Genomic DNA, 54221 nt, shown 5'->3' on the forward strand with positions numbered 1-54221 from the left:
CGATCGTGTTCCTTCCTAGTTATGATTCGCCTTAAGTCAAGTGCACTCAAAGCGCGCCAGAAATTGCTATTTTATGCGCCAACGCTCGTTAGCGCAATAGATTCGTTATTAATCAAATAACAACTACCCACGTTCAGCAATGATTGCATCGGCAACATTTTTCGGCACCTCGGCGTACTCAGCAAACTCCATTGAGTAAGAAGCACGGCCTTGGGTCGCAGAACGTAGATCTGTTGCGTAACCAAACATCTCTGAGAGTGGAACTCGAGCACGGATAATTTTGAGGCCAGCATTGCCATCATCCATGCCTTCAATGATGCCACGACGACGATTTAAATCGCCGACTACATCACCCATCCAATCTTCAGGTGTGGTTATTTCAACTTTCATTAGCGGTTCAAGAATGACTGGGTTTGCTTCTAGCGCGCCCTTCTTGAATGCCATTGAGCCGGCGATTTTAAACGCCATTTCACTTGAGTCGACATCGTGGAATGAACCGTCGAAGAGTGTCGCTTTAACATCCAAAATAGGATATCCCGCTAACACACCGTTGTTCATTTGTTCCTCGATCCCTTTCGCTACCGGGTTGATGAACTCTTTAGGAATTGCACCGCCCACGATGGCGTCAACAAAGACAAAGCCTTGTCCTAACTCTGCAGGTTCAACTTTCAACCATACGTGACCGTATTGACCACGGCCACCAGACTGGCGAACAAACTTGCCTTCAACTTCCGCTTGACCACGAATGGTTTCACGATACGCAACCTGAGGTTTACCCACGTTGCAATCAACGCTGAACTCACGTTTCATACGGTCAACGATGATGTCTAAGTGAAGCTCGCCCATACCAGAAATTAGCGTTTGTCCTGTTTCCTTATCCGTTTCGACTCGGAATGACGGGTCTTCAGCCGCTAATTTACCTAGCGCAATCCCCATTCGTTCCTGATCCGCTTTTGAGCGAGGCTCAACCGCGATTTGGATAACAGGCTCAGGAAACTCCATGCGTTCAAGAATCACTTTATGATCTTGATGACAGAGCGTGTCACCGGTAGTGACATCTTTCAAGCCAATAGCGGCGGCGATATCGCCAGCACGAACTTCTTTAATTTCTTCACGTTTATTAGCATGCATTTGTACAATGCGCCCAAAACGCTCTTTCTTTTGTTTGACTGAGTTATAAACCGCATCACCAGAGTTAACCACTCCAGAATAGACACGAATAAACGTCAAAGTACCAACAAATGGGTCGGTAGCAATTTTAAATGCTAAAGCAGAAAACGGTTCATTATCGTCGGCGTGACGCTCAACTTCATTCTCGTTCTCATCAATACCTTTGATCGCCGGTACTTCTACTGGTGATGGCAAAAATTCAACTACCGCATCCAAAACAGCTTGCACACCTTTATTTTTAAACGCGCTACCACAAGTGGCAAGAACGATTTCGTTGTTCAGCGTGCGCTGACGTAGCGCTTGTTTGATTTCAGCTTCAGTAAGTACGCCATCTTCAAGGTATTTATCCATCAATTCTTCGCTCGCTTCCGCAGCGACTTCAACTAAGTTGTTGTGCCACTCTTCAGCCAGCTCTAGCATATCATCCGGAATCGCTTCATAAGTAAAGCTCATGCCTTGATCGGCTTCATTCCAGTTGATGGCTTTCATCTTGATAAGGTCGATGACACCTCTAAAATCCTCTTCTGCACCAATATTTAATTGGATAGGAACGGGAGTTGCACCAAGACGATGTTTAATTTGATCTACTACGCGTAGGAAGTCTGCGCCAGTACGGTCCATCTTATTAACAAACACAATGCGAGGAACATGGTATTTATCTGCTTGACGCCACACTGTTTCAGACTGAGGTTCAACACCAGATGAACCACAAAAGACAACCACAGCTCCATCAAGTACACGCAGCGAACGCTCTACTTCGATGGTGAAGTCAACGTGTCCAGGGGTATCAATGATGTTAATGCGATGATCTTGGAATTGTGCATCCATACCACGCCAGAAGGCAGTTGTTGCAGCAGAGGTAATAGTAATACCACGTTCCTGCTCCTGCTCCATCCAGTCCATGGTGGCAGCACCATCGTGAACTTCGCCAAGTTTGTGAGAAAGGCCGGTATAGAACAGAATACGCTCAGTAGTGGTTGTTTTTCCTGCATCTACGTGAGCACAGATACCGATATTACGGTAGCGCTCAATAGGAGTTTTACGAGCCACGATTGTATCCTCTTACTAAGGGAAACCTTAGAAAATAGAAATGTGCTGCGAGAGGACCTCGCAGCACAGAAGGTATTACCAGCGGTAATGAGCGAAGGCTTTGTTCGCTTCTGCCATACGGTGAACGTCTTCACGTTTCTTAACAGCAGTACCTTTGTTTTCTGACGCATCTAGCATTTCTGCAGCTAAGCGACCAGCCATAGATTTTTCACCACGCTTACGCGCAGCTTCAACCAACCAACGCATAGCAAGTGCGTTACGGCGAACCGGACGTACTTCTACTGGCACTTGGTAAGTTGAACCACCCACACGGCGAGATTTAACTTCTACCGCTGGACGTACGTTTTCAAGAGCTTGTTCAAAAACAGCCAAGTGATCTTTACCAGATTTCTCAGCCATAGTGTCTAGTGCAGTGTAAACAATTTTCTCTGCAGTAGATTTTTTACCGTCAACCATAAGGATGTTAACGAATTTTGCCAGCAGTTCAGATTTGAACTTTGGATCTGGAAGGATCTTACGCTGACCAATAACGCGACGACGTGGCATGGAATATTCTCCGTTGTCTTCTTCAGGTTTTTTCCAAAACTATACAGTTTTTTCAAAATAACAAATTAATTTAGTGTTTGGCCTTACTTAACGGAATCCATTAAGACTTAGGACGCTTCACACCGTACTTAGAACGACCTTGTTTACGGTCGTTAACGCCTGAACAGTCAAGCGCACCACGAACAGTGTGGTAACGAACACCCGGAAGGTCTTTTACACGACCGCCACGGATAAGAACAACGCTGTGCTCTTGTAGGTTGTGACCTTCACCGCCGATGTATGAAGTCACTTCGTAACCATTGGTTAGACGAACACGACATACTTTACGTAGTGCTGAGTTAGGTTTCTTTGGTGTAGTAGTATATACGCGAGTACATACACCACGTTTTTGTGGGCACGCTTCGAGTGCAGGCACGTTGTTTTTTGCAACTTGCTTCACACGTGGCTTGCGTACCAACTGGTTAATAGTTGCCATTAGCTAGCTCCTGAATTTACTTAACGTAAGCTTTATGAAAAATCTAGCCCTGATTGTGATTTGCACAAATAGGGACGCAAAATTCTATGCAGCAGTGAGAGGTGTGTCAAGAAATATACAGATCTTTTTTATCCACCAACATCAGCGCGGTGGATACTTTTACGGACACTCGATAAAAATTAAGACCAACTTATTGATTTATCTTCATTTACTGTCATTTCAACAAAATCATTCATCGTGACTTGCTCAATAGAACCTGAACACATTTCTAACCAACCACGAGCGGAAAGATCCTCACGCAGTGCATAGACCGACTTAATGGTCTGTAAATCGGTGAAATAAGGGCTGTTTGGGTTAGTAAGATAAACGGCATTTTCAACCAGCAATAGGCTATCATGAGCTTGAAAATAACGACGAACTAATTTTAGCTGTTGAGGATGTTTAATAATATGCAGCACACGCCTATCCTGTGGTATTAAAAAGTCACAATGTGATCAAAAGATTGCCACATTGCCCCAATGGCTTGAGGAGAAAGTGGGGAGACATTAATAAGTAATGCTTCACTGGTTATCCCCCATTCGGCAAGGCTTTGTTCACAGACATAACACGATTCAATCTCATACAAATCGAGCAGTTTGAATGTGCTAATGTAGTCTCGGCTTAAAATCGCCTTAGGATCTTGCCCAGAGACCAATTGTAAAACCCCTTCACCGACAAAAAAGACAGCTAAATCATCACTGTAAGCCGATGCTGCGAGCACGGCATCGAGTCCCTCTCGTCCAGCACTGGTGGCGTGAGGAGGAGAATGAAAAACAAAGGCGATTTTCTTCAAAATTGTACCACTCTATCCTCAGTTAATAGCGCTTCTGCCAGCGCTCCCAGCCCTGCTTGTGTCACTCCCATCGCCAAACTCGATGTTGATAATTGATGCTGTTCGGCTTCGCTTTGGCTAACAATACCACGTCGTAACGCTGCAGCAACGCAAGTTTCTAATCGAATTTGATGCTTCGTCGCCATGGTTTGCCATGCTTTCACAAGATCAAATTCATCGTTAGCAGGCAAGGTTAAACCCGACCCATTCAGCACACCTTCTTGATAGAAGAAAATACGCTTAATACTATGGCCTTTCTCGAGCACCGATTGAGCAAAAAGATAAGCATTACGAGCAGACTGAGTTCCATAAGCTGGACCCGTTACCAATAGAGCATAGGTCAATGGTGTGCTTGACTGACTCACAATCACTCATCCTCGGTTTTACGTTGGCGGATATACAAATAAACCGTATGTTTGGAGATATTTAATCGTTCAGCAACACGATTAATCGCATCTTTAATATCAAAAATACCTTTATCATACAACGCCATGACAATCTGACGATTTTTAGTATTGTTTGAGACTGATTTATCGGCATTAATCTCTTCAATAGTCCGTTCAACAGTTTGATCAACCAACTCGACCACATCACTGGCAAAATTAACCGGAGCTGCAGCCTCTTGAGCTTCTGGTGTCGGCATAAAAGAGTGCAACACCTGTGAAAAAGGCGCATCAAGATTGACGTTAATGCATAACAAACCAATCACTCGATGCTCTCCATTACGAATGGCGACCGTAATGGATTTCATTAATACTCCACCTTTCGCTCTGGTGAAATACGAGCGAGAAAAGTTGCGTTCGGAGCCTTCAATATCACGCAGCATTTTTAACGCTAAATCCGTGATCGGCGACCCTACTTGACGACCTGTATTCTCACCATTGGCAATTTTTATCGCCGAAGTATTCAGATCTTCTAACGAGTGCAAAACAATTTCACAAAAGGGGCCAATTAAACTCGCTAAACCATCCACCATCGCTTCATAGGAACGTAAAATCACTTTATCGTGCTCAGTAAATGGCTTTACATGCACAAATTCCATATCCATGAGCATATCGGCGTTAATGCTTTCTGTCGTTGTCACTGTACCTAGACCTTAGAACGTAAAATCAACAAATTGATGTAAGTTTATCAGAAAATTTTAAACCTAGACTAGGCTATCTTACGATGCAGTGACTTAGAACAAATTATACGATGAATATCTCCCTAGCAAAGCATCAGTACTTTTACCATTTGACAAGGGATGATAAAAAAATTGGTTAAAAAAGTTGGTTTTACTTATAAAAAAAGGCCTGAATCTTCAGGCCTTTGATACTTTTAATAAAGGATGAATCGCTATCCCTTATTTATTGCGCTGCATCGCCATTTTCTACTTTCAACAGCTCAACTTCAAAAACTAGAGTAGAGTTTGCAGGAATGGTTGGCGTATCTTGCTCGCCATAGGCCAATTCTGGTGGAATAACGAACTTATATTTAGAACCAACTTGCATCAATTGCACGCCTTCTGTCCAACCAGGGATCACGCGGTTTAGCGGGAAGGTAGCGGGCTCACCACGATCGTAAGAGCTATCAAACTGAGTACCATCGGTCAATGTGCCTTTGTAATGCACTTGTACCGTATCGGTCTCTTTTGGCGACTCGCCTTGCGCTTCAGTTAAGACTTGATAAAGCAGTCCAGATTCGGTTTTTTTGACGCCTTCTTGCTTCTCAAACTCAGCACGGAATGCATCTCCAGCTTGCTTGTTGGTAGCGGCTTTTTCAGCCGCTTGTGCTTGCATTGACGCAGCAACACGTTTATCCAACGCTTCTAATGCTTCACGAGTCTGCTGTTCATCCATTTGCGCTGCACCAGCAAAAACATGTTCGATACCTCTTAGCACCATGTCTTTATTAAGATCAATACCAATTTCATTAGGCTTTTCGATACTGCTGGTTAAATAATTAGCAAAAGAAACACCAATCGCGTAAGCCGCTTTATCATCCTCTGACTTAAAAGTGACACTTTGCACGGCAACAGAGGCATTTGGGGTAGCCGTTGTCTCTTCTTTCTGACAACCAGCAGCTAGCGCAACCGTAGCGGCAAGCAATGACACTTTAAAAAACGATTTCATTCAATTCTCCAACTTTGTAGGTAAACCTTTCTGTTATTGAGCACAAACCGACGAATTAAACTGGTGCACAATAGTATGTTGTACCAATATAACGGTATGTTTCGTAATTGTCTTTACTACTCAACGGATAATTAATTGTGCTGCGGATAATTTCTCATTTCATAGTACCGACGGTTGTCATTTTTCTGTTAAATGGCTGTTTCTTCTTTAATCAAGAGACTGACCGCTGGGTTTTAGAACCCAATGGCTCGACCGGATTTGGCTTAAGCCGCGACGGACGCTTTGCATTAATTTATTCCCAAGAGCACCAACTGGTCTTATGGGATTTAGCACAACGTCAAATTCTAGCAGAGCTAGGCGCACAAGACCCAGAAGCCAACCCTGTCTCGTACATTCGTATTACTGATAATGGCCGTTATGCGATTACTGCCACACAAATCAATTTTGCCGTATGGGACTTAAGCTGGACCCAAGCTCAAGGGCTATGGTCCATTTCTGATGGTTTAATCATGGATGTCGCTCTGAGTAACGATGGGCAACAAGTGTTGCTGGGTGTATCCAACGGTAAAGCCATTTACGTTGATTTAGTCACTGGACGACGGCTTGAGTTCCTTGCTCACCAGGAAAAAGTCAATTCTGTCGCTTTATCCCCCAACGGTCGTTATGCCTTAACTGGCGGAAATGATTATACCGCTTATCTATGGGATACCCAGAGTGGACAGATTATCTACACCTTTGAACATGAACAGCGGGTTAACCGGGTTGCTTTACAGCGTGATGGTCAGTTAGCTTTCACTTCTGATGGTGGTAATCAATCGATTATTTGGAATTTACAAACGGGTGAAAAACAAGCCAAACTACGTAGTCTTTCTAGACAGCTTATTTTCTCTAGCGCACGATTTTCAGATGATGGGCGCTATCTACTCACTGGGACGCCATCTAGTCGCATCGAAGTATGGTCTACTGATCACGGTAAAAAATTAGCTCGCTTCGAAGCTCAACCACAAAAAGATGCGCGCCCGCCAAGAGCGGTGGTGTATGATGCGGTTTTTAATCCACAATCCAGCGTTATTTCTGGCACCTCTGCGGGAATCGCTCAAGAATGGGAGTTCAATCCATGATCATACAAAACGCTACCGAACAACAACTACAACAACGAATTGATGATTTAGAGTGTAAACTCGCTTTTCAAGAACAAACCATTGACGAACTTAATGCTGCTCTAACCCAACAGCAGCTATTAATTAATAAAATGCAAGATCAGATGAAATATGTGGTCGGGAAAATGAAAAATATGGATACATCAAACTTAGCGGATCCAGCCAATGAAACGCCACCACCACACTATTAATAACCTGGAATAACTCAAAAACCGTCACTCAAAGCATGAAGACATAAACGATCACCGCCCCTATTACGACTAAACATCCCCCTATTCGCCGTAATTGATTGTCTTCTTGCTGTGCGAGTTGCTGCATCATAGTCCGCCACCCTTGAGGAGCAATCAGCGGCCCTAAGCCTTCAGCGATAAGCAATAATCCTATCGCAATCCATAATGATGTAGTCATGTTCTACCTTACTAAAAAAGAAAGGCTCCTTAGGAGCCTTTCTGAATAATATTCTAATAATCAGTTTGTTATCATCTCTATAATGGTATTAAACCGCTTAGAATAGGCGTCTAGCCATTATTTTGCTGATGAACCTTTAGCGCTATTCATGTATTGGAAGAAGTCACTCTTTGGATCCAAGACTAAGATATCACTTTTCTGGCTAAATGAGTTTTCATACGCTTGCAAAGAACGCAAGAAGCTAAAGAACTCAGGATCTTTGCTATAAGCGTCAGCATACACTTTGGCTGATGTTGCATCGGCTTGACCACGAGTAATTCGCGCAGTTCTGTCTGCTTCAGCTAAAATAGTTGCCACTTCAAGATCCGCCTGAGCACGAATAACTTCTGCTCTTTCACGGCCTTGTGAACGGTGACGACGAGCAACCGCTTCACGCTCAGCACGCATACGACGATAAATCGACTCACTGATTTCATCTGGAAGGTTAATCTTCTTCATTCTGAAATCAACCACATAAACACCCAAGTCTTTGCTTGCATTGACTCGAGTATCTTTCAGAACATTCGCCATGATCTGATCGCGTTGGCCATCGACTTCTAAAGCTTGTCTCGCGGCTTCAGTGGTGACAATCTCATCATCAGGACTATCAGGAAGTACCGCTTCATTGCGCGGACCAGAAACAATTTGTTTGATGTCTCGAGAACCGATCTCTGCCCTTAATACGTCCGTAACCCGACGTTCAAGGAGAGCTTGTGCGGTAAAAATATTACCTCCCCCCGTCGCTAAGTAGAATTGGCCAAAATCTTCAATTCGCCACTTAACGTAGGTATCGATAATAACGTCTTTTTGCTCAGAGGTTACAAAACGGTCTGAACGTCCATCCATGGTTTGAATACGAGCATTCAGTGTGTGTACTCGATCAAAAATAGGCATTTTAAAATGCAAGCCTGGTTCATAGATTTTAGACATTTCATTGTCGTCTTGAATCACTCGTCCAAAACGAATGACAATGCCTCGCTCACCTTCTGGAACCACAAACATCGACATCAAGAGCAATGCTAAAAAGACGACAATGACCGGGATCATTAACTTACGCATGTTTAGTTTCTCCCTTGACGAGTATTAGTTGAGCGAGGAGGCGTATTACTGCTTGGGTCATTACGTTGTGACTGCAGTCCAGCTTCATCTTGCAATGATAATGAGCGAGTCTGACGAGACTGGCTAGCCCCTTCTTGACCTGCAAGTTTATCAATCGGCAAGTAGAGCAAGTTACCACTCGATTCTGAGTCAATCAAAATCTTCGAACTGTTGGTATACACTTGTTCCATTGTATCGAGATACATACGATTGCGCGTTACTTCTGGAGCGGCTTGATACTCAGGTAACAGTTTCTCAAATTGAGCAACCTGACCAAATGCTTCATTAATGATTCGCTCGCTGTAACCTAATGCTTCTCGTTTAACACGTTCAGCACGACCTGTGGCTTGAGGTAAAATCTCATTCATGTACGCCTCAGCTTCACGAATGAAACGCTCTTCATCTTCTCGAGCAGCAATCGCGTCATCAAAAGCATCTTTAACCTGCTCTGGTGGACGTGATGACTGGAAGTTAACGCCAACCACTAATAGACCCATATCATAATCATCGATGATTTGGTTGAGTGTTTGTTGAGTACTTTGACGAATTTGTTGACGACCTACCGTTAAGATACTATCCATCAGTGAGTCACCAATCACCGCACGTAGCGCTGAATCGGTGGCTTGATGCAAACTATCATCGGGATTAACAACTCGATACAAATACTTGTATGGGTCAACGATACGATATTGAACATCCATCGCCACGTTGACGACGTTTTCATCTTTGGTCAACATGATACCAGAAGCGCTCAACGAACGAATCGCTTGAATATTGACAGGCGTTACTTCATCAATAAAACGAGGGCGCCAATTCAAACCAGGATTAACTACACGATCGTATTGACCTAGTCTTAAGACAACGCCTCGTTCGGCTTCTCCAATTGTATAGAAGCCTGAGAAAAACCAAATGGCAACAGCAAGCACGGCGATAACGCCAAAACCCATTGCTCCACCACCAGCAAACGAAGGCCCATTGCCCCCTTTACCAAACTTTCCGCCCAGCTTCTGACTCAGTTTATTAAACACTTCGTCTAAATCTGGCGGACCTTGATCACGACCACCTTTGTTACCGCGATTATTATTTCCCCAAGGGTCATTATCGCGGCCGTTGTTGCCGTTGTTATTTCCGGGCTCATTCCACGCCATTAGAAAGCTCCATCATTTGATATGACGTTATACTCTAGCAGTCCTTTAAGTGACGATAAAGTCACGTAAAACTGCCTCTTCTCTTTTCTCTAGTCTAGACCAATCCACTTGTTGCATACGAACTGATATTAGCAGATTGCCCTCTGGATCATACTCTTCCTTTTCAATGCAGTTCATTTGGAAGAAAGTGCTCCGAATTCGACCTTGATGTTCAGGAGGAACGCGTAAACAATATTGGACGATGTTACTGGCCAGACGTTCGGTCAGCGCAGTAAACAACTGATCCATCCCCAGCCCATCCATCGCCGATACCCAAACAGCTCTAGGAACACCTTCATCATCTCTTTCTATACGAGGATATTGGCCTTCTAGATTATCGATTTTGTTCATAACCAGTAAACTTGGCACTTCATGTGCGTCAATCTCTAGTAGAACATCATCAACCGCTTGGATATTCTCACGAAAGCGGTCGTCACTGGCATCCACAACATGTAACAAAATGTCAGCTTGCTGAGTTTCTTGTAACGTTGCTTTGAATGCCGCCACTAAATCGTGGGGTAAATGACGAATGAACCCTACCGTATCGGCCAAAATAGCTGGCCCTACATCCAGTAGTTCGATCTTTCGTAGCGTCGGGTCTAACGTAGCGAACAGTTGATCCGCAGCGTACACTCCAGCGGAGGTAATTTGGTTAAACAGAGTCGATTTACCTGCATTGGTATAACCAACCAGTGAAATCGTTGGAATTTCTGCACGGTTTCTCGCTCGGCGTCCTTGTTCACGCTGTTTTGCCACTTTCTCTAAACGGCGTAGGATCGCTTTAATTCGCTCACGCAATAAACGTCGGTCAGTTTCTAACTGAGTTTCTCCTGGCCCACGTAAGCCAATCCCACCTTTTTGTCTTTCTAAGTGGGTCCAACCTCGAACTAAACGGGTCGAAATATGACGCAACTGAGCTAATTCAACTTGCAACTTCCCTTCGTGAGTACGAGCTCGCTGAGCAAAGATATCCAGAATAAGACCGGTTCTATCAATCACTCGACATTGGCAAAGTTGTTCTAAATTTCGCTCTTGAGCAGGAGAAAGGGAATGATTAAAAATCACCACGTCGGCTTCAGTTGATTGCACAGCTTGAGCAATCTCTTGAGCTTTGCCCTCTCCAACGAAATATTTAGGGTGAGGAGATTGGCGGCTACCAGTCACTATCTGCAGAGTTGATACTCCAGCAGAAGAGACCAGCATTTCGCACTCTTTGAGATTTTCCCACTCACCCTTTTGCGTAAAGTTGATATGAACAAGTACCGCTCGCTCACCGGCTTCATAACGGTCAAACAAGCGTTCAACTCCTTAATGAATGATAATATGACGTCAAATAATTAATCGTCGGATTTCTCTGTGCCACGCTCACCTGCAGGTCGATCACCAGTGTGATGGCTAACCGGGCGAGCAGGTACAACGGTAGAGATAGCATGCTTATAAACCATCTGATTTACGGTGTTTTTTAACAAGATCACGAATTGATCAAACGATTCAATTTGACCTTGTAACTTAATGCCGTTTACTAAATAGATAGAAACTGGAATACGCTCGCGGCGTAGTGCATTTAAGAATGGGTCTTGTAGAGATTGCCCCTTAGCCATTTTATTTTCCTTATTTGTATTTTGTTGTAGTTATTTAGCTAGTGGTGCACATAAGTTGGTGCGGCCTTTACATCTGAGCTAAACGATAAAAACACCCTATATCACTGATCTATCAACATAATATTGAACAACAAGTGACGGTTCCTTTACAGGGTACATCACGCAAAAGCGATCACATTATACACAGCTTACTCAATCAGATGCTATGGCATTTGCAAGAGTTTCTACCGCGCGTTCAATGTTCTCACTATCCAACCAAGTTAACTCATCCCAGCTGCGTAACCAGGTGAGCTGACGCTTGGCTAACTGACGGGTGGCACAAATACCACGATAAATAGCCTCATCAAGCGTGCTATTTCCGTCAAAGTAATCCCACATCTGTCGATAACCGACACAACGTATTGAAGGTAGATCAGGATGAAGATCATTACGATCATAGAGCGCTTTAACTTCTTCTTCAAAACCTGATTTGACCATCTTCTCGAAGCGGAGTTCAATTCGACGGTGGAGCTCAGCCCTATCCATGGGCGCGATGGCAAACTGTTTGACTCGAAAAGGGATTGATTCTCCTTTCGTTTGTGTCAGTTCAGTAAGAGTTTTACCTGAAATTTTATAAACTTCCAATGCTCTCGACAATCTTTGTGGATCATTTGGATGAATTCTTGCCGCTGAAATTGGATCAATTTGTTGCAGTTGGGCATGCAGAGCCGCCCAACCTTGCTCTTGAGCTTGCGACTCGATTTGCTGACGAACCGCTGGATTGGCGGCAGGTAAAGGCGATAAACCATCTAACAAGGCTTTATAATAAAGCATGGTCCCACCAACCAGTAACGGGATTCTTCCCTCACTAACAATGGTCTGCATTTCTCGTAGCGCATCTTGTCGAAAATCTGCAACTGAGTAAGCTTCACTCGGATCTAAGATATCAATCAATCGATGGGGAGCCAAAGCCAACTCTTTGGCATCAGGCTTTGCTGTGCCAACATCCATTCCTTTATAGATCAATGCTGAATCAACACTGATGATTTCGACAGGATATTTCTGACGTAAACAAATGGCTAAATCGGTTTTACCGGAGGCGGTTGGGCCCATTAAAAATAAAGCTAATGGTAGTGGTTTGGTCATTAATTTAATGCTGCAATGGTTGCCGAAAAATCGACAGGTTGAATAAAGTGGCCATCATGTAATGGCAGTTTACCTGACCATAATTGCTCAAGCTCGGCAATTAATTGAATGGCTTCTGATAAAGTGTAGTCGTTTTTTTCTATCAAGACGCGCTGGCTAAGCCACGTGACGATATTGTCGACATTTAAAGTCAACACTCCTGAAGCGCCATGTAAAGCAAGGTAAGATAACAGATCCGGAATCAAAAGCTGTAGATTTTGCTGTCTTAATGGCTGAGGAACCCCCATCACCATCACCGTCTGATGAGAACGAGTCACCAGATGAATCCCTAAACGTTCGAGCAACTCGCGGTATAATTCGAAACCACGGATCTCCTCGTTAGACACTTTTACACTCAAAGGGACCAATAACGGCTGACTCTTTAATGGCTCTTCTTGACTATTTAATTGACCACGAACTCTCCACTCAACTGCTTTCGTTAGCGCCAGTAAGACACATCCTTGATCCGTAGTCATCAGCAGATATTGTCCATCAACGACAGCGATGGCTTTACCTAATTTAGTCACTATCAGTGACAGCGTTGACGATTTTTCAGTGGTTGATAAACGATTATCTATTGAAACTGGCGCTTCACTCACTTTCATTAACTGTTGATAAGCTTGACTTTGCTCAGCCATAACTGGCGCAGACGATCGTGGCTTAGCCGTCGTCGGACGGTTCCATGAGTGAGAGGCTTTTGCTTCTTGAATGACCGCTTGCAATGGACGTTCTGTCGTTAAATACTGACGAGAATAACCGTCTTTATCACTCAGATTGCGAGCTGGCTGATCAGGATCCGTTGACCGCTCATTCGACATATGTGTCGGAACAGGAGCAGAGAAAGCAGCTTGGTTAAGCTCAGGAGTTTCAATATATTCACTATCAGCAAGAGCGTCGCTTAGTGCTTGATAAATAAAATCATGCACTAAGCGAGCTTGATGAAAACGAACTTCATGTTTCGCAGGATGTACATTGACATCAACCAAATGAGGATCCAGTTCAATGAACAGTACATAGGTTGCACATTGATCTGGCCTTAAACTACTCTCATAACTTTGTCGAATCGCATGATTGATCAGCTTGTCACGCATCATACGTCCGTTTACATAACAATATTGCAAATCACTTTGCTGACGAGCGCCTTGTGGCGTTGTTATCCAGCCATGCAATCTTAACCCTTGATGGGCTAACTCTATTTTCAGCATATGCTTAACAAAAGACGCACCACATACCGCAGCCAAACGATTTTCTTCTTGCCGTTCACTGCTCGCGGCACGGTACTGACGGATAATTTTCCCATTATGGCGCAGCGTCAAACTGACATCAAAACGGCTCAACGCAATACGCTTTAAGAGTTCATCAATATGGGTAAACTCTGTTTTTTCTGTACGTAAAAATTTGCGTCTTGCCGGTGTATTGAAAAACAGATCCAAAACTTCAACCGTGGTCCCTATCGGATGGGCACTAGGCTGCAGTTTGACAGCCATATCGCGCCCTTCACTGTACGCCGACCATGCTTCTTCTTGAGTAGCAGGACGTGAAGTGATGGTTAAGCGAGAAACCGAGCTAATACTGGCTAACGCTTCCCCACGAAATCCTAGGCTGATGATCGCTTCGAGATCGTCCAGTGTTTGTATTTTCGATGTCGCATGACGACTTAACGCCAAGCCAAGCTCATCCTTATTGATCCCAGAACCGTTATCGCGAACACGAATTAACTTAGCGCCACCTTTCTCAATATCAATTTCAATCCGTGTGGCCCCTGAATCCAAGCTATTTTCTACCAGCTCTTTTACTACTGAAGCCGGCCTTTCCACCACCTCACCCGCGGCAATTTGGTTTGCTAAACGGGCGGGTAGAATACGAATCGTCATAACCTGCCTATCTTATCGGTTGGGAATGATCAGTACTTGGCCTACCGCCAATTGATCTGAGCGCAATTGATTAGCCTCACGAATACTTTGTACCGTTACATTGTACTGATTGGCGATCCGACCAAGAAACTCACCGCTCTGCACCGTGTGTTTACGCAAAGGTTTATCTTTTAAGCTCACCGTAATATTAAGCTTTTGACCAACAAATAACGTATCAGACTTAAGGTTATTTTCTCGGCGTATCGCATCAATTGAAACTTTATAATTCGCCGCTAAACGGCCTAAAAACTCTCCCGATTTAACCACATGGGTAATGGTTTCGGTTTCCACTGGATTATTGACCACCGGTACCGGAATAGGACCACGTTCTCCCCCGGGAATGGTTAATCGCTGCCCCACCGTTAAGCGAGAATCTTTTAATTTATTCGCTTGCATGATCCCAGAAACGGTCGCTCCATATTTTTGGGCAATCACGGATAACGACTCACCTCGTTGTACTTGATGTTGCTGAGTTTTACCTCGGTTAGCAAACAAGGTTCCTTCTGGAGGATTTTCCTCAAAGTATTGCACTAACGCTTTGCCCATCGCTCGTGCGAGCTTATCTTGATGGCTACGTTGAAAAATCAATCGCTCTTCGATAGGGTTAGAGATAAAACCAATCTCTACTAATACTGAAGGAATATCGGGCGACTTCAATACTGCCAGACTGGCATTCACAGGCTCCGCTTTATGTAAGTGAGCGACTTTGCCTAGCTCTTGTAAAAGGTTAGTCGCCACTTTATGGCCTTCTTTTTGCGAGTGGCTAAACTGTAAATCTAATAATGTTTGGCTGACATTACGGTCGTTATTCGTCCGCGCCAAAACTTCACCGGCACCTCCGAGTAACTCCGATTGCTGCTCATGATTTTCAACCCAACGCGCAATTTCAGTGTTGGCCCGCCGAGTATTAAGCACAAAAACTGAAGCCCCTCTTGGCTGTGGGCTATGGAAAGCATCCGCATGAACAGAAACTAGTAGATGAGCGCGATTACGACGAGCAATTTCAGTCCGATTATTCAAGCTTACGTAATAGTCACCGGTTCGTGTCAATACGGCTTTCATACCCGGAACCGCATTAATTTGATCCGCCAATTTTTTAGAAACGCTTAATGTGGCATCTTTTTCAAATTTACGAGTTGGACCAATAGAACCAGGGTCTTCACCACCATGTCCCGCATCGATAGCAATAATAATATCTGCAGTACCGACTAACTGAGACGCATCGCGGCTCACTACATTGGGCGAACGAGCGAGCGTACTCGACGTCGCCGCTGCAGGAGCGGGTGAATGAGGTAAATCAATCACCAAACGATGACCATATTGCCCACCTGGTGTGGGAGGCAATTTAAAAATATTGGGTGTCGACTTATTGGCTAATTCAAGTACTAAACGAAAAGTTGTTTTTTCTGGTGGTGTACTAGCGCGAATCCGTTTCAATATCGCACTATCAGAGACCGTCACTGGCAAAGCGGCGGCTAATGAAGTCTGTTTTAGATCGACCACCAAACGTTCTGGGCTGCTTAGCGTGAAATAACTAAAGTCCGCTTCAGACTTTAAATCGATCACTACGCGAGTGGCATCAGGTGAAGGCCAAACTCTAACCCCTTCTAATACATTAGCCTGAACGCTACTGATACCAGATAATAATGTGACCAATAGCCACCAATAACGCAAAAAACGACCGTAATTAATGCTCAACATAACTCCAACTGACTCAATAAGGTGCATCCATACTCGCTATTTGCGCTCACACTCGCTCGACGTTGTTCACCATCGTAGCGAAGCAATATTGTTAAATCTGGTGTTGGCAATAAACCTTGGCCTTTTTCAGGCCACTCCACCAAGCAAATAGCATCATCGGTAAAATAGTCACGAATTCCCATAAACTCGAGCTCTTCAGGATCCGCCAATCGGTAAAGATCAAAATGATAAACCTGCCAATCCGCTAATTGATAAGGCTCAACTAAAGTATAAGTTGGGCTTTTCACATTTCCTTCATGGCCTAACGCTCGAATGAAACCGCGACTTAAGGTAGTTTTCCCTGCGCCTAAATCACCGTAAAGATAAAGTGTCGTCTGCTGGGAACATAATTGAGCTAAGCGCATTCCTAGCATTACCGTCTGTTGTTCATCTTTTAAAGTAAAGGTTTTTATGCTCATGAATCGGATCTCTAAAGCGTCTAGCTAGCACTATATAAAAATAAAAAGAGAACGAATAGTAAACTGGGTTAGTTTTAAGAGACAAGCTCTGTTCTGTAAGTAAACAGAAAAATCTTCATATCAAATCTAATATCGATACAACTAGCCACTCACTGGCTGGATCAATCGAATGAGATCCGTTAAGATCCGCCGCCCAATGACCATGACCAATACTGATAATGGACCTTCATTTACTAGCCGAACAAATCAAACGATGGGCAAAAGAACTCGGCTTTGACAAAGCAGGGATCTGCGACGTCGATTTAAGTCAGCATGAAGCAGCTTTACAAGCATGGTTAGATGCAGGGTATCACGGTGAGATGGAGTGGATGGCTCGCCATGGTATGTTACGTGCTCGCCCAGCAGAACTTTTACCGGGTACACTTCGAGTGATCAGTGTCCGCATCAACTACCTTCCACCACAAGCGCAATTTGCCGCGAATTTATCAGATCCAACCCAAGCTTATATTAGTCGCTATGCACTTGGACGCGATTACCATAAATTGGTTCGTAATCAACTCAAAAAATTAGCTGATAAAATCGAGCAAGAAGTCGGTCAATTGGGTTATCGTCCTTTTGTTGATTCTGCACCTATTTTAGAAAGGCCTCTGGCACAAAAAGCTGGGCTTGGCTGGACGGGAAAACATTCTTTAATTCTCGATAAAGAGGCAGGATCATGGTTCTTTTTAGGCGAACTGCTTGTTGATATTCCTCTGCCAGTCGATACACCTTCAGAAAATCAATGCGGACAGTGTCGAGCATGTATGACCTCATGCCCGACTGGTGCGATTGTCGAAGAAGGGGTTGTCGATGCACGGCGCTGTATCTCTTATTTAACGATTGAGTATTCAGGGGTGATCCCAGAAGAATTTCGAACTGCAATCGGTAATCGTATCTATGGTTGTGATGACTGCCAACTCGTCTGCCCTTGGAACCGTTTTGCTGATCTTACCCAAGAAGACGACTTCCATCGACGAGATGTGTTGAATAATGCCGATCTTGTTGCTTTATTTTCATGGGATGAGAAAACCTTTTTACACCATATGCAAGGTTCTGCCATACGCCGTATTGGTCATCAACAATGGCAACGCAATTTGATTATTGCAATGGGTAATGCGCCCTATTCACAAAGAATCATCGATGCCTTAGAGCAAAAAACAGGAGAAAGTGAACTATTAGATGAGCATATTGAATGGGCATTAACACAACAGAGAGAGCAGTTGGCTAGCATTACGAATAAACAGCAAAGACTAATTAGAATTATTGAAAAAGGCTTGCCGAGAGATGCGTGAGTATGAAATAACGCAACATCATTGATGTACATTCTTTGATGCACTTCGCAAATTCTTAGGTGTGGAAAAAATATTAAATGAGACAGCGTTTGCTAAACTTCAAAAAAGTTAATCACATTAGTAGGAAATGATAAGGATCAAAGAAAATACAGTTAATGATCGTTCTCGCGGCTCTTACACCACAGGAAATAAATAAAAATACCACTTAAAATCATCAACTTAATAAAAAACCATCACTCTCACATTATTCCCCATCAGCAAAAAGATCGTCTGAACAAGCCTCTATCTTCAAGCTAAAAACACGTTATGCACCAAGTTATCCACAAATTTAAAATGTGGATAACTCTGTGCATGGATAAAACAAAGCCTGACTACGTCAGCGGTAGACTCCGTTTTTAGTCATGTATCTAATACGATTTCTGGCCAAACTTTCTTGGCAGAAAATAAGATGCTTTTCTTGATGGGATTATGCTTCACAGCATGATAAAGAGCATTGACATGGTGTCAATTTTTCAGAATAGACAGAAAAAACCACGCAATAGCGTAGTCTTTTGTTTTTAAATTGGTTGCGGGGGCCGGATTTGAACCGACGACCTTCGGGTTATGAGCCCGACGAGCTACCAGGCTGCTCCACCCCGCGTCCGTATTGCTCATCGTTAAGCACGATGTAGGCTTGAAACTGGAGCGACACACGAGGTTCGAACTCGTGACCTCAACCTTGGCAAGGTTGCGCTCTACCAACTGAGCTAGTGTCGCATTTCACCGTTAAGCACGATAAAGGCTATCTGTTTGGTTGCGGGGGCCGGATTTGAACCGACGACCTTCGGGTTATGAGCCCGACGAGCTACCAGGCTGCTCCACCCCGCGTCCGTATTACTCACCGTTTAGCACGATGTAGGCTTTGTAACTTTATTGTTTATCGCCATCAGCAATAAAAGCAAATCTGGAGCGACACACGAGGTTCACTTTCTTTAAACAAAGAGGCGTGACCTCAACCTTGGCAAGGTTGCGCTCTATTAACTGAGCGAGTGTCGCATCTCATTACTAAGCGCAATGAAAGCTTGAATCTGGAGCGACACACGAGGTTCGAACTCGTGACCTCAACCTTGGCAAGGTTGCGCTCTACCAACTGAGCTAGTGTCGCATTTCACCGTTAAGCACGATAAAGGCTATCTATTTGGTTGCGGGGGCCGGATTTGAACCGACGACCTTCGGGTTATGAGCCCGACGAGCTACCAGGCTGCTCCACCCCGCGTCCGTATTGCTCATCGTTAAGCACGATGTCAGCTTGAAACTGCAGCGATACACGAGGTTCACTTTCTTTAAACAAAAAGGCGTGACCTCAACCTTGGCAAGGTTGCGCTCTATTAACTGAGCGAGTGTCGCATCTCATTACTAAGAGCAATGAAAGCTTGAATCTGGAGCGACACACGAGGTTCGAACTCGTGACCTCAACCTTGGCAAGGTTGCGCTCTACCAACTGAGCTAGTGTCGCATTTCACCGTTAAGCACGATAAAGGCTATCTGTTTGGTTGCGGGGGCCGGATTTGAACCGACGACCTTCGGGTTATGAGCCCGACGAGCTACCAGGCTGCTCCACCCCGCGTCCGTATTACTCACCGTTAAGCACGATGTAGGCTTTGTAACTTTATTGTTTTATCGCCATCAGCAATAAAAGCAAATCTGGAGCGACACACGAGGTTCGAACTCGTGACCTCAACCTTGGCAAGGTTGCGCTCTACCAACTGAGCTAGTGTCGCATCAACAACGTTTTGTGCTGTTCAGGGCTGCGAATTATAAGTGCATTTTTTTGTGATGCAAGTAGTTAAAGCAAAAAAAATCATTTTTCTTTTCGTATGACGATAAAAAAAACCACTTAAACAAAAAACACACAGATCCAGACGAAATTACAACCATTCAATTAAAGAAAAGCGGTCAACCATACCGCCCTTCACCGCTCGATAGTTAGGATTATTAAATTTTGAAAACGTGAGAACGATAAAATTTAAGCTCGGCGATAGATTCTCGAATATCATCTAAGGCAAGATGAGTTCCTTGTTTACTGAATCCCGCAGCAATCTCAGGCTGCCAACGACGAGTCAGTTCCTTGATAGTGCTCACATCAATACAACGATAATGAAAATACACTTCTAAGTCTGGCATATGCCGGTAAAGAAAACGTCGATCTTGACCAACGCTATTTCCACAAATCGGTGAAGCACCAGCAGGAACCCAGTGTTGTAAGAAATCAATCGTCTGTTCTATCGCTTGAACTTCATTGATCGAACTGCGGCGCACTCGGTCCACTAGCCCACTATGGGTATGGGTACGAGTACACCACTCATCCATTTTTTGTAACTCGGTTTCGGATTGATGAATAGCTAACACCGGTCCTTCTGCCAATACATTCAGTTGACTATCGGTAACAATGGTTGCTATTTCAATGATCTTATGGACATCAGGGTCTAACCCGGTCATCTCCAGATCAATCCAAATCAAGTTTTGATCACTAAAAGACATATAATTAAGTGCCTATAGGGGTTTGCCAATAAAAAAGGTACTATAACCTAAATTCCCCTAACCACGATACCGCCGTGCAGCGCACAGTGATAAATTGAGTTAGGCATCGTTCTAAGTTAAAAAACTTAAAGTGAAAAAACGTGACAAAGAAGAAAAAACTCACTAAAGGCCAAGTGCGCCGAGTTAGAAATAACCAGCACCGTAAGTTAAAACAAGAAGACTCCGTACAGTGGGACGAATCGATGCTGGAAAATGCCAAGTCCGGTCTAGTGATCACACGATTTGGTCAACATGCCGATATAGAAGACCCCGAGACAAAGATCGTCCATCGATGCAATTTACGTCGCGGAATCGAAAGTTTGGTGTGTGGCGATCAGGTCATTTGGCGGCCTGGCGTAGAAACTCTTGCTGGAATTTCAGGCGTGGTCGAAGCAGTAGAGCCTCGCAGCTCAGTTCTGACTCGTCCAGATTATTACGATGGTTTAAAACCCGTCGCCGCTAATGTTGAGCAAATGATCATTGTCTCTTCTGTCTTACCTGAATTATCGCTGAATATCATCGATCGTTACTTAATTGCTGCAGAAACACTATCTATCGCTCCTGTCATCGTTCTTAATAAAGTCGATTTACTCAGCGAAGCACAGCGGATGGATTATCAACAGCAATTGGCCGCTTACCAAGAAATTGGCTATGACGTCATTTTTGTCAGTAAAGAAAGTGGCGAAAATATCGCGTTATTAGAGAGTAAGTTAAGTCATAAGATTAATATCTTTGTCGGTCAATCCGGAGTAGGAAAATCAAGCTTAGTCAATGCGTTGATGCCTCAACTCGGCATCATTGCTGAAGAGGGTAAAATCTCTGAGAACTCAGGACTTGGACAGCATACGACTACCGCAGCTCGCTTATACCACATCCCATCCGGTGGCGATTTGATTGACTCTCCGGGTATTCGTGAGTTTGGTTTATGGCACTTAGCCGCAGAGGAAGTAACCAAAGCCTATGTAGAATTTCGTCCCTATTTAGGGGGATGTAAATTTCGTGACTGTAAACATGGTGATGACCCGGGTTGCTTACTGAGAGAAGCCGTCGAAAACGGTAAAATCAGCGCACAACGCTTTGATAACTATCACCGTATTATTGAGAGCATGTCGGAAAATAAAGCCAATCGACAATATTCTCGCAATAAAAAATCAGACCAACAATAAATACTCACAGACGAACAGAGTCTGATGACACGCGGATTATTTTTCAGTACCATTTCGCGCCAAAATAAAGATGATAGATTGGAAATAACATACGATGGATAAATTTAAAGTTAGGCTGCAATATTGGCTGCCACAACATGCTTTAACCCGTTTAGTCGGTAAACTCGCGTCAGCGAAGGCAGGTAGTCTAACCACCGCCATCATTCGCTGGTTTATTAAACAATACAATGTCAACATGAGTGAAGCGTTACATTCCGATCCAAAACACTTTGCGACATTTAACGAATTTTTTGTCCGTGAGTTAAAGCCTGGCCTACGCCCCGTTGTCGATGACGAAGCGACACTCGTTCATCCAGCCGACGCTTGCGTCAGTCAATTCGGCCCAATAACTGACGGCCAACTGATTCAAGCAAAAGGCCATCATTATTCTGCTCAAGCACTGCTTGGGGGTGATGCTAAACTGGCTGAAGAGTTTCGTGATGGTGAGTTTGCCACTCTCTACCTATCACCACGAGATTATCACCGAGTGCATATGCCATGTGATGGTACATTACGACAAATGATCTATGTGCCTGGCGATCTATTTTCTGTTAACCCGCTGACCGCAGAGAATGTGCCCAATTTGTTTGCCCGTAACGAACGAGTTGTCTGTATTTTTGATACCGAATTTGGCCCACTGGCTCAAGTACTGGTCGGTGCAACCATTGTTGGCAGTATCGAGATGGTATGGGCAGGAACCATGACTCCACCGCGTGGTAATACCGTGTATCGTTGGGATTATCCAGCAGAAGGTATCAATGCTATTCGATTGAAAAAAGGCCAAGAAATGGGTCGATTTAAGTTGGGGTCAACCGTTATCAATCTATTTGCGAAACAACAGATTCGTTTTGATAGTAGCATGCAGTTAAATACGCCAACCCTGCTCGGTTCTGCTTACGCCCACAAAGCCTAATCAAGTTCCTCCTTATTTCCAACGCGTTAAATGAAACATAGTCGCCATTTTTTATCACTAAAAGTGGCGACTATGTTTGCTCTAAGCCGAGCTTTCCACTGATTAACTGTGTCTAAGCTAACAATTTTCCATTCCCTATTACGATCTTTTCATAGCAATGCTTTACCCTAGATGACATTCGGATATTTTTGCAAAGGACGCTCTTATGTCAACGTTATCGACCGGGTTACTGACTCGGCTTGCGATCTGTTTTTTGATTCCTGTCGGTGTACTCTTACTCCCCATAGACACCATTCCTATTGATGAATTGACGCTCGTTCAGCATCGCTTGCTGGCTATTTTTTTACTCGCGGCTCTACTCTGGGTCTTAGAACCGGTACCCGTTTTTGCCACTTCTATTCTGATCATCGCTCTATTATTAATTATGATTTCAGACAAGGGGTTACATTGGTTCCGCTCCCCAATTGAACAACATGAAGTCGGGCATTTAATCCCTTACACTGACATTCTTGGTGCCTTCTCTTCACCGATCATTATTCTGTTTATGGGTGGATTCGCCTTAGCGATCGCGGCGTCAAAATATCAACTGGATAACAACTTAGCACGTGTATTACTGCGCCCGTTTGGTCATCAACCTAAATTTATTATGCTTGGATTGATGCTCATCACCTCCGTATTCTCAATGTTCATGTCAAATACGGCTACGACAGTAATGATGTTGGCTCTACTTGGACCCATTGTCGCCTCTGCGCCGAAAGGGGAGCTAGGCATTAAAGCTTTGGTGCTATCCATTCCGATTGCTGCGAATACAGGAGGCATCGCGACGCCGATTGGTACGCCACCGAATGCGATTGCTTTACAGTATTTAACGGGAGAGAACAGCATAGACTTTCTATCTTGGATGATGATGGGTCTACCATTTGTGATTGTTCAATTAACCATTGCTTGGTTTTTATTGCAGTATTTATTTCCCTCATCACAACAACAAATGACGCTAAAATTGCAGGGAACATTTCAACGCTCTTGGCGAGCAATCGTCGTCTACATCACTTTTGCAACGACGATTTTATTGTGGATGAGTACCGCTCTGCATGGCATGAATACTTATGTGGTCTCGATCATTCCACTAGCTGTATTTACGTTAACAGGCATTATGGGCAAAGAGGAACTCAAGCAAATTAATTGGGATGTACTTTGGTTAGTGGCTGGGGGGATTGCGATCGGTATTGGATTAGAGCATACCGGACTTGCCGTTGCCTTAGCCCATGCCATTGACTATGAAAGCTTATCACCGATGTTCATCGTCATTTCGCTATCGATGGTCTGCTGGCTAATGGCGAACTTCATGTCCAATACGGCAACAGCAAACTTATTAATGCCAATTGCTGCCGCTATTGGTGTCTCGATGTCCAGTTTAACGGAGATTGGTGGCCTACAAGGGTTATTGGTCGTGGTCGCGTTCTCCGCTTCTTTAGGCATGATCCTTCCAGTCTCAACACCGCCTAACTCATTAGCTTACTCCACAGGCTTAATTGAAAGTAAAGATATGGCTAAAACCGGTTTAATTCTTGGACTAGTAGGATTATGTATTGTGTATTTGGCCACTTGGGCGTTAACTTAATGAGAGCGTAACATCAATCGATTGCCGTAGAGAGAAGCAAAAACAATGAATATTGATCCATAGACAACATTCTTGGGATTGATAGGCAGAATCATTGATCTTAACCTACTGCAAAGCGGAGAAAGTGTAGTAAAATTACGCTAGTTTTTTATTTCTCATTACCATGAATTTGACGAGGTTATAATTATGTCTGCTAAGAAGCCTATGGCTCTAGTGATTCTTGACGGTTGGGGCTACCGTGAAGATAACACCAGCAACGCGATCAACAATGCGCACACACCAGTACTTGATGCGTTGATGGAAAATCATCCTCATACTCTTATTTCTGCTTCTGGCATGGATGTGGGTCTACCTGACGGTCAAATGGGAAACTCTGAAGTTGGCCATACTAACATCGGTGCAGGACGGATTGTTTATCAAGATTTAACCCGCATTACTAAATCAATCGCAGATGGTGAATTCCAGCATAATGAAGCGATTGTGAATGCGATTGATAAAGCGGTAGCCGAAGGCAAAGCGGTTCATCTCATGGGATTGATGTCGCCAGGTGGTGTGCACTCTCACGAAGATCATATCTATGCGGCAGTAGAGCTAGCCGCTGCTCGTGGCGCAGAGAAAATTTACCTACACTGCTTCCTTGACGGACGTGATACCCCACCACGCAGTGCTGAGGGCTCACTGGCACGTTTCCAAGACCTATTTAGCAAACTTGGTAAAGGACGCATCGCTTCTCTTATCGGTCGTTATTATGCCATGGACCGTGATAATAACTGGGATCGCGTTCAGCAAGCTTATGACTTATTAACTCAAGCTAAAGCAGAGTTCACCTATGACTCTGCCGTTGCTGGCCTTAATGCCGCTTATGCGCGTGAAGAAAACGATGAGTTCGTCAAAGCCACAGAAATTCGTAGCGCAGATCAAGAATCAGCAGCCATGCAAGATGGTGATGCGGTACTATTTTTAAACTATCGTGCTGACCGTGCTCGTGAAATAACCCGCACGTTTGTCGCCGATTTTGATGGTTTCACTCGTCAAGTGTTCCCTAATGTCAATTTCGTTATGCTAACTCAGTATGCAGCCGATATTCCACTAGCGACCGCTTTCCCACCAGCATCGCTAGAAAACACTTATGGTGAATGGCTTTCTAAAGCGGGCAAAACTCAGCTGCGTATTTCAGAAACAGAGAAGTACGCCCACGTGACCTTCTTCTTTAACGGTGGCGCAGAAAACGAGTTTCCTGGTGAAGAGCGCCAGCTAGTGGCCTCTCCAAAAGTCGCGACTTACGATCTTCAACCAGAAATGAGCTCCAAAGAACTCACCGATAAATTGGTTGCAGCGATTAAATCTGGTCAATACGATGCGATCGTTTGTAACTATCCAAATGGTGATATGGTCGGCCATACTGGTGTTTATGAAGCCGCGGTTAAAGCTTGTGAAGCGGTCGATGAATGTATTGGCCGAGTAGTTGAAGCGATTAAAGAAGTCGATGGTCAGTTACTCATCACCGCAGACCACGGTAACGCTGAAATGATGATTAACCCTGAAACCGGTGGCGTACATACGGCTCACACCAGTTTACCAGTACCGCTGATTTATGTCGGTAATAAATCAATTACTCTACAAGAAGGCGGTAAACTGTCGGATCTCGCACCAACCATGTTAGCGCTGACTGACATGGAAATTCCTGCTGAGATGTCAGGTAAAGTGCTTTATTCATAACGCTTGTTCCTAGCATACGATTTTTAAAGCATGGATCCCCTTAAATTCACCATTTAAGGGGATTTTTTTTATCGATGGATTTTACTTAACGGTTTCTTATTTAGCATCGCTATTCATCGTTAGTTGTCGCCAACGATGAATAGCTTTAGACTCAGACCACCGCTTCCCTCATCCATGATGTATTTATGACCTTTTCTGAGCTTAACTTAGCTTCTTCTCTACTTAGTGCACTACCCGCTGAGTTACATACTCCAACCACAATCCAACAGTTGGCGATTCCTGTGATTTTATCTGGTCGTGATCTGCTCGCTCTCGCTCAAACTGGCAGCGGTAAAACCTTCGCTTATGGTTTACCGCTATTACAAAAAACACTCCCGATGACACCACACATTCAAACCTTGATCATCGTACCGACGCGTGAACTGGCAACCCAAGTCAGCCAAGCGCTTGGCTTAATCGCCAAACCGATGCACATCGATGTGTGTCCAGTTTGTGGAGGGGTTGACCAGCAATGGCAACAGGATCAATTAGCGCAAAATCCTCAGCTCATCGTTGCTACGCCAGGGCGATTATTGGATCTTATTGAGCAACAGATCATAAACTTATCATCGCTACAACATCTGGTACTGGATGAGGCTGACCGGCTATTAGAGATGGGGTTTTGGCCAGATGTTCAGCGGATCATGGCCCATTTACCCGCGAAAAAACAAACCCTGCTATTTTCTGCAACCTTACTTCCCGAGCTTGAAGAAAAAGCCCTCCAGCCGTTAAACGATCCCATTAAGATCAGCGCTAATCCGCCGAATCAAACGGTGCCAGAGATCGAAGAACAGTTGTACTTGGTCAATAAAGGCAGCAAAGCACAAGTCTTGATTCATTTACTTAAGCAACATCATTGGTCTCAAGTCTTGGTCTTTATTAGCGCTCGAGATAATGCAGACGCACTGGCCAAAAAACTCCTTAAAGCAGGAATTCGTGTTGCCGCACTCCATGGCAATAAAGATCAAACCGAGCGTGAGCAAATCTTAACTCAATTTAAACAGCAGAAAATTGAAGTGCTAATCGCAACCGATTTATTGGCAAGAGGTATTCATATTGAACAGCTTCCTGTGGTCATCAATTTTGATTTACCGCCAAGCCCGGCAGTGTATATTCACCGCGTTGGGCGAACCGCACGAGCTGGGCAAACGGGTCTCGCTCTCTCTTTAGTTTGTCATAATGAAAACGCGATCCTCGATGCCATTCGTCAACTGACTCAGCGCCCTCTTGTTTTGCAAACGTTGGCCGATTTTCCCGTCACTGATCAACCAGCCACCACTATGCCAAAACGTCAACCACGAGATAAACAAGCCAATCGACGGAGTGCCCAAAAGCGCAGTGTGAAACAGTTTCAACCGAAATCATCTCGCTAAACGCCGATCCTTAACGACAAATGAGCAGTATGACAAAAAACCGCACAAAGTTTACATTATGCTACTCGCCTGACACGTGACTTTGAGTATACTGGGCATTCAACAATTTTAATGGTGATGATTGCCTAAACATGACGTTGTCTATTCTAAAACTTACTGTGCGATTATTGGCGGTCTGCTTAGCGATTACCACCTCATCAGGTGCTGCTTATGCCGCTTCGCAACAAGAGCTTTCTGGCGTCAAAAACGAAATCTCTCGTCAACAGCAATCACTGAGCCAACGACAAAAAGAACTGGATCAATTACAGCGTTCACTTAGACAACAAGAGTTGTCTATCTCTCAGCTAGAAAATCAAATTAAAAATACCCAACGTGATGTCGTGACTGCTAATGACAATCTCGCCAATATTCAAAAAAACCGACTTGAATTAGAACAGCAGCGCCAACAACAGACCGAAAAACTCACGCAACTGTTACAGACGTACTATGTGACTCAGCGAGCACTGGCCAGCGGCGATCTCCTCAAAAGTGGCGTCGAACAAGACAGAATTAGTCAGTATTATCAACATTTGGCCAAAGCGCGTACGGAAACCTTACGCCGTTTACAAACAACCCATCAAGCGCTCAACGAAAGTGAAAAGCAACTGCAGCGTGAGCGTGATCAAATCACCGCCCTATTGCAACAACAAACCGATAAGCGTGATAAGCTCGCCAGCACTCAAGCGGAGCGGCGTAAAACCGTCAATACCATTCAACAAAGTATCTCGGGCGATCAAGTTTATCTTGCCGAACTGCAACGCAATGAAACTCGCTTGAAAGCTGAAATCGCCAAAGCAGCGAAGCGTAATGCGGTGCCAATGGATGGACTCGCCCAGCAAAGAGGTAAGCTACCCTGGCCACTGCAAGGTAACGTATTGCACCAGTTTGGAGAGAAACAAACTGGTCAAGTCGATTGGAAAGGCATGGTGATCAGCGCCAATTATGGGCAAGCCGTCAAAGCCGTCTATCCGGGAACGGTCGTATTTGCGGAGTATTTACGTGGCTATGGATTAGTGATTTTACTTGACCACGGCAAAGGTGATATGACCTTATACGGTTATAACCAATCACTCATGAAAAAAGAGGGCGATAAGGTCGTCGCAGGTGACACGCTTGCCTTAGCCGGTGATACTGGTGGGCAATCTCGCCCCGCTTTGTACTTTGAAATACGTCGTAATAGCCGAGCAGAAAACCCACGCCAATGGCTGACACGATAAGTCTCACCAGCGCTATCGACGACGATTAATATCGATAATAAGTTTCGACCCTCTCTATCAGTTGGCTCAATTGCGATTTGGCTAGACGATTTACTCCTCCCGCCGCTTCTCGCCCACCACCGCTAACAAACTGAGCACAAATAGCGCCTGCGCCATGTTTATTCGCTAAAGGAGCACGCAACGACACAGTATAGCTTTCACTGTCGGCTTCAGTGAGCACCAAGTGAGCTTGGCTCGGTTGTTGATTAGCTAGCAGATTACCAAAGACGCCACTGACTCGATGTGAGGCCGATTGATTGGGTAACACAAACACGCGTAATTCCCGACTTTGGTAATATGCTTCTAGGCTTTGTGCTTGCGCCATGTCTTGCTGATAAGCCCGCTTGAGACGATGATAAGGGGAATGATGATCATCAATAAGCATAAAAGGACAAGGATAGTTCAATAAACTTCGCAGCAGTTCTGCGGGATGAAAGTGCAGATCTTCCAATTGTTGCCCATAGCCATTGTAATTGAGCAAAGTGCCGATTGACTGCAACTGCTCGGCTTGAAATGTCGTCAATCCAGCTTGTAATGCCAGTTGATTCGCGGTTGCGATCAAATTATCGCCATAAGCAGCGGCAATCGCCCAATGATGAAAACGGCCCGCCAGTAATCGATCAATGATCAAACCCGTACAAATATTGGCGTTTAAATCAATGTGAGCGGTTAAATTAGCGTGGTAAGGAACATCACCGGACTGATGATGATCAGCATAAAAAATGCTTGCTCCCTCGGAGAGAAGGCGCTGTAAATCAAAGACATTTTTCGCCATCGAAATATCCAGTACAGTCACAGAATCACCAGGATTAACCGTTAGTTTTTTCAGTAACTGTATGTCACGCTTTACGCCAGTCACTAGCTGACTTTCGATAGGCTCGGCTAAGCGCAGTTGTAATAGCGCGATGATGCCATCAGCATCACCATTAAAAACATCATAGTGCATGGTTATTCACAGGGGTATTTAGCGGACATAAGTACACTTTATCTAAATCGGTCTATGATGAGTAAGATAAAAACGTTATATCTCCAAACTTATTACTCAGCATCGCTATAACAGCCGTAATCGCATGGCAACCATTGAAAAGTCAACGCATTCTAGCCATTGATAGTGCTGGCATGCATGGCTCTGACACCTTCTTCTAACAATTGTAATTGTTCTAAACCTTGAGGGGTAGCATTGGGTTTCATCACCGAAATAATTTGTAGCATCCCCTGATGAATAACACGCTCGGTAATGGACGCGTTAGCCGACATCGCAGACTGATACGCCAACCAGCTTGAAGCGATCAAATGCAACGTTGTCACTAGCTTTTTCATCTCTTGCTCATCAATCACCAGCAGCTGCATATCGATAAACACTTGCATAATATTAATCAAGTTCACTTGGAGCTTATCTTGAACTTGAATATACGATTGATGCAGCTCAGGATCGCGTTGCAAAATTTCTGGCAAATTGGCGTAGAAAAATCGATATTTCCACATCAAATTAAAAATAGAATCCAGATAATGTTTCAGCAGCGTTAAACTCTCATATTGGCCCTGCCAAGGGCTAAAACGCTCGATAAGTTCTGCCGAGTACCAAGCAAAAATTTCACGCACGATCTCTTGTTTATTACGAAAATGATAATAGAGATTACCGGGGCTAATTTCGATATGAGCCGCAATATGGTTTGTGGTGATCGGTCTTTCACCATGTTCATTAAACAAAGCTAATGCGGCATGAATTATTCGCTCTCGGGTTTTCATTGTCGAACCATAATCTTTAGTGGTGAATTTATCTCAGTATATACCAAACAAGATAAAGAGGCAGACAGGCCCACCTCTTCGCTATTCAAAGGAAAGCGGACTCAATACTGAACCTTTTTATCGGTGATAAGGGGTCGAAAGTTCATGAACCGCATCGACAAACACTCCAGCATTCTCAGGTGGAACGTCTAAATGGATACCATGGCCTAAGTTAAACACATGCCCACTACCGGTACCAAAACCCTCAAGAATACTTGCTACCTCTTGACGAATTCGCTGAGGACTCGCATAAAGCATGGAAGGATCCATATTGCCTTGCAGCGCAACTTTATCACCCACTCGTGCTTTAGCATCAGCAATATTAATGGTCCAATCGAGTCCAATCGCATCACACCCCGTAGCCGCAATCGACTCAAGCCACATACCACCATTTTTGGTAAATAATGTAACAGGGACTCGTCTGCCTTCGTGCTCACGGATCAATCCATCAACAATTTTATGCATGTAATGCAGCGAAAACGACTGATAATCTCTTGGCGTTAATACGCCTCCCCAAGTATCGAAGACCATCACTGATTGCGCTCCAGCTTTAATCTGTGCATTCAAATACTCAATGACACTGTTTGCCAATTTATCGAGTAACCGATGCAATAAAGCAGGTTCGGCATACATCATCTTTTTGATCTTGGTGAACGCTTTTGAACTTCCGCCTTCGACCATATAGGTTGCCAACGTCCAAGGGCTGCCAGAAAAACCAATCAAAGGCACCTCACCCTGCAAATCTTTACGAATTTGGCGCACTGCATTCATGACATATTGCAGCTCGCCTTCTGGATCAGGTAAACCAATTTTATCCACATCCGCTTTACAAGTGATGGGACGCTCGAACTTTGGCCCTTCACCAGCTTCAAAATACAAGCCTAAGCCCATGGCATCAGGAATGGTTAAAATATCGGAAAACAAAATTGCAGCATCGAGTGAAAAACGGCGCAGCGGCTGCAAGGTAACTTCAGAAGCCAGCTCGGCATTTTTGCATAACGACATAAAATCGCCCGCTTGTGCACGTGTCGCTCGGTATTCTGGTAGATAGCGTCCCGCTTGACGCATCATCCATACTGGCGTGCAATCGACAGGTTGCTTGAGTAATGCACGCAAATAGCGGTCATTTTTTAATTCAGTCATGGTCTTTTCCCATTTTTCTATCAAGCGGTAATCAATCGCTCATTCTAACATTGATTGACCAAGCATCGCAGAGTGCTTTGCAACCGAGATCAAGTTATTAACTTTTAAATCAATGCTTAAATTGCGTGCAAAAGCATTAACTGTTACAAATTTATTCGCTAGCGAAAACGATAATAATAGCTAGACATTTAATGTCTAGCATCTCATAACCACATCTTACTTACCCCCTCCCTTGCGGAGGGTTTTTTTATGAGTGTTTTTTCTAAAAAGAACGACTGTCGATCTTATCATTCTCGACTCGTATGTCGGTCAAGGTTTGTTCGATTAAAGCTCGTGCTATCGTTCCGTGTGGAGCAAGCTCAGGTAAATGAAGTTCACTAAACCACTGCGCATCGGTCAGTTCTGAATAATCGGGGTTTAACTCACCTTCCGCATAATCGGCTAAAAAACCCATCATCATACTGGAAGGAAACGCCCAAGGTTGACTGCCCACATAGCGAATATTGTCGATAATAATCCCCGTTTCTTCTTGTACTTCACGCGCGACACATTGCTCAAGGGTTTCTCCTACCTCTAAAAAACCAGCAATCACCGTATACATACCACCGCGATGACGAGGATGCTGAGCAAGTAAAATCTGATCATCTTTGCGAACCGCGACAATAATGCACGGAAAAATACGAGGATAATGTAAAGTGCGACACTCCTGACATTGCATCGCTAACTGATGATGATTGAGCCGATTACGCCCACCACATTGTGAACAAAAACGCTGAGTTTGACTCATATGCCCATATTGAACCGCTTTGCTGGCTAGCAAAAATAGCGCCGAATCCATCGATAATAGCGTCCGCAAATTCACCATTGGTAACTCATCAGCTATCTCTTGAGCATTTATCCAATAAACGGGGGCTTGGTTATGCTCACCAATCAATACCGCATACTCAATCGGCAATCGCCATTGCTGCGCACAACCAAAAGGGATACTCCCATCAATGGTCCAGATCTCACTTCCTGAAACAACACACCAATAAGCGGCTTTTGCGTCACTGTTTTCTAACATACTCACTCCTGATTGCTTGCAGTTCAACCATTTTACTGGCAATCTAAATTCATACCAGAGTTTGTAGTCATTTGATTTTCAAACCTATAAATTCTCGTTAGGACAACAGGTTGTAGTACAACACTACAATGGGTGTGCAAGGAAAATCATCGGTAAGATGATGAGATCATGAGGGCATGGTCATGCTAAATAAATTAAAGAAAACACAAGAGCAGTGGGGCGGATCCAGTGAAGTTATCGATCACTGGTTGGATAACCGTCAACACCTGATCGTTGAGTACTGCAAGCTTGCAGCACTACAGCCTTTAACCCCCGAATCTTCACTGAATGAGTTACCAGCGCCTAAAGCGTTGCACCGCTTTAGCCAAGAGCTGGTTGATTATATCTCCGAAGGCCATTTTAAAATTTATGATATGGTCATGCAAAAATGGCAAGCGACTGGTTTTAAAGCAACGGATGAGATCAACCAAACCTATGGAAAAATAGTCCAAACGAATGATGCCTTATTAGATTTTGCGGATAACTATGCCACTGTGGCTGATGACGATGATTTAGATAATCTCGATAATGATTTATCGATGGTTGGTGAAGTACTTGAGTCGCGGTTTGCGTCTGAAGATTACCTGATTCAATTAATAGCAGACAGCCTTGCTATCCCACCAGGCGCATAAGCAAGCGTGAGCTTTCGCTTTTCATCTAAGTAAATTGAGTGAAAGCAGCGCAACATAATTGACCTGAAAAATGAGTTAAAAAAAGGCACCCGAAGGTGCCTTTTTTGATCATGCGATACGATTACTCGTCCGATGAAAAGCCAGCATTCAATAGCGCAGCAAGATTGTCCGTCGCTTGTTCCGCTGACGTACCTTCTTTTTGAGCTAGACGCTTCGCTTGGCGATCTTGGTGATACGCAAAACCGGTACCGGCAGGGATCAAACGACCAACGATTACGTTCTCTTTCAGACCACGTAAATCATCACGTTTACCCGATACCGCTGCTTCAGTCAGTACGCGCGTTGTTTCTTGGAACGACGCTGCTGAAATAAACGATTCGGTTGCCAGAGAGGCTTTGGTAATACCTAATAGTTCGCGTTCGAAACGAGCAGGTTCTTTACCATCAGCTTCCAATAAACGGTTAGCAATCTTAACTTGAGCGTACTCAATTTGCTCACCAGGTAAGAATTCCGAATCACCTGAATGGGTGATGGTACACTTACGTAGCATCTGACGAACAATCGTTTCAATATGCTTATCGTTTATCTTAACGCCTTGCAGACGGTAAACTTCCTGAACTTCGTTAGCAATGTATGAAGTCACGGCGTGGATACCACGTAGACGCAGAATATCATGCGGTGACTCTGGGCCATCAGCAATGACATCACCACGTTCAATGCGCTCACCTTCAAACACGTTGAGCTGACGATGCTTAGGAATCATCTCTTCATACACATCACCGCTATCGCGAGTGATCAGTAGACGACGCTTACCTTTAGTCTCTTTACCGAATGAAACAGTACCCGTATGCTCAGCAAGAATCGCAGGCTCTTTCGGCTTACGCGCTTCAAACAAGTCAGCTACGCGTGGTAGACCACCGGTGATATCTCGGTTACCGCCAGATTTTTGTGGAATACGTGCTAACGTGTCACCGATGTTCACTTCTGCGCCATCTTCGATGTTCACAATCGCCTTACCAGGTAAGAAATATTGCGCTGGCATATCAGTACCAGGAATCAATACATCTTTACCTTTCGCATCAACCAGTTTAATCGCAGGACGCATATCTTTACCTGCGGCTGGACGAGCGGCGGCATCGGTAACTTCACTTGAAGACAGACCCGTTAGATCATCAGTTTGACGAGAAACGGTTACACCATCAATCATATCCACGAACTGGATACGACCAGCCACTTCAGTGATGATAGGTAGTGTGTGCGCTTCCCAGTTAGCAATAACTTCACCGGCGTCAACAGCATCGCCATCGGCTTTGCTTAATAACGAACCGTAAGGCAGTTTGTGCTTCTCTTTGGTACGACCAAATTCATCAATAATCGTCATCTCTGATGCACGCGAAGTGATCACCAGTTTACGATCTTTGTTGATTACGAATTTAGCGTTATGCAGCTTCACAGAACCTTTATTCTTCGCTTGAATACTGTTCTCTGCAGCGGCTGTTGATGCTGCACCACCGATGTGGAAAGTACGCATCGTTAACTGTGTACCTGGCTCACCGATAGATTGAGCCGCAATAACGCCGACAGCTTCACCTTGGTTAACCAAGTGACCACGAGCCAAGTCACGGCCATAACACAATGCACAACAACCAAAGTCAGCATCACAGGTTACTACCGAACGAACGCGGATACGGTCAACCGAGTTATCATTAATGATCTGACACCATTTTTCATCCAGTAAGGTATTACGTGGAATCAAGACTTCTTCAGTACCAGGCTTAATAATATCTTCTGCAACAACACGTCCAAGCGCTAACTCAGTCAGAGCAACTTTAACGTCACCACCCTCGATATGAGGCATCATATCAACGCCTTCATGGGTGCCACAGTCGTGTTCAGTAACCACTACGTCCTGTGCTACGTCAACCAAACGACGAGTCAGATAACCTGAGTTTGCCGTTTTCAATGCGGTATCGGCTAGACCCTTACGCGCACCGTGGGTTGAGATAAAGTACTGAAGTACGTTCAGACCTTCTTTAAAGTTTGCGGTGATTGGCGTTTCAATGATCGAACCATCTGGACGAGCCATCAAACCACGCATACCCGCTAACTGACGAATCTGAGCCGCAGAACCACGTGCGCCTGAGTCGGCCATCATGTAAATGCTGTTGAAAGACTCTTGACGCTCTTCCTCACCATCACGGTTAATGACTAACTCAGAAGAGAGGTTTTCCATCATTGCTTTCGCAACGCGATCATTGGTTGACGCCCAAATATCGATCACTTTGTTATAGCGCTCACCGGCTGTCACTAGACCAGATTGGAACTGCTCTTGAATTTCGCGCACTTCTTCTTCTGCATCAGCAATTTCCGTGTATTTAGCCGCAGGAACAACCATGTCATCGATACCTACCGATACGCCAGACAATGCCGCATAAGCAAAACCGGTGTACATGATTTGGTCAGCAAAAATAACCGTGTCTTTCAGACCAAGCTTACGATACGCTTCGTTGAGCAAGTTAGAAATTTGCTTTTTACCTAACTTTTGGTTGACGATGCTATAAGGCAAGCCTGTCGGTACGATCTGCCACAACATGGCACGACCAATCGTTGTATCGACCAATTGGGTGTTAGTAGTGCTGTGACCATCTTCATCAACGACCGTTTCGGTAATACGTACTTTAACTCGCGCATGCAGTTCCGCGTTCTTAGTGCGATATGCCTTTTCAGCCTCTTCAGGGCCAGCAAGGTACATACCTTCACCTTTCGCATTGATCTTTTCACGAGTCATGTAATACAGACCCAATACAACGTCCTGAGAAGGAACGATGATCGGATCGCCCGATGCTGGCGACAGAATGTTGTTCGTCGACATCATCAGCGTACGCGCTTCAAGCTGTGCTTCTAGAGTTAAAGGCACGTGTACCGCCATTTGGTCACCATCGAAGTCCGCGTTATACGCCGCACACACGAGTGGATGCAACTGAATCGCTTTACCTTCAATAAGAACGGGCTCAAACGCTTGAATACCCAAACGGTGCAGTGTTGGTGCACGGTTGAGTAGCACTGGGTGTTCACGGATCACTTCATCCAAGATATCCCAAACGACGGCTTCTTCACGCTCAACCATCTTTTTAGCCGCTTTAATCGTCGTTGCTAGGCCACGAGTTTCAAGTTTGCTATAAATAAATGGCTTAAATAGTTCAAGTGCCATCTTCTTAGGAAGACCACACTGATGTAGACGTAAGTATGGACCAACGGTAATAACCGAACGGCCAGAGTAGTCTACACGTTTACCCAGTAGGTTCTGACGGAAACGACCTTGTTTACCCTTGATCATATCAGCAAGAGATTTCAGAGGACGCTTGTTAGAACCAGTAATAGCACGACCACGACGACCGTTATCTAATAGTGCATCCACCGACTCTTGTAACATACGTTTTTCGTTACGTACGATGATATCTGGTGCAGCAAGCTCAAGTAGACGCTTCAAACGGTTGTTACGGTTGATCACGCGACGATACAGATCGTTCAGATCCGACGTAGCAAAACGTCCGCCATCTAGTGGAACGAGAGGGCGAAGATCTGGCGGCAGTACTGGCAAGACTGTCAGGATCATCCATTCAGGTTTGTTACCTGAAGAGAGGAACGCTTCAACCAATTTCAAACGTTTGGTCAATTTCTTACGCTTGGTTTCAGAGTTAGTCGTTTCTAACTCTTCACGCATTTGCTCAGTTTCAACCTGTAGATCCATTGAAGACAAAAGATCTTTAATTGCTTCTGCGCCCATTTTAGCGGTAAATTCATCACCCCACTCTTCAAGACGATCCAAATACTCTTCTTCTGTGAGCATTTGTCCTCTTTCAAGATCAGTCATGCCTGGCTCAGTCACCACGTACATTTCGAAGTAAAGAACACGTTCGATATCACGTAATGGCATATCCATCAGCAAACCGATACGAGACGGTAGTGATTTTAAGAACCAAATGTGTGCCACAGGTGAAGCCAGCTCGATGTGGCCCATACGGTCACGACGAACTTTAGTCTGGGTTACTTCAACGCCACACTTCTCACAAATCACACCACGGTGTTTCAGACGCTTATATTTGCCACAAAGACACTCGTAGTCTTTTACCGGACCAAAAATACGCGCACAGAAAAGACCATCACGCTCAGGTTTGAACGTACGATAGTTGATGGTCTCAGGTTTTTTCACTTCACCAAATGACCATGAACGGATCATATCTGGAGAAGATAGACCGATTTTGATTGCATCAAATTCTTCGGTCTTATGCTGTGCTTTTAGAAAGTTTAATAAGTCTTTCACAATCAGCTCCTGTAAGGAGTTAAAAGGGCCCGCGGCTTAATGTAGCGAGCGCCTTCCTACCAGAAAACCAGTTAGGTCCCCCAAAGGGGAACCTTAAGGTTTACTCTTCGTCTTCTAGCTCGATGTTGATACCTAGCGAGCGAATCTCTTTCAACAATACGTTGAACGATTCAGGCATACCAGGTTCCATCGCGTGGTTACCGTCTACAATGTTCTTATACATCTTCGTACGGCCGTTAACGTCATCTGACTTAACGGTAAGCATTTCTTGTAACGTGTAAGCGGCACCGTAGGCTTCTAGTGCCCACACTTCCATCTCACCAAAACGCTGACCACCGAACTGTGCTTTACCACCCAGAGGTTGCTGAGTAACCAAGCTATAAGAACCAGTTGAACGGGCATGCATCTTATCATCCACTAAGTGGTTCAATTTCAGCATGTACATATAACCAACCGTAACCGGACGCTCAAAGGCATCTCCCGTACGACCATCAAACAGAGTTAACTGTCCAGAAGTCGGTAGGTCGGCCAATTGCAACATCTCTTTAATAGACGCTTCATTCGCACCATCAAAGACTGGAGTCGCAACCGTTAAGCCATTGCGTAGGTTATTGGCTAAAGTACGCACTTCATCATCAGATAAAGCCGCGATGTCAACCGACTGACGAGTCTCGCCAAGGTCGTAAACCTTTTGTAGGAACTCACGCAGCTTCGCTAGCTCTTGTTGTTCCTTGATCATCTGGTTGATCTTATCGCCGATACCTTTGGCCGCGAGACCTAAGTGAACTTCTAAGATCTGACCGATGTTCATCCGCGATGGTACACCTAGTGGGTTCAGTACGATATCGACTGGCTGACCATTCTCATCATACGGCATGTCTTCCACAGGGTTGATCTTCGAGATAACACCTTTGTTACCATGACGACCCGCCATCTTATCACCCGGCTGGATGCGACGCTTAACCGCTAAGTAAACTTTTACGATCTTAAGAACGCCAGGTGCTAAATCATCACCTTGAGTGATCTTACGACGCTTGGTTTCAAACTTCTTATCAAAGTCAGCTTTTAGCTCATCCCACTGCTCAGCAAGCTGTTCAAGTTGGTTTTGTAGCTCCTCGTCTTCCAAGGTTTGCTCTAACCATTTCTTGCGCTCAATAGAATCAAGCTTCGCGTCCGAGTAACCACCAGCAACAAGTACAGAACGAACACGTGCTAATAGACCACCTTCAAGAATCTGGAACTCTTCAGTTAGGTCTTTTTTAGCTTCTTTCAGCTGCATGTGCTCAATTTCAAGCGCACGCTTGTCTTTCTCTACACCATCGCGAGTGAAAACTTGTACGTCAATAACCGTACCAGCCACTGAATTTGGAACGCGTAATGAGGTATCTTTAACGTCAGAAGCTTTCTCACCGAAGATAGCACGTAATAGCTTCTCTTCTGGAGTGAGCTGAGTTTCACCTTTTGGTGTTACTTTACCGACAAGGATGTCGCCACCCTTAACTTCTGCACCGATATAAACGATACCTGACTCATCAAGTTTAGATAATGCCGCTTCACCAACGTTGGGAATATCCGCCGTGATCTCTTCGGCACCAAGCTTAGTATCACGAGCCACACAAGACAGTTCTTGAATGTGGATGGTGGTAAAGCGGTCATCTTGAACAACGCGCTCTGAAACTAAGATTGAGTCTTCGAAGTTATAACCGTTCCAAGGCATGAACGCGATACGCATGTTCTGGCCTAGTGCTAGCTCACCTAAATCAGTAGATGGACCATCTGCCAATACATCACCACGACCCACAGGTTCACCAGGCATCACACAAGGACGCTGGTTAATACAGGTGTTTTGGTTCGAACGGGTATATTTGGTTAAGTTATAGATATCAATACCAGCTTCGCCAGGAATTAACTCTTCTTCATTAACCTTAACCACGATACGAGATGCATCAACCGACTGGATAACACCGCCACGATTCGCAACCACAGTTACACCAGAGTCAACAGCTACATTGCGCTCAATACCCGTACCAACAAATGGCTTTTCAGCACGTAGTGTCGGTACTGCTTGACGTTGCATGTTTGCACCCATCAAAGCACGGTTCGCATCATCGTGTTCTAGGAACGGAATCAAAGATGCAGCTATCGATACCACTTGGTTAGTCGCAACGTCCATGTAATCAACATGTTCACGCGGGTGAAGACCTGATTCACCTTTCTGACGAGCAGTGATCAGTTCATCAGCAAAACGGCTATCATCAGTAAGCTTGGCGTTCGCCTGAGCAATAACAAATTGGCCTTCTTCAATCGCTGATAAATAATCAACTTCATCAGTCACAACGCCATCGACAACTCGACGGTATGGTGTTTCAAGGAAGCCATATTCATTACAACGAGCAAAAGCAGACAAAGAGTTGATTAGACCGATGTTTGGACCTTCTGGTGTTTCGATTGGACATAAACGACCATAGTGGGTTACGTGTACGTCACGAACTTCGAAACCAGCACGTTCACGAGTCAAACCACCCGGACCTAAAGCAGAAATACGACGCTTATGCGTGACTTCTGATAGCGGGTTGTTCTGATCCATAAACTGAGACAGTTGTGAAGAACCAAAGAATTCTTTTACTGCAGCAGAAATTGGTTTGGCATTGATCAAGTCTTGTGGCATCACGTTATCGAGATCGCCTAAGCTTAGACGCTCTTTTACTGCGCGTTCAACACGGACTAGACCAACACGGAATTGGTTTTCTGCCATTTCGCCAACACTACGAATACGACGGTTACCAAGATGGTCGATATCATCAACCTCCCCTTTACCGTTACGAATCGCGATTAGCTTTTTCATCACTTCGATGATATCAGTTTCATCGAGTGTGCCTTGCTCTTCTGCGTCTGTACGCTCAATAGAACTATTGAACTTCATACGACCTACGGTTGATAAGTCATAACGCTCAGGAGAGAAGAATAAACTTTCGAATAGCGCTTCAGCCGCTTCTTTCGTTGGCGGCTCGCCAGGGCGCATCATGCGGTAGATTTCAACTAACGCCGAAATTCGGTCAGAGGTACTGTCAACACGTAGTGTTTCAGACATGAACGGACCGTTATCAAGATCGTTCGTAAAGAGAACTTCCAGCTTTTTGTAACCCGCTTGAGATAAAATGAGCGAGTACTTCCAAAGTAACTTCTTGGTTAGCGGCAAGGATCACTTCACCCGTCGCTTCATTGATGTAGTCTTTGGCTGAAATCTTGCCGACAATATAATCAACAGGAACTTCAATAAAACTGACTTCATCTTTTTCAAGCTGACGAATATGACGCGCAGTGACACGACGACCTTTTTCGACATAAACCTTACCATTAGATTCAATATCAAACGTTGCCGTTTCACCACGTAAACGCTCAGGCACCAACTCCATCATCAGAGTTTGGTCTTTGACTTCAAACTTAACTTTGTCAAAGAAGGTGTCTAGAACTTGTTCTGTGGTTTTACCTAGCGCACGCAAAATAATTGACGCAGGCAGCTTACGACGACGGTCAATACGTACGTATAGGTTATCTTTAGGATCGAACTCAAAGTCGAGCCATGAACCACGGTAAGGGATCACGCGTGCGTTATAAAGCACTTTACCAGAAGAGTGGGTTTTACCCTTATCGCTGTCGAAGAACACGCCTGGGCTTCGGTGCAGCTGGGATACGATAACCCGCTCAGTACCATTAATGACAAAGGTACCATTATCTGTCATGAGTGGAATTTCACCCATGTAGACTTCTTGTTCTTTAATATCTTTAACCGTGCCTGCCGGCGCGTCTTTGTCAAAGATCACTAGGCGTAATTTTACGCGTAGAGGTTTAGAATAAGTTACACCACGGATTTGACATTCTTTAACGTCAAAAACTGGCTCACCAAGACGGTAGCTAACGTATTGCAGCTCTGAATTGCCGTTGTAGCTCTGGATTGGAAATACAGAACGAAAAGCAGCTTCAAGACCGTATTGCCCTTCTGGATCCTGTTCGATAAATTTTTCGAACGAATCAAGCTGGATCGATAGCAGGTATGGAATGTCCAATACTTGTGGACGAGTACCAAAGTCCTTACGGATGCGCTTTTTCTCGGTATAAGAGTAAACCATGGGGTTCCTCAGCTCGCTGATAAGTGACCCAAACTGTCCGCCTTTATTAAAAGGGGTAGGACAGTGACTAAATCGCTGTTTACTGTAGTGGCATCTCATATCGTTATGATTTAGATGCTTTTTGCAAGAATATGGAACGCTTAAACAGCGGGAAAATTCGCCCATACCCTACAGCGCAAAAAGGCTGGTGGTCAATAAACCACCAGCCATTAGCCTTTCGGCTAAGGAATTAAGTAATAATTACTTAACTTCAACAGTTGCACCAGCTTCTTCTAGCTGAGCTTTAAGAGCGTCAGCTTCAGCTTTGTCGATGCCTTCTTTTAGAGGTGCTGGAGCGCCGTCAACTAGTGCTTTAGCTTCTTTTAGGCCAAGACCAGTTGCGCCACGTACTGCTTTGATTACAGCAACTTTGTTTGCGCCAGCAGCAGTTAGAATTACGTCGAATTCAGTTTGCTCTTCAACTTCAGCAGCAGCAGCGCCGCCAGAAACTACTGCAGCTGCAGCAGAAACACCGAACTTCTCTTCCATAGCAGAGATAAGTTCAACAACTTGCATTACAGACATTTCTGCAATAGCGTCTAGGATTTGCTCGTTAGTAATAGACATAACAATTCTCTTTTAAGTCAACAATAAGTTTATTTAGCAACCAATAAAAAGCAAGGCAATTAAGCCGCTTCAGCTTCTTTTTGATCGCGGATAGCAGCGATAGTACGCGCCAGCTTGCCAGCAGAAGCTTCTTTCATGCACATCATTAGTCGTGCAATTGCTTCGTCGTAAGTTGGTAGTGTCGCTAGTACTTCAGCGTCAGTAATTACGCCTTCAAATGCAGCTGCTTTGATCTCAAATGCTTTGTTCTCTTTAGCGAAGTCTTTAAAAAGACGCGCTGCAGCACCTGGGTGCTCGTTAGAGAATCCGATCAAAGTAGGACCTACGAATACGTCTTTCAGACATTCGTAAGCTGTGCCTTCTACAGCGCGACGTGCTAGAGTATTACGAACAACTCTCAGGTAAACACCCGCTTCACGCGCTTGTTTACGTAGAGAAGTCATCGCGCCTACTTGAACGCCACGAGAGTCAGCAACAACTGCAGAAAGTGCACCACTGGCCGCTTCGTTGACTTCAGCAACAATTGCTTTTTTGTCTTGAAGATTTAAAGCCATCTTGGATTGCTCCTGGTTGTCGTTACACCACTCACTATTATCACAACAGTGAGAGATTATTAGGTGCAGTCCCAGAAGAAAGGTAACTTATAAAAATAAGAGCTTTCTGTCAGTTCGGGCACCATCTACGTAGGTTTTATTAAGTTATCGAATTGATAACGCCTACGGTCTTGGACGGAGACTGTGTCATAGTTCAAAGAACCAAAGTTCAGCCCCAACCACAAATATTAGGCGCAAAATTATACATAAATTTCGCGCCTAAGCAAAGGAATTATATTTTAGTGTTCAGCGTTAACTGATCAACAGCAACACCTGCACCCATCGTCGTAGAGATGCTTACTTTCTTCACGTAAGTACCTTTCGCTGATGATGGTTTTGCTTTCTTAAGCGCAACAAGCAGAGCTTCTAAGTTCTCTTGCAGTTGGTTAGCTTCGAAAGTCACTTTGCCGATAGTGCTGTGGATAATACCGTTCTTGTCATTACGGTAACGAACCTGGCCTGCTTTCGCATTTTTCACTGCTTCAGCAACGTTAGGAGTTACAGTACCAACTTTCGGGTTTGGCATTAGACCACGAGGACCAAGAATGGTACCCAATTGACCAACAACACGCATTGCATCTGGAGAAGCAATCACAACGTCGAAGTTCATTTCACCTTTTTTCACTTGCTCAGCAAGATCTTCCATACCCACTAGGTCTGCACCAGCAGCTTTAGCCGCTTCAGCATTAGCACCTTGAGTGAATACTGCAACGCGAACGTCACGACCAGTACCGTGTGGTAGTACAGTTGCACCACGTACGTTTTGGTCAGATTTACGAGCATCGATACCGAGGTTCACAGCAACATCTACAGATTCAACAAATTTAGCTGTCGCTAGTTCTTTAAGAAGAGCAACTGCTTCGTTGATTTCGTATTCTTTTGTTGCGTCAACTTTTTCACGAATTGTACGCATGCGCTTAGTTAATTTTGCCATGATCTTAACCCTCTACCACTAGGCCCATTGAACGAGCAGTACCCGCAATAGAACGTTTCATCGCTTCAATATCAGCACCAGTCATATCAGCAGCTTTTAGTTCTGCGATTTCTTGGATTTGTGCGTCAGTGATCGTACCCACTTTTTCAGTGTTTGGACGACCAGAACCAGACTTAAGGCCAGCCGCTTTCTTAAGTAGAACTGCTGCAGGAGGAGTCTTAGTGATGAACGTAAAAGAACGGTCGCTGTATACAGTGATAACAACTGGAGTTGGTAGACCTTTCTCCATTGATTCTGTTTTTGCGTTGAACGCTTTACAGAATTCCATGATGTTAACACCTTTTTGACCTAGAGCAGGACCAACTGGTGGACTTGGGTTTGCCATACCAGCTGCAACTTGCAACTTGATATAAGCTTCAACTTTCTTAGCCATGATATTTCCTAATGATTGGGTGCAAACGCTAATATATTTATCAGCTCCCCAGTTTTACATAATGCCCGTAAAAAGGCGCGAAATTATAATCTTATCTCACGCTTTTCACAAGACTTAAATAGATGCTATTTTAGTCAAGTTTTTCTACTTGACCAAATTCGAGTTCAACTGGCGTTGCACGACCAAAGATAGAGACAGACACTTTCAGGCGACTTTTATCGTAATCGGTCTCTTCTACCGTACCATTGAAATCAGCAAATGGACCTTCTGTAACACGGACCACTTCACCGACCTCAAACATCGTTTTCGGACGTGGAGCTTCACTCGCTTTTTCTAAACGGTTCAAGATCGCATCGGCTTCTTTATCAGTAATTGGTGCTGGTCTATCCGAAGTGCCACCAATGAAGCCCATTACACGAGGAACACTACGTACCAAATGCCATGACTCATCATTCATAACCATTTGTACCAGCACGTAACCTGGGAAGAATTTACGCTCGCTCTTGCGACGTTGGCCTGCGCGCATCTCCACCACTTCTTCCGTTGGAACCAGCACTTCACCAAAGTGCTCTTCCATCGCATGCATTTTTATATGCTCACGAAGTGATTGAGCGACACGACCTTCAAACCCAGAAAAGGCTTGAACGACATACCAGCGTTTTTTTGGAGCTTCACTCATGTATTAAACCCTCTATACTCCAGTCACAAAAGACACTAGACGAACCATAATTCCATCAATGCCCCAAAGTGCTAAAGCCATTACAATACTTACAGCTAACACGATTAATGTTGTTTGCATGGTTTCTTGACGCGTAGGCCACACCACTTTACGAACCTCCATCCGAGATTCGCGTGCAAAAACAATCGCAGCTTGACCTTTTACTGTGGTTGCCGCAACGCCAAGAGCGCCGGCAATTAACACAATGACACCTGCAGCACGTGCGACTACAGACCACTCACCATACAGGTAATTACCTACAACAGCAGCGGCCAACAATACGAAGGTAATGACCCACTTCAACGTATCTAGCGCATTTGAGCTATCAGGAGTTTCAGCATTATTAGCTTTCATAAACCAACCTGTCACAAGTCTTACTATAGACGACAACAGCCCCGCTGTTGCAGGGCAAATCCATTTCATCAGCTACACGGCTGATATACTGATTTTGACCAAGAAATAGTCTCGGCCCCTAAATTTCATGCTAGCGCTTGATGATAAAACAAACAAAGTGACTAACTGTGTAGAAAAAGGGCATCAAATGATGCCCTTTTTGCTACTGGATAGTCAAATCATTCTTCACAGAAACTGTGATTAAGCGATAACTTTAGCTACAACACCAGCGCCTACTGTACGGCCACCTTCACGAATAGCAAAACGTAGACCTTCGTCCATCGCGATTGGTGCAATTAGCTCTACAACCATCTTGATGTTGTCGCCTGGCATTACCATCTCTACGCCTTCTGGTAGAGAAATGTCACCAGTTACGTCCGTTGTACGGAAGTAGAACTGTGGACGGTAGCCTTTGAAGAATGGAGTATGACGGCCACCTTCATCTTTTGACAGTACGTATACTTCTGATTCAAACTTCGTGTGTGGAGTGATTGAACCAGGCTTCGCTAGTACTTGACCACGTTCTACGTCATCACGCTTAGTACCACGTAGTAGTGCACCTACGTTCTCACCTGCACGACCTTCGTCAAGCAGCTTACGGAACATCTCTACACCTGTACAAGTAGTAGTCGTTGTATCTTTGATACCAACGATGGCAACTTCGTCACCTACACGTAGAATACCACGCTCGATACGACCTGTTACTACGGTACCACGACCTTGAATTGAGAATACGTCTTCGATTGGCATTAGGAATGCTTGGTCTACTGCACGCTCAGGCTCTGGAATGTATGAATCTAGCGCTTCTGCTAGTTCTACAATCTTCGCTTCCCACTGCTCTTCACCGTTCAATGCACCTAGTGCTGAACCTTGAATTACTGGTAGGTCGTCGCCTGGGAAATCGTACTCAGAAAGAAGTTCACGAACTTCCATCTCTACAAGTTCTAACAACTCTTCATCATCTACCATGTCACATTTGTTCATGAATACAACGATGTAAGGGATACCAACCTGACGGCCTAGTAGGATGTGCTCACGAGTTTGTGGCATTGGGCCATCTGTCGCAGCAACAACTAGGATACCACCGTCCATTTGCGCAGCACCTGTGATCATGTTTTTAACATAGTCAGCGTGTCCTGGGCAGTCTACGTGTGCGTAGTGACGTGATGGAGTTTGGTATTCTACGTGTGAAGTAGAAATAGTAATACCGCGCTCACGCTCTTCTGGAGCATTGTCGATTGACGCGAAGTCTTTCGCTTCACCGCCGTATACTTTTGCAAGTACAGTACAGATAGCTGCTGTTAGAGTGGTTTTACCGTGGTCAACGTGGCCGATAGTACCAACGTTTACGTGCGGTTTCGTACGTTCAAATTTTGCTTTAGACATGAGTTGTCCCTCTAGGTACGGATGTATGTGGCTTTGTTTATGACCACGCAACCAAAAAAAGTTCGGTAATAATTATATAGTAAAAGGAAATCTTTGCTTAGAGCTGGTGCTGATAGGCAGACTCGAACTGCCGACCTCATCCTTACCAAGGATGCGCTCTACCACCTGAGCTATATCAGCACTCTAAAATGAGTGGAGCGGGCAGCGGGAATCGAACCCGCATCATCAGCTTGGAAGGCTGAGGTAATAGCCATTATACGATGCCCGCAACACGTAACTCTGTGAGCTATTTCCTTTACAATATGGTGGAGGGGGACGGATTCGAACCATCGAAGGCGGAGCCGGCAGATTTACAGTCTGCTCCCTTTGGCCACTCGGGAACCCCTCCAAATTTTTATCTTCCGATTAAAGAAGATGGTGCCGACTACCGGAATCGAACTGGTGACCTACTGATTACAAGTCAGTTGCTCTACCTACTGAGCTAAGTCGGCATAAGTGGGGCGCATTCTATTGAATGATCTCAGCGCTTGCAAGTCTAATCGGCAAAAAAAAGCATTTTTTATTCGGCCTGAGCTTATTCGCTGTTTTTTTATTCATTTTTTTGCTTAATCGCCAATTCTCGTGCGTTTCTGATTTGCAATCTCAGTAGCATATTGTATGTTGCCTGCTTCTTCTAATACTACAACTGAACCTTTTATGAGCCCATATTTGTCTTTTGCTCGTCACCAATGGGCTGAGTTACGTAACTCAGTCACTATGACTCTGTCAGAACATGATCTGCAAGAATTACAAGGTATTAATGAAAGCCTAACGATGAAAGAAGCGGTAGAAATTTATCTTCCTTTGGCAAGGTTATTAAATTTGTATGTTGCGGCCAGACAAAGTCGTAATACCGTTCTCAACCAATTTTTAGGTCATGCAGAGAAAGCTCCGCCATTTATTATCGGTATTGCAGGTAGTGTAGCGGTAGGTAAAAGTACGACAGCACGCTTATTGAGAGCATTGCTCTCTCGTTGGGATAATCATCCTAAAGTTGAGTTAATCACTACTGATGGTTTTCTGTACCCTAATAGAATCTTGCATGAACGGAATATCATGCATAAAAAAGGCTTTCCAGAATCATACGATATTCGACGCTTGGTGCAGTTTGTCTCTGATGTAAAAGCAGGACAACCTCATGTTACTGCGCCCATTTACTCGCATTTAACCTACGATATCACTTCTCAACAGAAAATTGTCGATCGGCCAGACGTTTTAATTATTGAAGGGTTAAATGTATTACAAAGTGGCATGGATTACCCTCATGATCCACATCGGGTCTTCATCTCTGATTTTTTAGATTTTTCTATCTATGTTGATGCCGATGCTGAATTAATTGAAAAATGGTATATCGATCGCTTTATGAAGTTTCGTCATGGGGCCTTTAAAAAGCCAGAATCATACTTCAATCACTATACACAGTTGACTGAGCAAGAAGCGAAAGCCAAAGCGCAACATATATGGAACTCAATCAATGGTAAAAATCTCCAAGAAAACATTTTACCCACCAAAGAGCGAGCTCAATTAATTTTAAGGAAAGGGCTTTGCCATAGTGTTGAAGAAGTACTGTTACGCAAGTAAATCAGACAATGCGATACTCTGGTTGAATTGAAAATGACTTGATCTAGTGAAGCTTAAACAGCACAACTTTAAAAAGTCATTTTCTACTCTAATGTCAAGTTATTATGGCAGAAGCTTTTCATCATTAATCGGTCGTTCAAAGGCAATAACTTATTCGTCATCACCTTTGCGTAAAGAAATTTCACCACCAAGATAACTTTTTATTCCTTCAGGCGTTTCAAGTAAAACACCACCACTCTGATCAATACCTCGCTCAATTCCAGTAATTTTATTCGGTCCAATGATGAGGTGAACTCGACGACCTAAAAAGTTATCCAACCGATTCCAACGCTCAACAAACTCTTGCATGCCGTGCTGTTCATAGTTCTCCAGTGATCGATTTAGAGCTTGTATAAGTTTAATCACCAATTGGTTGCGATCGATATCCTCTTGACCAAGCACTTGTGACAAACTGGTCCAAGGCTGATCAATAGCTATATTTTCATCTTGCATAATCAGGTTCATACCGATACCGATCACTAAGTGAGCCGCTCCGCCCGCTTGCCCCGACATTTCAACCAGAATTCCTGCTAATTTACGGTCTTGATAATAAAGATCATTCGGCCATTTCAATTTAATCCCATTAAGGCCCATTTCCTCAAGTGCTTCTACTATCGCAACTCCAATGACGAGGCTTAAGCCCATCGCGGCAGCCATACCCGCATCTAAACGCCAGTACATGGAGAAATAAAGGTTAGAACCAAAAGGCGAGACCCAATGCCGCCCCCGGCGACCACGACCCTTATTTTGATATTCAGCGATACAAACCGTTCCAGAGGAGATCATGTGCGAATTATCTAATAAATATTGATTGGTTGAATCAATAATAGGATGCAATTCAACAGGGTTAGTTACTTGAGAACGAATACGATGCTCATCCAACATCATCAGCGGTCGAGCAAGCTGATAACCTTTGCCTTGCACCCGATGAATATCCATTCCCCATTGTTGAATACCTTGAATATGTTTACTGATGGCTGCTCGCGACATGCCAAGCAATTCTCCCAGTGCCTCACCAGAGTGAAAATGTCCATCAGAGAGCATCTTTAATAAGCGTAACTTAACACTGTGATCTTTCATTATTTCGTCTCTATTAACGCTGATAAGTGAGTTTCTGAGACTGAACCAATAAAGCGCACTTCATGCTCAAGAGGGACTTTAAACTTATCGTATACCGTCTTACAAATTTGCTTTGCTAAACCAATAATATCTCGTGCCGTTGCATTGTTCTTATTGATGATGACTAAGGCTTGTTTGGGGTGCACTTGTGCTCCACCGAACGTATATCCCTTTAATCCTGCTTGTTCAATTAGCCAACCTGCCGCTAATTTAACACCTTGCTCTGTAGGATAAGCGACCAGATTTGGACACTGCTTTTTTAAAGTTTCAAACACGGCTTGATCAACCACTGGGTTTTTAAAAAAACTGCCCGCATTACCGAATACTACTGGATCTGGCAGTTTATCTTTTCTCACCTGACAAACGGTGTAATAGATATCCTCCGCCGTACAAGTCGATGGGCAAAGCTTGCAATGGTCCGTAAGACAAAAGAGGTTTCCAATCCTTACTTAGGCGCAGTCCTACTGCGACTACAAGCGCTTTACCACATAAATCTTGTTTGAAAATAGAGTCACGATAACCGAATTGACAGTCAGAAACGCTTAATCTTTTAATAGTGAAACTCTCTAAGCACAAGTAATCGACATAATGACAAACCGCCTTAAATTCTATGCCATAAGCACCAATATTTTGAATAGGTGCAGAACCAGCACAGCCCGGGATCAAGGCTAAGTTTTCTAATCCTGGTAAACCTTGCTGAATAGACCATTCGACTAAACTTGGCCAATCTTCTCCGCCGGCAACATGTAAGTAGTGAAAGTCAGCATCTTGTCTATGCTCAATACCTAACAGGCGATTGACCATCACCAAGCCTTGGTAAGGCTCGGTAAATAACACATTGCTTCCCTTACCTAACATCAATTTCGGCCGATCAGCCCACTCATCAGATTGATGCAGTACAATCAGATCATCGACAGATTCAATTACCGCTAAATATTGGCAAGTCTGATCAAGACCGAAAGTATGATAAGACTTAAGATTTGCATTATGATGTAGTTGCATGAGACTCTTTGCCTAAATAAAACTCATGCTATTCTACAACAGATACTTTGATAAGACAGATGCAAATACCAATTCTTCACTTTGAGCACGTTGAGACGCTAAAGCTACCCCTGATTAAACGTTTGTATAAACAGCACTATCCATCAGCTAAACCGAAAAGTGATGAGCTGATCATCGCGGCTTATGAAAACCACCATATCAAAGCCGTTGTTCGTTTTCGCTCAATTGCTGATTATCGATTATTGACTGGTATGGCCGTGGTGAGTGATGAGCGTTCAAAAGGGATTGGGCAAGCATTATTGCTCTACTGCAAAAAAAACATACTGAAACACAATGACTATTGTTTTGCTTATCCGCATCTGACATCCTTTTATACACTTGGTAATTTTTATACTCAGCGTCCAGACCAGCTTCCTGCAGAATTGCGAACACTGCTTACTCGCTACCAAGCGAGTGGTAAATCTCTTATTCCGATGATGTATAAAGATGACTTATGTTAAGAATAGAGCTCTTTTCTAGCTATCATTCACGTTATTTTGGTAATATACCCTGCTCGCAATTTTGCACATACGTAAGGTAAAGCATCACTATGATTGCTCGTAGAAATACAGTCGAACAACTGCCCACTATTGCGCAAGATCCTAATAAGTTTGATGTATTGCTGTCAGCTCAAGAGTTTCGTACTCATCTTATTGAGTCTATTCGTCTAGCCAGTAAACGCATCTATATCGTGGCTTTATACCTAGAAAACGACGATGCCGGACGCGAAATACTCACTGAGCTTTATAACGCTAAACAGCGTAATCCAGGATTAGATATTCACATTTGTGTCGATTGGCATCGAGCTCAGCGCGGGTTAATCGGTGCTGAGGCCTCTGCAGGGAATGCAACACTGTATTGTGACTTTAAACAGCGTTATCAACATGCTATCCCTGTACATGGCATTCCCGGTTCGCGGAAGAGAAGTCTTTGGCGTGCTTCATCTCAAAGGCTTTATCATCGATGACCAAGTGATCTATAGCGGAGCGAGTATTAATAACGTTTACCTGCACTATCAAGAACGTTACCGCTTTGATCGCTATCATACCTTAGATAATCAACTTCTCGCTGACACTATGGTTAACTTCATTCAACATACATTATTGGCTCATCCGGCCGTGAATGAATTATCTTGCACAGATAGGCCCAAAACAAAAGAGATCAAAACCGATATTCGCCAGTTTCGTGCAACGCTTACGGAAGCGAGCTACGACTTTTCAGCACAAGCGATTAATGCCGATCAAGTCGGTGTGACTCCACTTGTTGGTATTGGTAAGCGTCGAAATCATCTAAACCAGACTGTGATTGACCTACTTGCTCAGGCTGAACAAGAAATCTATATCTGTACACCCTATTTTAATTTTCCGCCTTCTGTGGCAAAAGAAGTAAAAAAAGCGATTAAACGAGGAGTCACCGTTCATATTATTGTTGGAGACAAAACTGCGAATGATTTCTATATAGCGCCTTCACAAGATTTCAAAACCATTGGCGGTTTACCTTATCTCTATGAACTCAATCTACGTCGCTTTGCAAAGATTAATGAAGCCAATATCGCTAGTCGAAAACTATCCATTCACTTATGGAAAGATGGTGACAACAGTTTCCACCTAAAAGGCATCTGGATAGATAAACGTTATATGCTGATCACAGGCAATAATCTTAACCCAAGAGCATGGAAACTCGATTTAGAGAACGCGTTACTTATCCAAGATAAACACGGACATCTCGTTGATAAATTTAGTAAAGAGATGGATAACATTTTACAGCATACGCAATTAGTCTGTACCTACAAACAAATTGAGAAGCTCGATAGTTATCCTGATGTCGTACAACGACTAATGAAAAGAATTACGCGTGTTAAAGCTGACCGAGTATTAAAGCAAATTCTTTAAAGAAAATAGCAGAAAGAAGCCGATAGTGATTCACTATCGGTTTTTTATTACTGATGAATCATTTTAACACAATCCTCATACAGCAATCTCGGTATTCTGTACTCCAACAGATAGCCAAAGAAAAGATCCAATGGATCCATTCTACTCTCTTCACACAGACCAAAACTTTTTATAAATTTACCCGATACAAAAAATCCCCAGCATTGCTGCTAGGGATCCTTTATCAGTGGCGGAGCGGACGGGACTCGAACCCGCGACCCCCGGCGTGACAGGCCGGTATTCTAACCAACTGAACTACCGCTCCACATTGTCTTGTTACTCGATAAAGTCTGATTGGCTGCTTTATTGAGTTTCTGTCTTCAGACCTTAGGTCTAAACACAAGTATTAAAGCCTGGCGATGTTCTACTCTCACATGGGGAGACCCCACACTACCATCGACGCTGTTTCGTTTCACTTCTGAGTTCGGCATGGAGTCAGGTGGGTCCAAAACGCTATGGTCGCCAAGCAAATTTGGTTAATTCGGAAAGCTGTTTTTCATTCTCTACACATTCAATGCACTTCTTTGAGTCCACCAAAACCCCTTGGGTGTTGTATGGTTAAGCCTCACGGGCAATTAGTACAGGTTAGCTCAACGCCTCACAGCGCTTACACACCCTGCCTATCAACGTTCTAGTCTCGAACAACCCTTTAGGACACTTATAGTGCCAGGGAGAACTCATCTCAGGGCTCGCTTCGCGCTTAGATGCTTTCAGCGCTTATCAATTCCGAACTTAGCTACCGGGCAATGCCACTGGCGTGACAACCCGAACACCAGAGGTTCGTCCACTCCGGTCCTCTCGTACTAGGAGCAGCCCCCTTCAATTCTCCAACGCCCACGGCAGATAGGGACCGAACTGTCTCACGACGTTCTAAACCCAGCTCGCGTACCACTTTAAATGGCGAACAGCCATACCCTTGGGACCGACTTCAGCCCCAGGATGTGATGAGCCGACATCGAGGTGCCAAACACCGCCGTCGATATGAACTCTTGGGCGGTATCAGCCTGTTATCCCCGGAGTACCTTTTATCCGTTGAGCGATGGCCCTTCCATTCAGAACCACCGGATCACTATGACCTGCTTTCGCACCTGCTCGAACCGTCATTCTCGCAGTTAAGCGGGCTTATGCCATTGCACTAACCTCACGATGTCCAACCGTGATTAGCCCACCTTCGTGCTCCTCCGTTACTCTTTGGGAGGAGACCGCCCCAGTCAAACTACCCACCAGGCACTGTCCGCAACCCCGATTAGGGGCCAACGTTAGAACATCAAAACTACAAGGG

The 54221-nt window shown here is 44.3% G+C and carries 43 protein-coding genes, 13 tRNA genes, 2 rRNA genes and 3 pseudogenes; 13 read left to right on the forward strand and 48 right to left on the reverse strand.

Features of this window, described 5'->3' with window-relative positions; genetic code table 11:
- Positions 1–123: 123 nt before the first annotated feature.
- From fusA to fkpA, 8 genes are all read right to left on the reverse strand, one after another.
- Positions 124–2220: an elongation factor G gene (gene fusA, locus VIB_RS16700; RefSeq protein WP_004397615.1), complete on the reverse strand. Its 2097-nt coding sequence runs from the start codon at positions 2218–2220 to the stop codon at positions 124–126.
- A 75-nt stretch (positions 2221–2295) separates the two neighbouring features.
- The gene (gene rpsG, locus VIB_RS16705; RefSeq protein WP_004397616.1) at positions 2296–2766 is read right to left on the reverse strand and encodes a 30S ribosomal protein S7; all 471 of its coding nucleotides are present in this window, start codon (positions 2764–2766) and stop codon (positions 2296–2298) included.
- A gap of 100 nt (positions 2767–2866) precedes the next feature.
- The gene (rpsL, locus tag VIB_RS16710; RefSeq protein ID WP_004397617.1) at positions 2867–3241 is read right to left on the reverse strand and encodes a 30S ribosomal protein S12; all 375 of its coding nucleotides are present in this window, start codon (positions 3239–3241) and stop codon (positions 2867–2869) included.
- A 179-nt stretch (positions 3242–3420) separates the two neighbouring features.
- Positions 3421–3699, reverse strand: a complete 279-nt coding sequence (gene tusB / locus VIB_RS16715; RefSeq protein WP_004397618.1) for a sulfurtransferase complex subunit TusB — start codon at positions 3697–3699, stop codon at positions 3421–3423.
- 17 nt (positions 3700–3716) lie between these two features.
- Positions 3717–4073 carry a sulfurtransferase complex subunit TusC gene (gene tusC / locus VIB_RS16720; protein WP_040905836.1) on the reverse strand — a complete coding sequence of 119 codons (357 nt, stop codon included), beginning with the start codon at positions 4071–4073 and terminating at the stop codon, positions 3717–3719.
- Entirely contained in the window at positions 4070–4477 is a 408-nt protein-coding gene (tusD, locus tag VIB_RS16725; protein WP_004397619.1) for a sulfurtransferase complex subunit TusD, read from the reverse strand. The genes tusC and tusD overlap by 4 nt, the downstream gene beginning before the upstream one ends.
- Positions 4478–4479: 2 nt before the next feature.
- Complete coding sequence (locus VIB_RS16730; RefSeq protein ID WP_040905838.1) at positions 4480–5196, reverse strand: helix-turn-helix transcriptional regulator; 717 nt, start codon at positions 5194–5196, stop codon at positions 4480–4482.
- 262 nt (positions 5197–5458) lie between these two features.
- On the reverse strand, positions 5459–6223 hold the full coding sequence (gene fkpA, locus VIB_RS16735; protein WP_004397621.1) for an FKBP-type peptidyl-prolyl cis-trans isomerase: 765 nt from the start codon (positions 6221–6223) through the stop codon (positions 5459–5461).
- Between the two features lie 140 nt (positions 6224–6363).
- Between fkpA and VIB_RS16740 the strand changes: the two genes are divergently transcribed.
- Both VIB_RS16740 and VIB_RS16745 read left to right on the forward strand, forming a co-directional pair.
- On the forward strand, positions 6364–7344 hold the full coding sequence (locus tag VIB_RS16740; protein WP_040905862.1) for a WD40 repeat domain-containing protein: 981 nt from the start codon (positions 6364–6366) through the stop codon (positions 7342–7344).
- Positions 7341–7574 (forward strand): SlyX family protein, encoded by a 234-nt coding sequence (locus tag VIB_RS16745; RefSeq protein WP_004397623.1) that lies wholly within the window; start codon positions 7341–7343, stop codon positions 7572–7574. The genes VIB_RS16740 and VIB_RS16745 overlap by 4 nt, the downstream gene beginning before the upstream one ends.
- A gap of 28 nt (positions 7575–7602) precedes the next feature.
- On the opposite strand, the gene VIB_RS16750 is transcribed toward VIB_RS16745, so the two are convergent.
- From VIB_RS16750 to tsaE, 9 genes are all read right to left on the reverse strand, one after another.
- The gene (locus VIB_RS16750) at positions 7603–7791 is read right to left on the reverse strand and encodes a DUF2065 domain-containing protein (protein WP_040905840.1); all 189 of its coding nucleotides are present in this window, start codon (positions 7789–7791) and stop codon (positions 7603–7605) included.
- A 117-nt stretch (positions 7792–7908) separates the two neighbouring features.
- Positions 7909–8889, reverse strand: a complete 981-nt coding sequence (gene hflC, locus VIB_RS16755; RefSeq protein WP_004397624.1) for a protease modulator HflC — start codon at positions 8887–8889, stop codon at positions 7909–7911.
- A 2-nt stretch (positions 8890–8891) separates the two neighbouring features.
- Entirely contained in the window at positions 8892–10076 is a 1185-nt protein-coding gene (gene hflK / locus VIB_RS16760) for an FtsH protease activity modulator HflK (protein ID WP_004397625.1), read from the reverse strand.
- 45 nt (positions 10077–10121) lie between these two features.
- Complete coding sequence (gene hflX, locus VIB_RS16765) at positions 10122–11411, reverse strand: ribosome rescue GTPase HflX (protein ID WP_004397626.1); 1290 nt, start codon at positions 11409–11411, stop codon at positions 10122–10124.
- Between the two features lie 41 nt (positions 11412–11452).
- Positions 11453–11716, reverse strand: a complete 264-nt coding sequence (hfq, locus tag VIB_RS16770) for an RNA chaperone Hfq (RefSeq protein WP_004397627.1) — start codon at positions 11714–11716, stop codon at positions 11453–11455.
- Between the two features lie 192 nt (positions 11717–11908).
- Positions 11909–12841, reverse strand: a complete 933-nt coding sequence (gene miaA, locus VIB_RS16775) for a tRNA (adenosine(37)-N6)-dimethylallyltransferase MiaA (RefSeq protein WP_004397628.1) — start codon at positions 12839–12841, stop codon at positions 11909–11911.
- A complete protein-coding gene (gene mutL, locus VIB_RS16780) occupies positions 12841–14754 on the reverse strand; it encodes a DNA mismatch repair endonuclease MutL (RefSeq protein WP_004397629.1) in 1914 nt (637 codons plus the stop codon). The genes miaA and mutL overlap by 1 nt, the downstream gene beginning before the upstream one ends.
- 12 nt (positions 14755–14766) lie before the next feature.
- Positions 14767–16494, reverse strand: coding sequence for a LysM peptidoglycan-binding domain-containing protein (locus VIB_RS16785; RefSeq protein WP_040905844.1), 1728 nt, complete (start codon positions 16492–16494; stop codon positions 14767–14769).
- Positions 16488–16952, reverse strand: coding sequence for a tRNA (adenosine(37)-N6)-threonylcarbamoyltransferase complex ATPase subunit type 1 TsaE (tsaE, locus tag VIB_RS16790; RefSeq protein WP_040905847.1), 465 nt, complete (start codon positions 16950–16952; stop codon positions 16488–16490). The genes VIB_RS16785 and tsaE overlap by 7 nt, the downstream gene beginning before the upstream one ends.
- Positions 16953–17170: 218 nt before the next feature.
- Here tsaE and queG point away from each other — a divergent pair, with 218 nt between their 5' ends.
- On the forward strand, positions 17171–18283 hold the full coding sequence (queG, locus tag VIB_RS16795; RefSeq protein WP_004397631.1) for a tRNA epoxyqueuosine(34) reductase QueG: 1113 nt from the start codon (positions 17171–17173) through the stop codon (positions 18281–18283).
- A 563-nt stretch (positions 18284–18846) separates the two neighbouring features.
- Here queG and VIB_RS16800 read toward each other — a convergent pair.
- The 9 genes from VIB_RS16800 to orn all read right to left on the reverse strand — a co-directional run bounded on the left by VIB_RS16800 (position 18847) and on the right by orn (position 20803).
- Positions 18847–18923, reverse strand: a tRNA-Met gene (locus VIB_RS16800).
- Positions 18924–18963: 40 nt separating this feature from the next.
- A tRNA-Gly gene (locus VIB_RS16805) sits at positions 18964–19039 on the reverse strand.
- Between the two features lie 34 nt (positions 19040–19073).
- Positions 19074–19150, reverse strand: a tRNA-Met gene (locus VIB_RS16810).
- A 201-nt stretch (positions 19151–19351) separates the two neighbouring features.
- Positions 19352–19427 (reverse strand) — tRNA-Gly (locus tag VIB_RS16815).
- Positions 19428–19461: 34 nt separating this feature from the next.
- Positions 19462–19538 (reverse strand) — tRNA-Met (locus VIB_RS16820).
- Between the two features lie 164 nt (positions 19539–19702).
- A tRNA-Gly gene (locus VIB_RS16825) sits at positions 19703–19778 on the reverse strand.
- A gap of 34 nt (positions 19779–19812) precedes the next feature.
- Positions 19813–19889 (reverse strand) — tRNA-Met (locus VIB_RS16830).
- 78 nt (positions 19890–19967) lie between these two features.
- A tRNA-Gly gene (locus VIB_RS16835) sits at positions 19968–20043 on the reverse strand.
- Positions 20044–20257: 214 nt separating this feature from the next.
- A complete protein-coding gene (orn, locus tag VIB_RS16840; protein WP_040905851.1) occupies positions 20258–20803 on the reverse strand; it encodes an oligoribonuclease in 546 nt (181 codons plus the stop codon).
- A 140-nt stretch (positions 20804–20943) separates the two neighbouring features.
- Between orn and rsgA the strand changes: the two genes are divergently transcribed.
- From rsgA to VIB_RS16870, 6 genes are all read left to right on the forward strand, one after another.
- Complete coding sequence (gene rsgA, locus VIB_RS16845; RefSeq protein WP_004397633.1) at positions 20944–22008, forward strand: small ribosomal subunit biogenesis GTPase RsgA; 1065 nt, start codon at positions 20944–20946, stop codon at positions 22006–22008.
- A gap of 94 nt (positions 22009–22102) precedes the next feature.
- On the forward strand, positions 22103–22960 hold the full coding sequence (asd, locus tag VIB_RS16850; protein WP_004397634.1) for an archaetidylserine decarboxylase: 858 nt from the start codon (positions 22103–22105) through the stop codon (positions 22958–22960).
- 205 nt (positions 22961–23165) lie between these two features.
- On the forward strand, positions 23166–24581 hold the full coding sequence (locus VIB_RS16855; protein ID WP_004397635.1) for an SLC13 family permease: 1416 nt from the start codon (positions 23166–23168) through the stop codon (positions 24579–24581).
- Between the two features lie 186 nt (positions 24582–24767).
- Positions 24768–26300 (forward strand): 2,3-bisphosphoglycerate-independent phosphoglycerate mutase, encoded by a 1533-nt coding sequence (gene gpmM, locus VIB_RS16860; RefSeq protein ID WP_004397636.1) that lies wholly within the window; start codon positions 24768–24770, stop codon positions 26298–26300.
- 185 nt (positions 26301–26485) lie between these two features.
- Positions 26486–27712 (forward strand): DEAD/DEAH box helicase, encoded by a 1227-nt coding sequence (locus VIB_RS16865; protein WP_004397637.1) that lies wholly within the window; start codon positions 26486–26488, stop codon positions 27710–27712.
- A 131-nt stretch (positions 27713–27843) separates the two neighbouring features.
- On the forward strand, positions 27844–28968 hold the full coding sequence (locus tag VIB_RS16870) for a murein hydrolase activator EnvC family protein (protein ID WP_004397638.1): 1125 nt from the start codon (positions 27844–27846) through the stop codon (positions 28966–28968).
- A 25-nt stretch (positions 28969–28993) separates the two neighbouring features.
- Here the strand turns inward: VIB_RS16870 and VIB_RS16875 are convergent, their stop codons facing one another.
- From VIB_RS16875 to nudC, 4 genes are all read right to left on the reverse strand, one after another.
- The gene (locus VIB_RS16875) at positions 28994–29953 is read right to left on the reverse strand and encodes a hypothetical protein (protein ID WP_004397639.1); all 960 of its coding nucleotides are present in this window, start codon (positions 29951–29953) and stop codon (positions 28994–28996) included.
- Between the two features lie 152 nt (positions 29954–30105).
- Positions 30106–30756 (reverse strand): TetR/AcrR family transcriptional regulator, encoded by a 651-nt coding sequence (locus VIB_RS16880; RefSeq protein WP_004397640.1) that lies wholly within the window; start codon positions 30754–30756, stop codon positions 30106–30108.
- Between the two features lie 117 nt (positions 30757–30873).
- Entirely contained in the window at positions 30874–31938 is a 1065-nt protein-coding gene (hemE, locus tag VIB_RS16885) for a uroporphyrinogen decarboxylase (RefSeq protein WP_004397641.1), read from the reverse strand.
- Between the two features lie 262 nt (positions 31939–32200).
- Positions 32201–33001 carry an NAD(+) diphosphatase gene (gene nudC / locus VIB_RS16890; RefSeq protein ID WP_004397642.1) on the reverse strand — a complete coding sequence of 267 codons (801 nt, stop codon included), beginning with the start codon at positions 32999–33001 and terminating at the stop codon, positions 32201–32203.
- A gap of 182 nt (positions 33002–33183) precedes the next feature.
- Here nudC and VIB_RS16895 point away from each other — a divergent pair, with 182 nt between their 5' ends.
- The gene (locus tag VIB_RS16895) at positions 33184–33672 is read left to right on the forward strand and encodes an Rsd/AlgQ family anti-sigma factor (RefSeq protein WP_040905865.1); all 489 of its coding nucleotides are present in this window, start codon (positions 33184–33186) and stop codon (positions 33670–33672) included.
- A gap of 121 nt (positions 33673–33793) precedes the next feature.
- Here VIB_RS16895 and rpoC read toward each other — a convergent pair whose 3' ends face one another.
- From rpoC to VIB_RS16960, 13 genes and pseudogenes are all read right to left on the reverse strand, one after another.
- Positions 33794–37996: a DNA-directed RNA polymerase subunit beta' gene (gene rpoC / locus VIB_RS16900; RefSeq protein WP_004397644.1), complete on the reverse strand. Its 4203-nt coding sequence runs from the start codon at positions 37994–37996 to the stop codon at positions 33794–33796.
- 100 nt (positions 37997–38096) lie between these two features.
- A pseudogene (gene rpoB, locus VIB_RS16905) lies at positions 38097–42126 on the reverse strand (DNA-directed RNA polymerase subunit beta).
- Between the two features lie 240 nt (positions 42127–42366).
- Positions 42367–42732: a 50S ribosomal protein L7/L12 gene (gene rplL, locus VIB_RS16910; RefSeq protein ID WP_004397645.1), complete on the reverse strand. Its 366-nt coding sequence runs from the start codon at positions 42730–42732 to the stop codon at positions 42367–42369.
- Between the two features lie 59 nt (positions 42733–42791).
- On the reverse strand, positions 42792–43286 hold the full coding sequence (gene rplJ, locus VIB_RS16915) for a 50S ribosomal protein L10 (protein WP_004397646.1): 495 nt from the start codon (positions 43284–43286) through the stop codon (positions 42792–42794).
- A gap of 271 nt (positions 43287–43557) precedes the next feature.
- Complete coding sequence (rplA, locus tag VIB_RS16920; RefSeq protein ID WP_004397647.1) at positions 43558–44259, reverse strand: 50S ribosomal protein L1; 702 nt, start codon at positions 44257–44259, stop codon at positions 43558–43560.
- A gap of 4 nt (positions 44260–44263) precedes the next feature.
- Complete coding sequence (gene rplK / locus VIB_RS16925) at positions 44264–44692, reverse strand: 50S ribosomal protein L11 (RefSeq protein ID WP_004397648.1); 429 nt, start codon at positions 44690–44692, stop codon at positions 44264–44266.
- Between the two features lie 130 nt (positions 44693–44822).
- On the reverse strand, positions 44823–45371 hold the full coding sequence (nusG, locus tag VIB_RS16930; protein ID WP_004397649.1) for a transcription termination/antitermination protein NusG: 549 nt from the start codon (positions 45369–45371) through the stop codon (positions 44823–44825).
- Positions 45372–45383: 12 nt separating this feature from the next.
- Positions 45384–45764, reverse strand: a complete 381-nt coding sequence (gene secE, locus VIB_RS16935; RefSeq protein WP_004397650.1) for a preprotein translocase subunit SecE — start codon at positions 45762–45764, stop codon at positions 45384–45386.
- Between the two features lie 240 nt (positions 45765–46004).
- Positions 46005–47189 carry an elongation factor Tu gene (gene tuf / locus VIB_RS16940; RefSeq protein WP_004397651.1) on the reverse strand — a complete coding sequence of 395 codons (1185 nt, stop codon included), beginning with the start codon at positions 47187–47189 and terminating at the stop codon, positions 46005–46007.
- 104 nt (positions 47190–47293) lie between these two features.
- Positions 47294–47369 (reverse strand) — tRNA-Thr (locus VIB_RS16945).
- 13 nt (positions 47370–47382) lie between these two features.
- Positions 47383–47457, reverse strand: a tRNA-Gly gene (locus VIB_RS16950).
- A gap of 35 nt (positions 47458–47492) precedes the next feature.
- Positions 47493–47577, reverse strand: a tRNA-Tyr gene (locus VIB_RS16955).
- 27 nt (positions 47578–47604) lie between these two features.
- Positions 47605–47680: transfer RNA gene (locus VIB_RS16960), tRNA-Thr, on the reverse strand.
- A 205-nt stretch (positions 47681–47885) separates the two neighbouring features.
- Between VIB_RS16960 and coaA the strand changes: the two genes are divergently transcribed.
- Positions 47886–48809, forward strand: a complete 924-nt coding sequence (coaA, locus tag VIB_RS16965; protein WP_040905856.1) for a type I pantothenate kinase — start codon at positions 47886–47888, stop codon at positions 48807–48809.
- 150 nt (positions 48810–48959) lie between these two features.
- Here the strand turns inward: coaA and birA are convergent, their stop codons facing one another.
- On the reverse strand, positions 48960–49928 hold the full coding sequence (gene birA / locus VIB_RS16970) for a bifunctional biotin--[acetyl-CoA-carboxylase] ligase/biotin operon repressor BirA (RefSeq protein ID WP_004397653.1): 969 nt from the start codon (positions 49926–49928) through the stop codon (positions 48960–48962).
- Positions 49928–50969 (reverse strand): annotated as a pseudogene (gene murB / locus VIB_RS16975) (UDP-N-acetylmuramate dehydrogenase). The gene birA and the pseudogene murB overlap by 1 nt, the downstream one beginning before the upstream one ends.
- A 71-nt stretch (positions 50970–51040) precedes the next feature.
- Here murB and VIB_RS16980 point away from each other — a divergent pair.
- Positions 51041–51469, forward strand: a complete 429-nt coding sequence (locus VIB_RS16980) for a GNAT family N-acetyltransferase (RefSeq protein ID WP_040905868.1) — start codon at positions 51041–51043, stop codon at positions 51467–51469.
- 89 nt (positions 51470–51558) lie between these two features.
- A pseudogene (gene pssA, locus VIB_RS16985) lies at positions 51559–52900 on the forward strand (CDP-diacylglycerol--serine O-phosphatidyltransferase).
- Between the two features lie 227 nt (positions 52901–53127).
- Here the strand turns inward: pssA and VIB_RS16990 are convergent.
- The 3 genes from VIB_RS16990 to VIB_RS17000 all read right to left on the reverse strand — a co-directional run.
- Positions 53128–53204 (reverse strand) — tRNA-Asp (locus VIB_RS16990).
- Positions 53205–53290: 86 nt separating this feature from the next.
- Positions 53291–53406 (reverse strand): 5S ribosomal RNA (rrf, locus tag VIB_RS16995).
- Positions 53407–53493: 87 nt separating this feature from the next.
- Positions 53494–54221: ribosomal RNA gene (locus VIB_RS17000) — 23S ribosomal RNA — on the reverse strand; the annotation flags it as partial.

This window comes from Vibrio metschnikovii CIP 69.14, from assembly GCF_000176155.1.
GTDB lineage: Bacteria > Pseudomonadota > Gammaproteobacteria > Enterobacterales > Vibrionaceae > Vibrio > Vibrio metschnikovii.

Bases quoted from the DNA above. Each gene is read 5' to 3' on its own strand.
- nudC (WP_004397642.1), bottom strand. From the start codon at position 33,001: ATGTTAGAAAACAGTGACGCAAAAGCCGCTTATTGGTGTGTTGTTTCA.
- rplJ (WP_004397646.1), bottom strand. From the start codon at position 43,286: ATGGCTTTAAATCTTCAAGACAAAAAAGCAATTGTTGCTGAAGTCAAC.
- VIB_RS16880 (WP_004397640.1), bottom strand. From the start codon at position 30,756: ATGAAAACCCGAGAGCGAATAATTCATGCCGCATTAGCTTTGTTTAAT.
- gpmM (WP_004397636.1), top strand. From the start codon at position 24,768: ATGTCTGCTAAGAAGCCTATGGCTCTAGTGATTCTTGACGGTTGGGGC.
- VIB_RS16865 (WP_004397637.1), top strand. From the start codon at position 26,486: ATGACCTTTTCTGAGCTTAACTTAGCTTCTTCTCTACTTAGTGCACTA.
- VIB_RS16855 (WP_004397635.1), top strand. From the start codon at position 23,166: ATGTCAACGTTATCGACCGGGTTACTGACTCGGCTTGCGATCTGTTTT.
- coaA (WP_040905856.1), top strand. From the start codon at position 47,886: ATGAGCCCATATTTGTCTTTTGCTCGTCACCAATGGGCTGAGTTACGT.
- rpsG (WP_004397616.1), bottom strand. From the start codon at position 2,766: ATGCCACGTCGTCGCGTTATTGGTCAGCGTAAGATCCTTCCAGATCCA.
- rplK (WP_004397648.1), bottom strand. From the start codon at position 44,692: ATGGCTAAGAAAGTTGAAGCTTATATCAAGTTGCAAGTTGCAGCTGGT.
- VIB_RS16745 (WP_004397623.1), top strand. From the start codon at position 7,341: ATGATCATACAAAACGCTACCGAACAACAACTACAACAACGAATTGAT.
- VIB_RS16875 (WP_004397639.1), bottom strand. From the start codon at position 29,953: ATGCACTATGATGTTTTTAATGGTGATGCTGATGGCATCATCGCGCTA.
- hflK (WP_004397625.1), bottom strand. From the start codon at position 10,076: ATGGCGTGGAATGAGCCCGGAAATAACAACGGCAACAACGGCCGCGAT.
- hfq (WP_004397627.1), bottom strand. From the start codon at position 11,716: ATGGCTAAGGGGCAATCTCTACAAGACCCATTCTTAAATGCACTACGC.
- nusG (WP_004397649.1), bottom strand. From the start codon at position 45,371: ATGAGTGAAGCTCCAAAAAAACGCTGGTATGTCGTTCAAGCCTTTTCT.
- miaA (WP_004397628.1), bottom strand. From the start codon at position 12,841: ATGACCAAACCACTACCATTAGCTTTATTTTTAATGGGCCCAACCGCC.
- fkpA (WP_004397621.1), bottom strand. From the start codon at position 6,223: ATGAAATCGTTTTTTAAAGTGTCATTGCTTGCCGCTACGGTTGCGCTA.
- birA (WP_004397653.1), bottom strand. From the start codon at position 49,928: ATGAAAGATCACAGTGTTAAGTTACGCTTATTAAAGATGCTCTCTGAT.
- queG (WP_004397631.1), top strand. From the start codon at position 17,171: ATGGACCTTCATTTACTAGCCGAACAAATCAAACGATGGGCAAAAGAA.
- tsaE (WP_040905847.1), bottom strand. From the start codon at position 16,952: ATGAGCATAAAAACCTTTACTTTAAAAGATGAACAACAGACGGTAATG.
- VIB_RS16785 (WP_040905844.1), bottom strand. From the start codon at position 16,494: ATGTTGAGCATTAATTACGGTCGTTTTTTGCGTTATTGGTGGCTATTG.
- tuf (WP_004397651.1), bottom strand. From the start codon at position 47,189: ATGTCTAAAGCAAAATTTGAACGTACGAAACCGCACGTAAACGTTGGT.
- rplL (WP_004397645.1), bottom strand. From the start codon at position 42,732: ATGTCTATTACTAACGAGCAAATCCTAGACGCTATTGCAGAAATGTCT.
- rpsL (WP_004397617.1), bottom strand. From the start codon at position 3,241: ATGGCAACTATTAACCAGTTGGTACGCAAGCCACGTGTGAAGCAAGTT.
- mutL (WP_004397629.1), bottom strand. From the start codon at position 14,754: ATGACGATTCGTATTCTACCCGCCCGTTTAGCAAACCAAATTGCCGCG.
- asd (WP_004397634.1), top strand. From the start codon at position 22,103: ATGGATAAATTTAAAGTTAGGCTGCAATATTGGCTGCCACAACATGCT.
- hflC (WP_004397624.1), bottom strand. From the start codon at position 8,889: ATGCGTAAGTTAATGATCCCGGTCATTGTCGTCTTTTTAGCATTGCTC.
- VIB_RS16750 (WP_040905840.1), bottom strand. From the start codon at position 7,791: ATGACTACATCATTATGGATTGCGATAGGATTATTGCTTATCGCTGAA.
- VIB_RS16895 (WP_040905865.1), top strand. From the start codon at position 33,184: ATGCTAAATAAATTAAAGAAAACACAAGAGCAGTGGGGCGGATCCAGT.
- VIB_RS16870 (WP_004397638.1), top strand. From the start codon at position 27,844: ATGACGTTGTCTATTCTAAAACTTACTGTGCGATTATTGGCGGTCTGC.
- rplA (WP_004397647.1), bottom strand. From the start codon at position 44,259: ATGGCAAAATTAACTAAGCGCATGCGTACAATTCGTGAAAAAGTTGAC.
- hemE (WP_004397641.1), bottom strand. From the start codon at position 31,938: ATGACTGAATTAAAAAATGACCGCTATTTGCGTGCATTACTCAAGCAA.
- orn (WP_040905851.1), bottom strand. From the start codon at position 20,803: ATGTCTTTTAGTGATCAAAACTTGATTTGGATTGATCTGGAGATGACC.
- secE (WP_004397650.1), bottom strand. From the start codon at position 45,764: ATGAAAGCTAATAATGCTGAAACTCCTGATAGCTCAAATGCGCTAGAT.